This window comes from Myxococcus sp. MH1, from assembly GCF_059738865.1.
Genome location: NZ_AP026947.1, coordinates 10,312,516 through 10,370,186 on the forward strand (window position 1 = coordinate 10,312,516; position 57,671 = coordinate 10,370,186).

The window sequence follows — 57,671 nt, forward strand, 5'->3', positions numbered from 1 at the left end:
ATTTGCGCGCCCAGGTCCACCACCGTCAGCGCCTGCAGTCCCGCGGGGCTCAGCACCCCTTCGGCGTGCGCATCCTCGAAGAGCTGCGTGGCCGTCCGGGGGCCTCCACTCGTCGTCCTGCTCATGTCCTGCTCTCTCTTTCTCCCTCATCGCGAGGGCATGGCTCCGCCGCCCCGCCCCACCTGAGACAGGCGCGGTCATCGAACTCACGACACCACCGCGGCTCAGCCGATGCGCAGGTCCGGCCAGCTCGCCAGCGGGTCCGTGGACCGCACCAGGTGCATGCCCGCGTCCGCGAAGCGCTTGAGCGCCGCATCCGCCTGCGGCGTGAAGTCCGCCGCGAAACCACCCTTCCCGTCCGGCACCGTCACCGCCGACATGCAGTCCGTCAGCAGGTACACCTTGCGAGCCAGCGCCGCGTCCTGCGCCACGATTTCGCCGAGCAGGTCGTCGATGGAGCTCTTCACGCAGTGGCTCGCGGCCTGTCCGCCAATCACCACCGCGTCCGCCGTCAGCAGCGTCTTGAGGAACTGGGTGTTGCGCTGCGCCAGCGGCTGTCCGTCATGCCGGCTCATCACCTCCGGACGCAGCACCGAGTAGTTCTCCGTCAGCGGATTGCCGCCCTTCACCTCCGCCCAGGACTGCATGCCGCGCACGTACGAGTGGAACAGCCGCGCCTCCTGCACCACCCCCGCCAGCGCGTGCCCGTCCCCACCGAGCAGGCAGTGCGGCGGCCACAGGTACAGCGTGTACTTGCCCGCGCGCTCCAGCTCCTCGCAGTAGTACTTCACCTGCTTGAGCAGCCACGGGTAGTTGCCACCGCACAGCCACTTCGCCATCGCCGGGTTCGGCTTCGCCTGTCCTCGCTCAATCTGCTCGCGAGTCACCTCGCGGTACGGCGTCAGCGGCTGGTCATCCTGGTCCACCCAGAAGGACGGGAAGAAGATCTGGTACGCGAAGTGGGTGTCGAGCGTCGCCGTCACGTTCGTGAGCGTGCCCAGGTTCTTGTAGATGAACTCGGCGATGCGGCGGCTGTCCTCCACGGCGCCGCGCCCGCTGCGCCCCGCGACATAGAGCGAGCCCTCCGGGAAGCAGAAGTCCTTCTGCACGTCGATGAGCAGCAGGTGCAGGTTGAATCCATCCGACGCGGCCGCGGTGACACCATTCGCGCTGCGCCAGGTGCCCGCCTCCATCTGCAGCTTCCCCGCGTCCGGACCGTAGCTGTACTTCCCCGCGTGCTCCGCCCGATAGAACCCAGGTACCGGCAGCTCCTTCACTTGCTTCCTCATCGCACGACCCCCTGTCATGTAAAGACATCCACCCGGCTCAAGCCATCCGCAGCGCGGTGAGCTCCTGTCGCCCCACCACGACCAATCCCTGACGCGTCAGCAGGAGCCGGGCTCCCGAGTCCACGAAGGGCTCCGCGTCGGGAAAGTCCCGCACGGCCTCCAGGCGCCCCTGTCGCAGCTCCACGCGGGTCAGCCCTGCGTCCGTGGCGCAGAACAGCGCCTCACCCACCGCGCACCGTCCCGTCCCGAGCGCGCCGCCCAGCCACGAACCGTCATTCGCCTCGGCCACCGCCTGCGCCCGCACCGCGCCATCCGAGCCGAGCACCACGCAGTGATGCACCGTGCGCCCCTGCGTCTGCTCGGCGAGGAACAGCCACGCCAGCGCCCCATCGAAGAGACAGTCCGCGTCCACGAGCTGCCCCGACGGCCACGGCAGCGTCAGCCCGTCGCGCAGTCCCAGACGCTCGGCGTCGAAGACGAACGCGCCTCGGAGTCCACCCGCGCGATGGAACCCCAGCCCGAAGCGAGGTCCCACGAACAACCGCGTCTGCCCTTCCAGCACATCGCCGATGCGCTCCGGCCCGTGCACGCCGTCCCGCCACAGTCCGCCCCCCACCGCCCAGTAGCGATGTCTCGCGTTGGCCGCGAAGGCCGGGCGTCCCTCGGGAGCGTCCACCCCCAACCGCTCCCGCTCGCCCAGCGGCCCCAGCACCGCCACCACGCCGTCCCGCCCCACCAGCGTCACGTCCCCCTGGAGCGCCCAGTGCAACGAGGGGTCCAGCGGTCCTCGCATCACCACACGGCCGTCCCCTCGGCGATAGGCGCCATCCGCGTGGTAGAGCCAGCGCGGGACACCGTCCTCCACGCTCGCGTGCACCAGGACCCCGCGCGTGGCGAACAGGCGCGTGGCCGTCACCTGACCTCGCGCCGAGGTGACAGGCGTGGTCTGCGCCACCGCGTTCGGCTGACACGTGGGACAGGCGCGCCGGGCGTGCTCGACACCACACGACGGGCACTGCGTGAAGCGCAGCCCCTCCAAGAGCGGCAGCGGGAAGGCGCCGCGCAGGTCCTCCACGAAGACGCGGTGGAGGTGGTGGAGCACGTCATCGGGGAGCGTCCGCATCGGGAGCGCGGGCTTCGGGTACTGCACCTCCGGATGGAAGACGGTGATGCGCTGGAGCAGCCGCCCCGCGGTCGTCGTGCGCGCGGACGGGGACTTCGGTCGGTGCACGCCGCCATGCGGCCCCACGCACAAGAGTGACTGCATCGCCGCCACGGTGAAGCCGTACCAATCACTCTCACTCGACGCCGGGCGCGTGGGCACCAGGCTCTTCCCGTTCAACCGCACCGGGTCCACGAAGCGCTCGGTGAACAGCGCGCACAGGAACCCTCCGAACTGGAAGCTGTCCGCGTCGATGAGGTGCGCGTCCGCCGCGCCCGTGACGAGCACGTTGAGGTCGTTGAAGTCCCCCACCACCACGCCCGCCGCGTGGACTCCAGCGAGCGTGTGGTGCAGCGAGCGCAGCACCTCCACCGCGCGCGCCGAGGTGGCGCCCGCGCGACGGAACGAGGGCTCACCGAAGCGCCGCAGCGACTCCACGCCGTCCAGCTTGCGCATGGCGTACCCCAGCACCGTGCGCTCCTTCTTGTCCGTGGCCAGCGCCTGCGGCACCACCACGCGCCCGGGCAGCCCCGTGGGGAACACGCGCAGCTTGCGCTGGTGCTCGTCGATGCGGGCCCGCGCGGCCTCCTGCTCCACCGCGAGCCCCGTGTAGTCCGGGTGCTCGGGCGGCTTGAAGACCTTGAGCGCGCGGCCGTCCCCCAGGTCGAACACGTCCGCCTCGCCGCCCTTGCCAATCGCCCGGGCGGGGTCCAACCGCACCTTCTTCCCCTCGAGCCAGACGTCCATGGCCTCACGCCCTCCCCAGGCGACGGCGCAGCACCACCAGCGTCGTGTCATCCGGGAGCAACCCCGGCGTGCGCACGAGCCGGCGTGCATCGAAGTCCGCGCGGACCGACTCGCGGTTGAGCATCGCGAGCCTGCGCCGGAGCGCATCCGGGTTCTCGAAGTAGCGCGGCTCCGTCCACAGGCGCGACAGCGGCCCCACCCGCTCGTCCCCCGACGGCATCACCACGTCCGCGAGCTTCGCCAGGTCCGCCACGCCGTCCGTGCCGAGCAAGAGCGCGTGCACGTCCTCCGTGGGCACCAGCGCCTGACGGACGAGCGGCGTGTCCTCCTCGCCTCGCGACAGGGCATACGCCAGATACGGCGGCGCGTTGTTCGGGAAGGGCCCCAGCGGATGCACCTCGCCGTTGAGGGCCCACACCCCATCCCCCGCGGAGAAGACGAGCGTGTGAGAGGGCGTCATCACCGCGCCCACCACCGTGAAGAGGAAGTCCCCCAGTGTGTCGCGGCCGAGCTCCCCCCGAAGCTCGCTGAGCAGACACAACACATCCTCTCGCAGGCCGGGCAGGAACCCGGCTTCATCCACACGCTCGTCCTCCGCCAACCGCGTCAGCGCCGCCTGCGCCACCCGGCGCACCCCCAGCTGCGCCCCCAGCTCGCTGCAAGGCTGACTGCCACACCCGTCCGCCACCACCGCCACCAGCCCGTGCTCGCTCGTCCGCACACACCACGCATCCTGGTTGTTGCGGCCCGCCCGAGCATGCTCCCGGCCGAGCACCGAGCCCGCGGCGACTTCGAAGGGCAACGAGGACATGGCTCTCCCCTGGCCCGCGACGCGGGCAATGGCAGACACGGACGTGGACTCGCGGAGCCTCATGGCCCCTGTTCGTGTATCTACGACACCAACATAGTGTCCTAACTACACGATGTCAACGCGAGCGCGTCTCGTCCTCCGGGGAGGGGCCGTCCAGGGGCTCAGAGCTCGAAGTTGAAGCCGGCCTTCTCGAGCTGCCGGTATTTCTTGTGGTCGAACCGGTAGAGGCGAGCCGCGCGGTGGGAGACGTCCTGCTCCACCTCGTCCAGCTCCTCGAGCAGGTCCATGGCGAGTATCTTCTTGCGGAAGTTGCGCTTGTCGAGCTCGCGCTCCAGGACGATTTCGTACAGGCGCTGGAGCTGGGTGAGGGTGAACTTGGGCGGCAGCAGCTCGAAGCCGATGGGCTGGTAGCGCACCTTGCCCTTGAGGCGCTGGAGCGCGGTGTTGAGGATGTCCGCGTGGTCGAACGCCAGCTTGGGCGTATCCCAGACGGAGAACCACGCCGCCTCGCGCGCATCCGTGGCCGCGCGCAGGGTGTGCGCGCTGAGCTTCACCAGGGCGAAGTACGCCACCGTGACGACGCGGCCCCGAGGGTCTCTCTCCGGCGCGCCGAACGTGAAGAGCTGCTCCAGGTGCCCGGGGCGGATGCCGGACTCCTCCTCGAGCTCGCGCCGGGCCGCCTCGTCCAGGGACTCGTCCATGCGCACGAAACCACCGGGCAGGGCCCAGCGTCCCTGGAACGGCTCCACGCCGCGCTGGATGAGCAGCACCTTCAGGTCGTCGTCATCCAGGCCGAAGACGACACAGTCCACCGTCAACGCCGGTCTCGGGTACTCGTAGGTGTGGCTCACGGACACCGGGCATAGTGTCCGGAGCACACCCGAGTCAACGCGCCGTCGGAGGCAGGCTCAGGCCTTCATCATGCGCGACAGCTTGTGCCAGTCGACCAGCTGCACGCTCTCCCCGGCCAGGTCGAACTCCACCGAGCGCCGCAGGCCGATGACGTCGCCGCCCATCTGGAAGGGCACCTCGCGGTCGAAGTCCATGCGCAGCTTCTGCACGAACCAGTCGTTCATGTGCGGCAGCGGGTGCTCTCCGCGCCACAGCTTGAACATGTTGCGCGTGGCCTCCAGCACGCCCGCGCCGTAGACGCGCACGGAGAGCCGGTTCGGCACCTTCTGGGCGAAGGGGAAGGCCTTGAAGCCGAAGCCCCACTCGGGCGTCGTGGCGGCACCGGCCACGCCCGCGGGGCCCTCGTACAGGAGCGCGCCCTTCTCGCTGTTGGGCACGGGGACCACGTGGCCCTTCGCGTCCACGGTGAGCGCCGCGTCGCCCATGTTGTAGACGGACACGCGGGGGTTGCCGCCGCCGAACATGTGCCGGGGCACCGTCCGGGTGAACATCGCGGTGAGGTAGCCGCGCAGACCCGCCTGCTGGCTGCGCAGGGGGCCGGAGGCCGCGAGCTGATCCTTGAAGTCCTGAATCATCTCCGCGTCCCAGCCGGTGCCCGCGAACGGAGCCACCTTGCCGTCCACGCGGACCAGCGAGAAGGGCCGCAAGGGCGGCAGGTCGTTCTTCATCGCGGCGATCTGCTTGAGCGCCACGGAGGGCTTCGGGGCGCCGGTGACCCGGGCCCAGGCGTTGCCGGTACCCATGGGCAGCACGCCGATGGCGGGCAGCGCCACGCCCGCCGCGCGCAGCTCGTTGAGCAGCCCGGTGATGGTGCCATCGCCGCCGCCGGCCAGGAGGAGCGAGGGCGGGTTGGGCCGGAGCTGGTCGGAAATCCAGTGACGGGCCTCGTCGAGCGAGCGGGTGAGCGCCACGCGGGCACGGGGCAGGAAGCGCTGCACCAGGCCGCCGACTCCCTCGGAGCCACGGCGTGCGCGCAAGTTGACGAGGACGGCGATGTCGGTCATGGCGGCCGGACTTTCCCCGGGCCGTGTCATGGCCCGGTCACGGGACGCGAGGGACTCGCCCCGTGACGACAATGTGTGTCTCACACGCCCAGTGCGTGGGCGACACGTGCGCCGAGCCGCCCTCGGGCTTCCCTCCTCCCCAGCCAGGCGGCTGTTGCGACCACGCCCCCGGCGAAGAGGAGGCGGCGCAGGGCTTGCTTGCCCTTCGAGTGGTAGCCGCCGGACGCCGCGGTGCCCTCGGGCATGGGGCGGAAGAGGCTGCCGGCGGTGGCGCCCTGGCGCTCGTCCTCGAAGTGATGCGCCTCGGTGGCGCCGTTCATGGTGCGCTCGAAGGTGCGAGGCATCAGGCCGTGCATGGCGGCGAAGGCGCGGGCGGCGGGGCCGACGAGGACCTCGGCGCGAGGCTTTCGCAAGACGAGGAGAATGCTCCGGGCGACGCGCTCGGGGGTGTAGACGGGCTCGACGGGGCGCACGCGCCAGCCGGTGTAGTTGGCGGTGTGGTGCCACAGGGGCGTGTCGATGGCGGCGGGCATGACGGTGCACACGTGGATGCCGGTGTCGAGCAGCTCCTGGCGGACGGAGGCGGTGAAGCCGCGCACGGCGTGCTTGGAGGCGACGTAGGCGCTGACGTAGGGGGCGGTGACGGCGCCGAAGGACGAGGAGACGTTGACGAGGGTGCCGTAGCCCTGGCGGCGGAACTGGGTGACGGCGGCGCGGGTGCCGCTGACGGTGCCGAAGAAGTTGGTCTCCATGAGCTGGCGGAAGGCGTCATCGGGGGTCTCCTCCAGGCTGCCCATGAGGTAGACGCCGGCGTTGTTGATCCACGCGTCGAAGCGGCCGAAGGCTCGCACGGCCTCCTGGGCGAGGGCCTGGACGGAGGTGGCGTCGGAGACGTCGGTGGGGACGGCGACGGCGCGGACGCCCCGGGCTTCGCACTCCCGGGCGAGGTCCTCGAGCGGGTCTTCGCGGCGGGCGGCGAGGACCAGGTGGGCGCCCTTCTTGGCGAGGGCGAGGGCGGTGGCGTGGCCGATGCCACTGGACGCTCCGGTGATGACGACGACGCGGTTCTTCCAGGCACGCTTCATGGGTGCGAAGTCTCCCGTGGGTGAGTGGTCGCGGCCGTGGCGACGGACCCCTTGGACCAAGATGGGGATGGAGGCGGGCGGCGCCCCGTGCCCCGTGGGGCTCCCCAGGAGGGCGGGCGGCGGAGCGGTTTCCTCGTCCGGACCGGGGGTCCCGGCGCGGGACGGGTCCGTGAGGATTCCACCCGGGGCACAGGGGGAGGGAGTCGAGGGTAAGCAGTTGAAAGCAGGGGGTTTGAAGGGGGTGAGGCAGGGCTGCTATGTGCGGAGGACTGTCCTGTGGGCAACGGAATGGGGCCTGCACCGACGCCTCGTGATGCGCACTCCAAGACCTGTCCTGCTGCCCTGGGTGGCTGCTGTCCTCCTGTCCTCGCCGGCCTGTATCGAGGTGCCGGCAATCACTCCCGTGAACAGTGAGGTGCGCATCGTCGCGCCCGCGGGAGTGGCCCATACGAATGGCGTCCTGGAGGTCCGGCTGGAGGTCGCGGGGAATGTCCCGGACCGGCTGGAGCTGCTCCGGGACGGAGAGGTGCTCGCGGTGCTTGAGCCCCCGTACGTGTATGCGTGGGACACCACGGTGGAGGCGGAGGGGGAGCACACGCTGCGGACCCGGACGGTGTTCGGGGAGACGGTGTTCGAGGGGGAGTCGCGGGAAGTGGTGGTGGACCGGACGCCGCCGAGGCTGGTGACGCGGACGCCGGAGCCGGGCGCACAGATGGTCTGGGTGAAGGCGCCCATCCAGGCGGAGTTCTCGGAGCCGATGAGGGTGGACACGGTGACGAGCACCACGGTCCGGCTCACGGTGGGTGACTCGGAAGTGTCCCGGACCGTGGGTCTGTCGGGGGATGGGAAGACGCTGACGGTGTCCCCGGGCGAGGGTTATGCGCCGTCGAATCCGGTTCGACTGGTGCTCACGGAGTCCGTCGTGGACCTGGCGGGGAACAGTCTGGTGCCTGAGTCACGGGGATGGGACTGGGTGGTGCCGTTCTGGATTCCGTGGGGGACTGGGAACGGGGCGCGTACGTATCTCTCCAGCGACGAAACAATGGGAAGCTACACATTCGATACCGCTGGCAACTTGATTGCCGTATGGCTCGACAAGGCGTCTTCCTACAGACATCTTCGTGTCAGGCGTTTTGCGAATGGCGAGTGGACGGACTACGGCTCCAGCGTGGCTGCCAGTCCCCATGGTTTCTATGGGGACTCCATCCTTCTCACAGCAGAGGGAAACCCCATTGTGGCATGGACACAATTGCACGACGCCAGTTCTTTCATCATGCGCGTGCATGTCGCCCGGTGGACCGGGAGTACCTGGGAACAGTTGGGAACAAGCGTTGAAAGCGACGCGGCGATGAAACAAAAAATGCACCCCCACCTTGAGTGGTCTCCATCTGGTCAACCAGCGATAGCCTGGAGCGAGTCGACAGGCCAGGAAGAGACGACTGTTTGTGCCGCAGTGTGGAACTCGACCGAATGGAGCCGCATCGGAGATTGCTTCAGCGCCCTATCCATCACGAACGACTCGACAAATCCTGTACTACGGTACAAGAGCGACGCCACTCCAATCATCGCATGGATTGCCAATGGACAAGAACTCCACTCGGCTTTCGTCAACGAGTTCACCAACAATACATGGAACCCCCTTGCAGCCAGCGACCACTTCATCTCACAACAAGGGCCACGCGTCTCACTCACAATAGGGACTGGGGACACCCCCTTCATCGCATGGACCGACAGCATTGGAAAACACGGTCCCTTCGGTGCTCTATCGACATCTATCTGGGCTGAATCTGGCTGGGAGTCACTCGGCCCTCCAGCGCTCTCAATTGGCTACGAAGCGCTCAAGCCAACAATCCAGGCCGACAAGACAGGCTTTCTTTTTGCGGCCTGGTCAAATAGCACAGACACAAACGGGGTCGATTTGCACGCAGCACGCTGGACGGGGCTCCAATGGGAGTCGCTTGATGACCTCACGCTCAATATCGGTTCCCATAACTACAGCAGTCCCCATTCACTCCACATGACGCAAGGGGGCGAGATCATTCTGTCCTGGGAACAGGTAGAATCAGGCTCTCGGATGCGAGTGCGTCGCTTCAACCGATAGTCTTCGAACTCGTCATCACGCTCGGCACCAATCTTGGCAGCCACTCTCCGGATCTTTTCGATGTCAGCTCTCCGATTCCTCATATTTCTCATCGCGGCACTTCCGGCACTCGGACTCGCGGCACCGCGGCGCATGGTCGTCGCGAGCGGCGACTGCAAGGACGCGGAGCTGGGCAGCCAGGCCAACGCGTTCCTCGGCGCCCTCGTGTCCCGCCCCGAGCAGGACGTCCTGAGCGCGGAGGGCTTCAGCGAGCGGCTCTTCCCGCAGCCCAGCAAGAGCTACGAGGACCTCCAGCGCCAGCTCGACTCTGCTCAGGACCACTTCTACGAGAACCGCAACGCCAAGGCCGCGCAGCTCGTCGACGAGGCGCTCCAGCAGATCAACCGGCTCCCCGTCGGTGAGGCACGTCGGAAGCTCTTCGTGAGCGTCCAGCTCCTGCACGGAATCAACTATCGGGCCATGTCGCGACAGAAGGAGAGCGACACCGCGTTCCGCAACGTGCTCCGGCTTCAGCCCACCTACGCGCTCGACCCCGACTACTTCGCCCCCTCGGTGAGGCAGGGCTTCGAGAAGCTGCGGCGGGAGATGAACCAGACTCGCAAGGTGAAGCTCTCGATTCGGTCCACGCTTCCGACCTCGGATGTCTACCTGGATGGTCTCAAGGTGGGCCAGTCGCCGATGACGCTCGACGTGCCGGCGGGCACCTATGACCTGACCGTGGTGAAGGGCGACGCCATCAGCTTCCCTCGACAGATCCAAGCGCAAGGCGTGGACACGCCGCTGCTCGTCGACCTCGCCTACGAGGGCTCCATCATCGCCACGCCGTTCCCCTGTCTCACCACGACCGATGGCAGTGACGAGCGGACCCTGAGCCACGCGGTCCGACTGGGAGGCACGCTCGGAGTCGAGGAGGTCATCGTCGTGCGCCTGGAGCGCCCCAGCAGCGGCCCCAAGTGGTTCGCGGCCACCGTGCTCAATGTCGAAGGCGGCCAGAAGCTGCGTGAAGGCGGCTTCAAGACCCAGGGCCTCGACGCTCCCGCCGAAGCACTCTCTGCGCTCGTCGACTTCGTGACCACGGGGCGCTCCCCTTCCAACCTCGTGGTGATGAACTCCAATGGCCGCGCGCCCTGGGAACAGCCCAGCACCACCGATAAGAACGGACTTCCACCGGGAAGCGGCCTGGATGTCAGCGCGCCGGACCGCCTGGCGGAGGGCGTCACTGGCACTGCATCCCAGTCCACTCCAGGCCTGCGGGTGGCGTCCTATGTCCTGCTCGGTACTGGCGTGGCTGCGCTGGGTGGCGCGGGCGTGGTGCGACTGCTGGCCCAGAAGGACGTGAACGATTTGGAGAAGCGGCTCGAGAACGGACGCATCCGCTCCACGGACCAGGAGTCCCTGCGCCTGCGTGATTCCCTCGTGCAGAAGAACAACCTCCTCACGGGGCTGCTCGTCGGCGGCGGTGCCGCGGCCGCAACGGGCGCAGTGCTCTTCCTGCTCTCGCCCTCACCCGAGGCGCCTCCGCCCGTCTCCGTGGGTGTCGCCACGGATGGTGATGGTTTCTCCGCGAGCCTCTCCGGAACCTTCTGACTTTCGCGCCTTCATGACCTGGCGGCGGCCCACTCTCGCTTGGAGTGGGCCTGCCGTGCCTCTCTGCGTCAGGAAGGCCGCGCTTTCGCGCACGTGGCGCGCCAGCCTCGCATCCGCGGCGTAGAGTGCCGCGCATGACGCGAGCCCTACTTGCCCTCCTGCTGCTGGTCACGAGCGCTTCCGCCGCGGCCCCTCGCACCCTCCGAGTGGACTACTTCCACACCGGCAACGCCACCGAGGAGCGCTTCAGCCTCGACAAGGTCGTCATCGAGCCGCTGCCCTGGCCGGGACATCCCCAGCGCACCATCGATGACACCAACCTCGGCAAGTATCTGTACGAGGTGAGAGATCGCGAAACGAACCAGCTCCTCTTCTCCCGCGGCTTCGCCTCCATCTATGGCGAGTGGGAGCTGACCACTGACGCGAAGAGCGAGAACCGCACCTTCCACGAGTCCCTGCGCTTCCCCACGCCCGAGCGGCCCGTGCAGGTCCTTGTGAAGAAGCGCGATGCACAGAACGCCTTCCGCGAGGTGTGGTCGCTCGTCGTCGACCCCAAGGGCATGTTCGTGGACCCGTCCTCGCCTCCCGCGCCGGGCCCGCTCCTGAAGCTCCTGGAGAACGGGCCGCCGGAGCAGAAGGTGGACCTGCTCATCCTCGGTGATGGCTACACCCAGGCCGAGCGCGGCAAGTTCGAGAAGGACGCCAAGCGGATGGTGGACATCCTCTTCACCTTCTCGCCCTTCAAGGAGCGCAAGGCCGACTTCAACGTCTGGGGGCTCGTCCCCGCCGCCACACAGTCCGGCATCTCCCGGCCTTCCACCGGCGTCCACAAGCGCTCGCCCGTGGGCACCACGTATGACGCGTTCGGCAGCGAGCGCTACGTGCTCACCTTCGACAACAAGGCGTTCCGGGAGCTGTCCGCCTTCGCGCCCTACGAGTTCGTGGAAATCCTCTCCAACGGCAACACCTACGGAGGCGGAGGCATCTTCGGCCTCTACGGCACGGTGGCGTCCGACAGCCTGTGGGCGCCCTACGTCTTCGTCCACGAGTTCGGTCACCACTTCGCGGGGCTCGCGGACGAGTACTACACCTCCGAGTCCGTCTACGTCCCCAGCGAGGACCGCCTGGAGCCGTGGGAGAAGAACGTCACCGCGCTCAAGGACCCCGAGCAGCTCAAGTGGAAGCACCTGGTGACGACTGGGACACCCTTGCCCACCCCGTGGGGCAAGGAGGCCTACGAGAACCACTCCAACGACATCCAGAAGCGCCGCCGCCAGGTCCGCGCCCAGCGCAAGCCGGAGTCGGAGATGGACTCGCTGTTCATCGCCCAGCGCGACTGGGAGGAGAAGTTCCTCTCCTCCCAGAAGTACTCGGGCAAGGTGGGCGCCTTCGAGGGCGCGAACTATGAAGCGCGTGGGTATTACCGACCCCAGCTCGACTGCGTCATGTTCACGCGGGACCGAGTGCCCTTCTGCGCGGTGTGTCAGAGCGCGATTTCACAGGTCATCGACTTGTACGCGGGTCAACGCGGTCAGACACCCCGCAAGACTCCGTGAAAGCCTGACTTTTCAAGGGAATCCCGCGTGACATGGCGGTGTCACGCGGGCCCCGCAATGGACCCTCTCCGGGTTCGGGTGTAAGGGGGCGGGGCTACTACCTGCCGCATCCCAATGGAGGGGACCGCATGCTGAAGCGAAATTGGCTTCCAGCTCTCATGACCGCCGTGTTCGTCACGCTGGGCACGGGCTGTGGAGATGAGTGCGTCGACCAGTTTGACTGTCGCGCCGACAATGGCCAGCCGAGCCAGGGCAATGAGTGGGTCTGTGACGACGGCACCTGCAAGCAGGAGCCCGTCACCCGTCCGCCGGATCCGGATGCGGGCACGCCCGACTCGGGCACGCCGGATTCCGGTACGCCGGACTCGGGCACGCCGGACTCGGGTACGCCGGACTCGGGTACGCCGGACGCGGGCGTGACGTGCAGCCCGGCTTGCGCCACGGGTGAGATTTGCGATGTGAGCTCCGGCACGGGCGTGTGCAAGACCTGCCGTGACACGGCGACGGCCGCGGGCACCGACGAGGGCTGCTCCGCCACGACGCCCATCTGCGACCCGACGGGCGCGAGCGGCAAGGGCGTGTGCACGGCGTGCCGTGACACGGCCACGGGCAGCGGCCAGGACAACGGCTGCTCCGCCGAGACGCCGGTTTGCGACCCCGCCGGCAACAACGGCGTGGGCGTCTGCAAGGCGTGCACGGACTCCGCGACGGGCAACGGCCAGGACAACGGCTGCTCGGCCACGGCGCCCATCTGCGACGCGGCGGCCAACAATGGCGCGGGCGCGTGCAAGGTCTGCATGGACTCGGCGACGAGCCCCGACCTGGGCTGCTCCTCGCCTACCAACATCTGCGACACGGCGGCCAACAACGGCGCGGGCGAGTGCAAGGTATGCAACGCCACCGAGGGTTGCCAGGGTGAGCAGACGTGCAACGCCGCGGGCACCGCCTGCGAGGGCTGCGCGGACAACGCCTCGTGCGACCCGTCGACCCCGGTCTGCCGCACGGACACCACGCCGACGGCGTGCGTCGAGTGCACCGCGGACCAGACCGCTCACTGCGATGCGACCAAGCCGGCCTGCAACGCGAACTACCTGTGCGGCTGCACGACGAACGAGCAGTGCGCCAGCGTGCCGGACAGCGCCCTCGACTTCTGCGACACGACGGGCAACAACGGCCGTGGCCAGTGCACGGTCTGCCTGACGAACGCCGAGTGCACGAATCCCAACCTGCCTGTCTGCAACAACCGCGCGGAGTGCGTGCAGTGTCTGACGAACGCGAGCTGCTCGGCGGGACAGGTCTGCAACACGACGACCAACGCGTGCGAGACGGCTCCGGGCCCGACCGCGGCGGAGACCAGCGCCCAGATTACGGCGTTCCTGGGCGCGGCAGCGGGTGAGCTGAACCCGACTCTCGCCATCAATGGCGCGTACGTCACGTTCATCAAGCCCGCAGTCCAGGGGCAGGTCGCCACCGAGCAGGTCGGCTTCTTCCTGCAGGCAGAGCCCAATGGTCCCGCGATGTTCGTCTCCGATGCCGCCGCCCTGAGCCAGGTCACCGTGGGTGACCGCATCAGCCTGACCGTCACCACGAAGAAGCTCGATAACCAGATTGACGAGGCCAGCGTCGTCACGGGCTTCTCCCGCCTCAGCCAGGGGCACGCGGTCAGCTCGCTGATCGTCGACCGGTCCAGCGTGAGCGACTTCGACACCGAGGCCGGACTCAACAACTATAAGTATGAGCTCATCTCCCTGACGGGCACCATCGCCAATGCGGGTGGAGGCCTGGGTGCCGGATTCACGGGCTATCAGATCACCACCGCGGGGATGCCGACGGGAACCGCCAACTTCCGTCTGCGCCTGCCCACGACGCTCACCCAGAGCCTGGATGTCGTGCAGGGCTGCCAGTTCACGTTCGTGGGCCCTGTGTGGCGGTTTGGCACGGGGACGCAGCCTTCCGCGTTCTCCGCGTCCGACCTCACGCTCAGCTGCCCCAAGCCCAAGCTGCTGACGGCCGCGGCGTCCTCGCTGACGGCGGTCACCCTGACGTTCGACCGCAACATCGCCCCGAGCAGCATCACCGACGTCGGCACCCAGTTCACCTTCACGAACGGCCTCACGGCCACCGCCTTCCAGGTGAATGGCCGTCAGATCACCCTGACTACCACCGAGCAGACGGCGGGGACTGCGTACACCATCACCGTCGCGGACACCGTGAAGGACACGACGGGTGGCTCCGTGGTCGCTCCGAACAACATGGATGAGTTCAGGGGTTACCGGGCCGCCGCGGTGGTGCGCATCACCGAGGTCCAACCGAACATGGCGAACAACATGGACCTCATCGAGCTGCAGGTCCTCACTGCCGGCACCACGGATGGCCTGGTGCTCCAGCAGGATGTGAACTCGCCCGTGGTCCTCCTGACGTTCCCTGACGTCACCGTGGCGCAGGGCGACATCATCGTCGTCCACATCAACGAGGCCGCCGCGTATCAGAGCGAGACCACGGCCAAGGACCAGTTCCCCAAGAGCGGGACGCCGGCGAACTACGACACCGCCTGGGACTTCAAGGGTGGCGCGACGGGCATCACCTTCTCCAGCCGCATCCTGCTGGTCAAGGATGCCGGCGGCACCATCCAGGATGCGGTCTCGTTCGCAAGGACCTCGGGCACGCCCCCTGGCGCGTTCCCCGGGAACCTGCAGGCCATCCAGGCCGCGGGGCAGTGGATGCCTGCGGATTGCACGGGTGCGCCTTGCACGCTGACGTCGACCCCGTCGGCCCTCCAGGTCTCCGCGGACTGGACCGCCATCCCGGCGACCGCCAGTTCCGTGACGCCGCTGACCGACACCGTCCGCCGCATCAGCGCGACGGACGACAACACGGCGGCGAACTGGGCCGTGGGTCCGCAGTCGTGGGGCGTCGCGAACCCGTAGTCTGATTCCGTCTCCCTGAGACACCGGGCCGCGGTCCCTTCGGGGGCCGCGGCCTTTTTATTGGCCGCAGCCTGGGCGGCCTTGAATCCATGTCATTCCAGGTGACTACAGTGTCGACTGCACCACGGAGCACAACCTCCTGCTCCGACGGACCGGAGTCCCCATGCGGTCAAGCCGCGCCCTTTCGCTGCTGCTCATTGTCTCTCTCGCAGCCTGCTCCAGCTCGCCCCCACCGAAGCTGCCCGACACGCCCGACTCGGGCCCCGGCCCTTCCGATGGCGGCGGCAATCCGCTCTCCATCCAGTCCACCGCGCTCCCCGACGCCTACCTCGGTGAGTCGTACGCCACGCCCCTCGTCGCCTCCGGCGGCACCGCCCCCCTCGTCTGGAGCCTCGCCAGCGGTGAGCTGCCCTCGGGCTTGAGCCTCTCCAACCAGGGCCTCGTGTCCGGCACCCCCACCGCCGTCGGCTCCTTCTCCGCCACCCTCCAGGTCGAGGACAGCGCCGGCACCCGCGTCTCCAAGCAGTTCGAGCTCACCGTCCTCACCCCGCCGACACTCGCCAACACCAACCTGTCGCTCGGCGTCGTCGGCGCTCCCTACACGTTCAACTTCACGGCCTCGGGCGGCCGCCCTCCCCTCTCCCTCCATCTCGCCTCGGGCACCCTGCCCGCGGGGCTCCGCCTCGACGCCCTGTCCCTCGTCGGTACCCCCACCACCTCGGGCACGTCGGCCTTCACCCTGGAGGTCCGTGACGCCAACAACCGCTCGGCCTCCTCCGCCTTCCAGCTCACCGTCCGCGACGGCCTCACCATCACCGCCACCCACCTCCCCGATGCCTATACGGACAGGACCTACGCCCAGGCCCTCACCGCGCTCGGCGGCACGGCGCCGTACACGTGGGCGCTCGTCAGCGGGACGCTGCCTCCCGGACTGAGCCTCCGCGACTCGGGCCACCTCGAAGGGACGCCCACCACGTCGGGCGACTTCACCCTCGTCCTCCGCGTCACGGACTCCGCCGGCGCCACGGACTCGCGTGAGGTCTCTGTCTCGACCTATCTGCCTCCCGCGTTCGCCGCCGTTCCCGCGCTGAGCTTCTACGTCCGCGACAACGTCACCCGCCCCCTCGAGGCCTCCCAGGGCAAGCCCCCGTACCTGTTCACCACGACGGGGCCCCTCCCTCCCGGAATCACCCTCGCTCGCGAGGGGCTCCTCCACGGCCAGCCCACCCAGAGCGGCGACTTCACCTTCAATGTCGTCGCCAGTGACGCCAACAGCCGCACCGTCTCGCGCTCCGTCTCCGTCTCCGTCTCCACGCTGCCCACCATCACCACGCAGAGCCTCCCCGAGGCGACTCGCGGCATCGCCTACCAACACACCCTCGGCGCCACGGGTGGCCAGGGCACCCTTTCCTGGACGCTCGCCTCCGGTGCACTCCCCCCGGGCATCTCCCTGTCGACCCAAGGCGCGCTGAGCGGCACGCCCTCGACCACGGGCTCCCACGCGGTCACCCTGCGCGTCTCCGACGCGAATGGCCGCACCGACAGCCGCGCACTCGCGCTCATCGTCGAGGCTCCGCTCTCCCTGAGCGGCACCCTCGCGGATGGCTACGCGGGCACCTCGTACTCCAGCTCCGTCACCGCGGCGGGCGGGCGCGCGCCCTTCTCCTGGAGCATCGCCTCGGGCACGCTGCCCTCGGGCCTCAGCCTCTCACCGGACAACGGGCTCGTGTCCGGTACCCTCGGCCCCACCGCCGCCTCCTCCACCGTCACCCTTCGCGTCACCGACGTCGCCAGCCGCGCCGCCACGCTTCAGGTCACGGTCTCCGTCTACGCGCTCCCCAGCGTCACCACGGACCTGCTGCCGCCCGCCACGCTCGGACAGCCGTACTCGACCCAGCTCGCCGCCTCCGGTGGCAAGGCGCCCATCACCTGGAGCATCGCCTCGGGCACGCTGCCCTCGGGACTGAGCCTCTCCACGTCCGGCCTCATCAGCGGCACCACGAACGCGAGCGCCACCACCTTCACCGCGCGCGCCACCGACGCCAACGGCCGCTTCGCGGACAAGAGCCTCTCGTTCACCATCATCGAGCCACCTCCCGCGGTGACGACCACGACCCTCCCCGACGCCACCGTGGGCCAGCCCTACTCCGTCACCCTCACCGCGTCCGGTGGCAGGGCGCCCCTGAGGTGGAGCACCTCGAGCACGCTGCCCGCGGGGCTCTCGCTCTCCACGACGGGGACGCTCTCCGGCACCCCCACCACGGCGGGAACCCCGCGCATCACGTTCGTGGTGACCGACGACCGGAACTCCTTCGCCTCACGCGAGCTGCCGCTCAACATCCTCCCAGCGGGCGTCGAAATCACCGTGGGCCACTGGAACCTCGAGTGGTTCGGCTCGGACACCCTGGGCCCTCCGAACTCCACCTCTCCCGGTGGCGCACCCGATGACCTGCAGATCGCCCACACCCGCGACATCCTCCGCGACACCGGCGCCAACATCTGGGGGCTCGTCGAGGTCGTGGACAATCAGGACTTCGAGACCGTGCTCGCGCAGCTCCCCAACCACCAGGGCTTCGTCGCCAATGACTGGAGCCGCGTCCCCAACACCGGCGGCTACTACTCCACGAACGAGCAGAAGCCGGCCATCCTCTACGACGACAGCGTCACGTTCCAGAGCGCCGAGCTCATCCTCGTGGAGAGCGAATCCCTCTTCGCCGGACGCCCTCCCCTGCGTGTCGACTTCACCCTGCGAGGGACGACCACGCCCCTCACCGTCATCGTCCTGCACATGAAGGCGTTCGCCGATGAGTCCTCATACGGGCGGCGACGGGAAGCGAGCCTCGGGCTCAAGTCCTATCTCGACAACCAGGCGCTCCAGAACGTGTTCGTCATCGGAGACTGGAATGACGACGTGGACGTGTCCATCACCACCGTCGCCGGGGTCCCGCTGGCCACGCCCTTCGAGAACTTCACCAGCGACTCGAACTACACCTTCATCACCGGGGCCCTGTCGAGTCGCCCGGAGAGCACCACCACCAGCCACTCCGACACCATCGACCACACGCTCGTCAACGCGAGCGTCGCCGGGACCTTCGTCCCGGGCTCGCTGACGGTCATCCGACCCACGGGGATTCCCAACTACGGCAGCGTCGTCAGCGACCATTACCCGGTCGTCAGCCGTTATGCCTTTGGCGGAGCACCGCCAGCTGCGCCGAGGGTCATCATCAACGAGGTCCTCGCCAACGAGCCCTCCACCCCGAACGGCGACGGCACCTCCACGCCGGACCCCGATTACGAGTTCATCGAGCTGGTCAACCTGGGAACGGCCCCCGCCGACGTGTCCGGGTGGACCTTGTCGGACTCCGTCAGCGTCCGTCATGTCTTCGCCAACGGGACCATCGTCCCCGCGGGCAAGGCGTACGTCGTGTTCGGTGGGAATCGTGGCTACTCGCCCGGTACACCGAACACCGTGTCCGCCTCGTCCGGGGCGCTCGGGCTCAACAACAGCAGCGACTCCGTGTTCCTGCGGGCGCTGGACTCGGCCCTCGTGGATGACTTGAGCTACACGGCCACCGAGGACGACACCTCCATCAATCGCTCGCCCGACGCCCAGGCCGGCGCGCCCTTCGTCCGCCATCCCCAGCTCAACCCCACGCTCCGCGCGTCCCCCGGACGGCGCGCGAGTGGTTCTGCGTTCTGAGCGGACGTTGTGGCCCCTGGGTGAGCGTCTTCAGCGAGACGGCGTGGAGGAGCCGCCTCCACGCTGCTCGCCCGATGCTCGTCCTCGGCGGCCCTCGCGCTCGGTGGAGATGTCCCGAGGTGGGCTCACCTCCACGTCCACCTCGCGCGCGACCCAGCCGCCAGGGCCGTCGTCGTAGGTCACCTTGACGGTGTCGCCTTCACGCATCGACGCCAGGCCCACGGCGTTCCCGTTCAGCCTCAACCGTGTATCGGGGACGACCTCGATGTCCTGCTCCACGCCCGCGCCGTCGCGCACGAGCAGCTCGTTGTCCCCCACCCACGTCACCCGGCCGTGCAGGATGCCCGAGGGCTCGGCGCGCCCCGAGCCTCCCACGCCCTGCGCATCCGGGCCCTTCAGTGCCTCGGGGTCCGGCGCCTTCTCACGCGAGGCCATGAGGTCCCGCCAGAACGCCGAGCGCAGCTCACGGTTCTTCGCGGAGGGGAGGCCCTCGCCGCCGCCTCCTCCCGTGTCCTCGTGAGGCTCGCAGCTCACGCCCCAGACGCCCAGCAGGAGCCCCAGCGCCCACCTCCTGACCCGGCGTTTGCGGTTCATCGTCCCGGCCTCCCCATGCGTGTCGTTCCAGAGCCGGAACCACACACCCGACGCATCCGCTGCTTCCGCGTCAACATGTGAACGCTCCAGGCAGCCGAGAACCCCGCGTCCCCACGCCCCGGCCTCACAGGTCCAGGGGCAGGCAGGCGTCCCCCCGCGCGCATGCCTCCCCTGCGGGGACTTCGCGCCTCAGAACTTCCACTCCGTATCCTTGCCGAGCGCCGCGCGCGTCGCCGCCACATCCCGCAGCGCCTTGAAAGGCGAGGCGTCGGCCAGCTTCACGACCGACTCCAGGACCGCGGCCGCCATCCCCACGTTGTCGCTGGCGATGGCGCCGTCCAGACGCTCGAAGAGCTGGCGGAAGCTCTCCCGTCGCTCGTCGAAGCTGCGGTCCAGGTAGTCCATGAGCACGTCGCGCATGGCGTGGATGTGCTCGACATCCACCCGGGATTGCTCACGCAGCAGGGTCTGCTCCGTGCGCTCCTTCTGGATGTCGCGCACGCAGTCGGCCACCACCTGGATGCCCATCAGCACGTCCTTCAGGGACAGCTCTGTCTTCAGCGTCATGGCGTCTCCCTTTGGAGCAGGCCACGCGACTGCTCCAGCAAGGTCTCCAGTTGGGTGTTCAGGTCTCCGCCGGCGGCGAAGAGGGGCATCCGCATCAGCTCGCTCTGGGCCTTCACCAGCTGCATCGCGGTGGCGAACCGGGCCAGATGGACATCATCCTCCGCGTCGAACCGGCCTCCCAGCGCCCACAGCGCGTCGAGGGCTCGACCCGCGCGTTCATCGAGCGCGCCGAGCACCCCGCTCAGCTCCTCCACGTGCGTGCACGCCCGTGCCAGCAGCGCGATGGCCGCGTCGATGGACGCGACCTGGGCGTCGAGCTGCTGTTGCAGCACCTCGCGAGCACCGTCCAACCGCTGAACCGCGTCCCGATGTCGCGCCTCGGCCTCTTCGCCAAGGTCCTTGGCGTCCTTCATGCTGTCGATTCCGTCGTACGCCTTCTTGGCGCCGTAACCCATGAGACCTGCGAGGAGGAACGCGGCGGGAATGAGCGGCAGTGGCATCACACATCTCGGCAATGAAACCCAACCATGAGCGAGGCGTCGCAATCCGCGACACGCTTCAGACCCACGCTGGGTCATGACCGCCCCGAGGGAAATACCACTCCGGGGTGAGACTCCGGGGAGCCCTTTCCCTCACGCTCGCGACTGTATCCCGTTACCATTCACTTCACGGGTAGAGACAGACGTGAGCGGTCGCCTTCCTTTGGCGCCGGGCGGGGAGCAACTCAATGGCGGTATGGATTCGGGCGCTGCCGACCCTCGTGGTCGCTGCTCAGTCAGATGGAGCCAGTGGCGCCCTGTGCTGCGTGGTCGTCCTCGGGCTGGGCGCCTGGGGTGGCATCGTCTGGCTCAACAAGGTCAATGCGCGGATGAAGGCCGCGCAGCAGGCGCGGGCTGGCGTCGGACTCGCGGCTGTCACGTCCCCGACCTCGCACGATTCGTCCACCATCGCCCTGCGCTTCGAGAACGTGAGCGCGCCCCGGCTCTCACAAGGGCTCAGGGTCCGTATCGCGGATGAGCCACGGGCCATTGCGAAGAGCGCCGCCGAGCCGCTCGCACAGGCCGCCTCCACGCCGACCGCTTCACGTGTCGAGCCCGCGCAATCGGCGCGCGCCGTCATCGCTCCGCCGACCCCGAGCGAGAAGCCCGTCGAGCCCGCACCGCGCACGCCTTCCTCTCCCGCTCCGACCCCGAAGCCTGTCGAGCCCACGCCGCTCGAACTCAGCGTGCTGTCGACTCCCGCGCCAACCCCGAAGCCCGTTGAGTCCCCGCCCGTCGAGAACGGGCAGCGCGTCGCACCTGCACAACCCCTCGAACCCACGTCCGCGCCACTCGCCGAGGCCGTGCAGCGCATCGTACCCGCGCGGTCCGTTGAGCCTGCGTCCGCGCATGATTCCGAGCCGTCGACTCCCGCTTCGCAGAAGACGGCCTGGATTGCTCCGGGCCAGTCCATCGAGGTCGCCGGTTATACGCTCAAGGATGGAATGGTCTACGTGGGCTCGCGCCTGCGCGCGGTGAAGACCCCAAACACCGAGCCGGCCCTCATCAACCCCAGGCTCGAGGTCGCCGCTCGCCCCAATCGCGGTGGACAGGGCTTGCGATACTGGCCCTCGTACTCGGACCTCTCGCCCGCCTCCCGTGCGGGCTATCTCGCGTGGCTCGCGGGTGGACGGCGTCAGCCTGGAATCGATATCGGCTTCGTCTTCCTGTTCTTCTACGGGCTGGAACGGCGCGTGCTCCACGACCTGGGCACCGAGCCCGCCGCGCTCGCCGAGGCCCGTCTCATCGAAGACGAAGTCCAAGGTCTCCTCGACGTCCACGGCGAGAACAGCTCCTTCGCCAGCTATGCCTCGGCCTTCCTCGACGTCCTGCGCGTGCACCGCGCTGGCGAGGATGGACTGTTGAAGGAGTCCCCCGAGTTCTGGCTGCGCAATGCCGGCTCCGCCTCGTTCGACGTGCGCATGGCCGCGGGCACCGCCGCCACTCGCGCGCTTCCGCTCCCCGCGGACTGGGCCCTCGTCTGGGCCGTGGAGACCCATGTCACCCGGCTTCGAACTCCCGCCACGCGCTGTCCCGAGGAGTTCCAGGCCCTCTTTCGTGCACGCTATCTGCGAGACCACGGCGCGGGCATCATCCCTCGCGCCCTGAAGGCGAAGGTGGAGGCCCGCTACAACCCCGCGAGCGCATCCTTCGGCGGCTCGGTGCGGCTGTCTTCAGCCTCCATCAACGAGGCCTCCGAGACCTCCCTCAAGCCCGTGCGCGCGCTCATCGAGGAGTGCTGCGAGTCGCTCGAGTCCTACAGCCGCTGGGTGGGCAAGAACCCCGACGCGCGCAACAGCATGAGCGCCCTGGCCCTGCTTCCTCCCGAGCTCGCGGCGTCCATCGACGGAGGCTCGGACGTGCAGGCTCTCCGCGCCCTCTTGCGCCAATTCCTCGGGGACACCCCCTCCGCTCCCGTGCCCGCGACGGAACTCCTGCGGCACTGGCCCACCGCGACCCTCGGCAAGCTCAGCAAGGCGGAGGCCGTGGGGCTCGCCCAGGCCCTCGAGAAGCTGGGCCACGGCATGGAGCCCGACCCTCGCATGGGCGGCGCCGTGCTCTCCCCCGACGAGTCCGCGTGGCTCTTCCCCCTGCCCCCCGATTCACCGAGCGCCCCTTCCGCGAGCTACCTGTCCGCGCTCGCGATGCTGCACCTCGCCGCCGCGGTGGCGACCGCCGATGGCACCGTCTCCACGGATGAAATCCACCGCATGGAGGCCCTCGTCGAAGCCGCGCAGGGACTGCTCGACTCGGAGAAGGTCCGGCTCCGCGCCCACGTGTCCTGGCTGCTCGCGCGCCCCACCTCCAGCGCGGGCCACAAGAAGCGCGTGGAGGCGCTGACGCCCGAGGCCCGCACGTCGCTCGGCAACCTCCTGGTCGAGGTCGCCGTCGCCGACGGCGACGTGTCACCCCAGGAGCTCAAGACGCTGTCGAAGCTCTACGCCATGCTGGGGCTCGACGAGGACACCGTCTACTCGCGCGTCCACGCCGCCACCGCGTCACGACCCGCGACCGAGCCCGTCTCCATGCGACTGGCCGGCGCCCCCGAGCAGGGCTTCGCCATCCCCGCGCCACCTCCAGGGAAGGGCGAGCGGGTGGCGCTCGACATGCGCAGCGTCCAGGCGAAGCTCGCGGAGACCGCCGCGGTCTCCAGCCTCCTGGGGAGCATCTTCGCCGACGAAGAACCCGTCCCTCCCGCGCCCCAGCCAGCGCAGCCAGGGGTCGCGGGGCTCGATGCGCTTCACACGTCGCTGCTGCGCGCGCTCGTCGCGAAGCCCGAGTGGCCTCGCGCGGAGGTGGAGAAGCTGGCCAGCGGACTCGGCCTGCTCCCGGACGGCGCGCTGGACGTCATCAACGACGCGGCCTTCGAGGTGTGCGGCGAGCCCATCCTCGAGGGCGACGAAACCCTTCAGCTCAATGAACAAGCGGTCAAGGAGATGATGTCATGACGGACGCGACGCCCCAGGGACGCATCAGGCCGAAGGACCGGGACACCATCGTCCAGTCGCTGCGCGCGGGCGTCGTGCCTCGCGTGGGACAGCAGCACATCCAGGTGGGCCGCGCCGAGGAGGTCCGCGCCCTGGTCCGCGACGTGGAGCGCATCGCCGAGGGCGGCAGCGCCATCCGCTTCGTCATCGGCGAGTACGGCTCCGGCAAGACGTTCTTCCTCAACCTCATCCGCTCCATCGCGCTGGAGAAGCGGCTGGTCACCCTGCACGCGGACCTCAACCCCGACCGGCGCCTGCACGCGACGGACGGCAAGGCCCGCAGCCTCTACGCGGAGCTGATGCGCAACCTGTCCACCCGGGCCCGTCCCGAGGGCGGCGCGCTCGCCAGCGTCGTGGAGCGCTTCGTCTCCAGCGCCCTCACCGACGCCAAGGGCCGTGAGCTGAACCCCGAGGTGGTCATCCGCGAGAAGCTCGCCGCGCTGTCGGAGCTGGTGGGAGGCTACGACTTCGCGGAGGTCATCGCCGCCTACTGGCGCGGCCATGACACGGGCAACGAGGTGCTCAAGGCCGACGCCGTGAAGTGGCTGCGTGGCGAGTTCTCCACGCGCACCGATGCCCGCAAGGCGCTCGGCGTGCGCACCATCATCGACGACGCGGAGGTCTACGACCAGTTGAAGCTCCTCGCCCGCTTCGTCCGCCTGTCCGGCTACGACGGGTTGATGGTGTGTCTGGATGAGCTGGTCAACCTCTACAAGATGGCCAACACCAAGGCCCGCGCGTCCAACTACGAGCAGATCCTCCGCATCCTCAATGACTGTCTCCAGGGCAGCGCCGAGGGCCTGGGCTTCATCCTGGGAGGAACGCCCGAGTTCCTCATGGACACCCGGCGCGGTCTCTACAGCTACGAGGCCCTCCAGTCGCGCCTCGCCCAGAACACCTTCGCCGTGGGCCACCTGGTCGACTACAGCTCCCCGGTCCTCCGGCTGGCGAACCTCACCCCCGAGGACCTCTACGTCCTGCTCACCAAGCTGCGGCACGTCTACTCCGCGGGAGATGCGTCCGCGCAGCGCCTGCCCGATGAGGGGCTCCACGGCTTCATGACCCACTGCTCGGAGCGCATCGGAGAGGCGTACTTCCGCACGCCCCGCAGCACCGTGACGGCGTTCATCAACCTGCTGGCCGTGCTCGAACAGAACCCGGGCGCGGATTGGAAGGAGCTGCTCGGCGGCGTGGAGCTCGCCGCGGACGTCAATCCCGACCTCGCGCCCCTGGGCGAGACGGAGGCGGGAGCCCCCGCGGCCGGAGCGGATGATGAGCTCGCATCCTTCAAGCTCTGACCCGGGCGGCGCCGCGTCGAGCGCCTTCCACCGGCTGCACCCCCAGGTGCGGCGCTGGGTGTGGACCCAGGGGTGGAAGGAGCTGCGCGGCATCCAGGAGGCCGCCATCGTCCCCATCCTCGAGGGGACCCAGGACGTCATCCTCTCCGCGTCGACGGCGAGCGGGAAGACGGAGGCCGCCTTCCTGCCCATCTGCAGCCGACTGGCGGAGGACGCCGGCGGCAGCGTGCGCGCCATCTACGTGGGCCCGCTCAAGGCGCTCATCAACGACCAGTTCGAGCGGCTCGACGGGCTCTGCGACGGACTCCACATCCCCGTGCACCGGTGGCACGGCGATGTGTCCCAGGGCCACAAGGCCCGGCTGCTCCAGTCCCCCGCGGGCATCCTCCTCATCACCCCCGAGTCACTCGAGGCGCTCTTCATCCGGCAGGGCTCCGCGCTCGCCGGGCTGTTCTCCGGGCTGGAGCACATCGTCATCGACGAGCTGCACGCCTTCATCGGCACCGAGCGGGGCTGCCAGCTCCAGTCGCTCCTGCACCGGGTCGAGCTGAGCCTGCGTCGCACCGTGCCCCGCGTGGGCCTCAGCGCCACCCTGGGCGACATGTCGCTGGCCGCGGAGTTCCTCCGTCCCGGAGCGGGCGCGAAGGTGCGGCTGTGCAACTCCGAGTCGGGCGGCGGCGAGCTGCTCCTCCAGCTCCGGGGCTATCGCAAGCGCGCGCCCGATGCGCGCACTCCGGAAGAAGACGAGGAGCCCACGGACGGCCCGCCCGAGGACGAGCACGACGTGGGAGCGCACCTCTTCAAGACGCTGCGCGGGACGCACAACCTGGTGTTCGCCAACAGCCGCGCGAACGTCGAGCTGTACGCGGACCTCCTGCGTCGCAGGTGTGAAGACGCGCGGCTGCCCAACGAGTTCTTCCCCCACCACGGCAACCTGTCCAAGGAGCTGCGCGAGGAGGCGGAGGCCGCGCTCAAGGCGAAGCAGCGCCCCGTGAGCCTGGTGTGCACGACGACGCTGGAGATGGGCATCGACGTGGGCTCCGTGCAGAGCATCGCGCAGGTGGGCGTGCCTCCCTCGGTGTCCAGCCTCCGTCAGCGATTGGGACGCAGCGGGCGCAAGGGCGGCCCCTCCGTGCTCCGGCTGTATCTCCAGGAAGCGGAGCTGACGAGCACCAGTCCCCTGCCGGACCAGCTCCGGGTGCGGCTGGTCCAGTCGGTGGCGATGCTGGAGCTGCTGCTGACGAACTGGTTCGAGCCCCCCGCCTCGGGCGCCTTCCACTTCTCCACGCTGGTGCAGCAGTTGCTCTCGCTCATCGCCCAGCACGGCGGCGTCAAGGCGGGCGAGGCCTTCCTGGCGCTGTGCCACGAAGGTCCCTTCGCGCGGGTGTCACGCGAGGACTTCGTGCGCTTCCTGCGCGGGCTGGGGCAGCGCGAGCTGCTCTCACAGTCCTCGGATGGGACGCTGCTGTTGGGCAGCGTGGGTGAGCGGCTCGTCAACCACTACAGCTTCTATGCGGCCTTCACCTCGGTGGAGGAGTTCCGGCTGGTGGCCGGGGGTCGCACGCTGGGCACGATGCCCTTCGACCAGCCGCTCTTCGTCGGCGCGTACCTCATCTTCGGTGGACGGCGGTGGCGCGTGCTCGCCGTGCAGGGCGACGAGAAGGTCGTGGAGCTGGAGCCCGCGCCCGCCGGACGCGTGCCCGTGTTCGAGCCCACCGGTGTCGGCCGCGTGCATGACCGCGTCCGGGAGCAGATGCGCGCCATCTATGCCGGTGAGGGGCTGCCTCGCTACCTGGATGCGCGGGCGCTGGAGCTGCTCGCGGAGGCTCGGGCGACGTTCCAGCGATGGCGGCTCGGCGAGCACTCCATCGTGGCCTCGGGGATGGAGGTCCATGTCTTCCCGTGGGCTGGTGACGCGGTGGTGCACACGCTGGCGCTCGCGCTCCAGGCCCGTGGGTTGTCGGTGCAGACGCTGGGGCCCGTGTTGAGCGTGGCGGGACCGCAGGCCGACGTGGAGGGCGCCCTGCGCGCGCTCGTGGCGGAGGGGCCACCTCGGGCCGAGTCCCTCACGCGCCACGTGGAGAACATGGCGCTCGAGAAACATGACGGCTTCGTGCCGGAGGACCTGCTCGCTCGCGACTACGCCGCCCGGTACCTGGACGTCGAGGGTGCGTGGCGTGTCGCCCGGCAGGTGTTGCAGTGATGCGTCTTCTGACGAGGCCTTGTCTCCCATGAGCCTTCCATCCCAGGAACCCCAGGCTGTCGACCCGATGCCTCCCGCGGACGCGGAGGCCCTCCAGAAGGTCGCCGTCCAGGCCTTCGTCGAGTGGACCCGGCGACTGCCCGTGTCGCCTCCGAATCCGCAAGAGTTCATCCGCTCCGTGGAGCCGAAGGCGCGCGGAGCCGCACGTATCTACTCCACCATCACGGAGCGGAGGGTCGTGTGGAAGGAAGGCCCGACTCACGGCTCTCCCCCCGTTACAGGATTGAGGCGACAAGCCAGCAGCGTCGACCTCTGGGCGGAAACGTCCGAGAGCCTTCGTAACAGCAGCCTCTCCGTTCTCGCCTGTTCCCCATGCGGAGGCGTGGGCTCGACCCCCTGCCCCAAGTGCAAGGGGAGAGGGAACGTCCAATGCTGGAACTGTCGAGGCACGCGAAAGGCCTACGGCTACGCCAAGAATAACTCTCGACGACTCATGAACTGCCGGCAGTGCGATGCGAGTGGGAGGGTCTCCTGTAGTGGCTGCAACTCAGGGAGCGTGTCCTGTGCACCCTGTCTGGGACACGGTCGCGAACAGCGCTGGCTCGAATTGGTCGACTCAGTCCGCACCGACGTCCTCGTGATGTCCGAGGACGAGCACCTGCGCCGACTGGTGTGGACGAATGAGGACATGGAGCAGGACGCAAAGCTCGTGGGGGAGATCAGCGCGAATGGAGTGCTCCCCCAGGAGAAGGTCGCGCAGCACCTCCCAGGAGACTGGGTCAAGGAGCATTGGGGAAAGACCCGCGTCCCCGTGAAGGTGAACGAGCGCATCACCCGCCAGCGCTTCCAGGTGTTCGAGGTGCCCGCCGCGCGCGTGTCCTACGGCATCATGAACGCGCCCTCAACCACGGTTCAATTCGAGGGAAGGCGAATGCTCGCGCCACCGGTCGAGGAGGACCGGCAGCTCACCGCTCGGGGGCGAAAGGTCCTTGCGGTACGGTTGCCCCTCATCGCCGTGGCCTTGGGAATCCCACTTCTTTACATCCTCCGCGGCTCCTTCTTCTGGAACGGCTGGTTGGCGGCACTGCTGTTCTCCCTCGGTGGTTTCGCGGTCGTCACTGACCGCCTGGTCCAGGACTGGACCCTGGGCAGGAGACAGAAGATTCGCCAGTGGCGATTTGGCATGTCTGTGTATGCGCTCATCGCCATTGTCGTTGCGCTATTCGCCGAACCCTGGCTGTTCGAAGCACCGCGAGACATTTCGGAGGGCCGCCTCGATGACGCACAGACGGAGCTGCAGGCACTGGGTGAGCCCGAATCACATGAGCTCCAGCAGGCCTGGGCGGACCTCCACCTGGCCCATGCGCTCCGTGAGCAGAACGTGGACGAGGTCGCCAAGGATGCCCTCGCGATGGCGCCGAACGCACCCGAGCGGGCGAAGGTCGAACAACACCTCCTGTCCCTCACCCATCAGCAGGTCCTCGCGTCGCTCGAGCGCAAGAATGTGGCCTCCGCCTCGGAGGTACTCGCCTCCGCCCAGCCCGTGCTCGCCCAGGCGTTCCCGAAGGACCTCAACGAGCTGACCGCGCGCCTCTACGAGGCGGAGCACGCGGCCTGCACAACGGCCTCCTGCCGCTGGAAGACGCTCTCCCTCGCGCTTCGCGCCGAGCTCACACCGAGCCGGGAGCAGCGACTCGGACAGGCCCGCGCGATGCTCGTGGAGCAACTGACGCCCAGGCCGCGTCCCAAGGCCGTCACCCTGGACTGGGTCCTCCACCTCCACAAGACGACCGCGCTCGCCGCCGAGCTGGCGGATACGCCGCACGACCCACCGGTGTCGGTCCTCGCGAAACAGGCCGCCACGTGGGCCCGGGAGGAACGGGAGCGGATTCCGCTCATCGGCGCGGAGCGCGAGGTGGCCATCTCCCTGCTCCAACTGAAGGCCACCAGCCACCCGAACATCCTGTCGAAGACCACGGAGTCAGTCGCCCTCTCGTGCGAGCTGCGGGACGGCCGCTGCGTGGGCGCGTACCTGGCCGGCGCGGACAAGGAGTCCCGCGTGCTCAACAATCTGAAGCGCACGCCCGTGACGAAGGAGCTGCTCTCCCGTGTCCTCGGACACCCGGTCGAGCTGCCCGCGCCGCCCCAGCCTCGCGGAGGCAAGCCCCCCACGCAGACGACCTGGAAGGATGGCCGCGTGACGCTCGTGGCGAGATGGAACGGCATCTACCTGATGGAGCTGCGCATCGGTGAGGTGAAGCCATGAACCCGAAACCTCCCCGGCTGCTCTCCGTCAGCGCGGCGCTCATGGGACTGCTCGGAGGCGCGGCCCCATCAGGGCTGCTCGTGCCCGGCATCGAGCTCCAGGTCGCCCAACCCACGTGGCGGCGACGCAACGAAGAGGACTCGCGCGACGAGCTGCTTCTCGTCGTCCCTCCCACCAACGGACAGATACTGCTCGCGGGTCATCGCTCGCACCGCTCCCACTCCTCGCACCGCAGCCACTACTCCGGCAGCAGGAGCCGCAGCTACGGCGGCGGCTACTCCGCTCCCGACGAAGCGCCCGAGCCGCCCCCCAAGCCCGCGACGGTGTCCTTCGTCGCCTTCCCCGGCGGACGCATCTTCGTCGACGACAAGCCCGCGGGTCAGGACGTGACGGCCCTCATGCGGCTGGCGGCGGGCAAGCACACCGTCCGCATCGAGAACCGTTTCCTCGGCACCACCACCGTCGAGGTGGACCTGGTCGCCGGCCAGACGGGCGACGTCACCATCGAGTGGTGAGGAGCAGACACGTGACCATGGACACCGACCCCACCTTCCGCGACGGCGCCGTGCAGGCCGTCCTCGACCTGCGCGTCTATCGACTCGCGGCGATACAGAAGTCCGCGTACCGCTTCGCCGACCGGTGCACCGCGGTGCTCGGCTCGCCCGACGCGGACCGGCTTCCCATCCGCTTCCTCTTCGCCCCCACCGTCACCGAGCGCGACGCGCTGGAGACGGTGCGCCTGTTCTTCCAGGAGCTGTTGGACCAGGAGCTGCGAGAGCAGGTGGGCGACGAGACCCGGGCCCTGCGCGCATTGATTGTCGCGCAGGCCTTCTCACGCACCGGCCTGATTCGCCAGGACTGAGGTCGACGCACACCATGTTCCATGACCGCGCCAGGTACCAGTCCACGAAGGGCTACCAGCTCGCGCCCCTGCGCTTCAGCCGGCTGGACGACGCCCGCTACGTCGTGACGAACGACGTGGGCGAATACGTCGTGCTCCCCCGACACGAGCTGGTCGACTTCGTCCGTCACGCGCTGCCCCCGCACCGCGAGGCCTACAAGACGCTCAAGTCGAAGCACTTCCTGTTCGACGAGCACTCCCGCGTGGCGCTGGAGCTGCTCGCGCTGAAGTACCGCACCCGCGCCGAGCAGCTCGCGAACTTCACCGGGCTGCACATCTTCGTGGTCACCCTGCGGTGCGACCACTCCTGCGCGTACTGTCAGGTGTCCCGACAGGCGGAGGGTGCCCGCGAGTTCGACATGTCACAGGAGCACGCGGACCGGGCGCTCGACTTCATGTTCCGCAGTCCCTCGCCCACGCTCAAGGTCGAGTTCCAGGGCGGAGAGCCGCTGCTCCACTTCGAGCGCATCCGGTACATCGTCGAGCGCGCCAAGGCCCTCAACCAGGTGCACCGCCGCGACCTCTAGTTCGTCATCGCGAGCAACCTCTCCCGCCTCACCGACGAGGTGCTCGACTTCTGCCGCGAGCACGGCGTGCTGCTCTCGACCTCCCTGGACGGCCCCGAGGACCTGCACAACACCCAGCGCCCCGTGCGCGGCGGGGACAGCCACCGACGCACGCTCCAGGCGATTCACCGGGCGCGACAGGCGCTCGGACCGGACTCCGTCTCCGCGTTGATGACGACGACGCAGGCGAGCCTCACGCGCGTCGAGGACATCATCGACGAGTACGTGCGCCAGGGCTTCCACGGCATCTTCCTCAGGAACATCAGCCCCTACGGGTTCGCCGTCCGCCAGCGCGCCTCTCGCCAGTACGACGTCGGGGCGTGGGTGGAGTTCTACCGGCGCGGGCTCGCGCACATCCTCCGCATCAACGAGCAGGGCTATCCGCTCCAGGAGGAGTACACCGCCATCCTGTTGCAGAAGCTCTTCTCGCCCCGGGGCTCGACGTACGTCGACCTCCAGTCGCCCGCGGGCATCGGCATCGGCGCGCTCGTCTACAACTACGACGGCGCGGTGTACGCCTCCGACGAGGGGCGGATGCTCGCGGAGATGGGTGACTTCTCCTTCCGGCTCGGGCACCTCTCCCACGACTCCTACGAGTCCATCATGACGTCCGACACGCTCCTCGCCCACCTGAGCGACACCATGCCGGAGGGCGTGCCCATGTGCGGCGACTGCGCCTTCCTCCCCTACTGTGGCGCCGACCCCGTCTTCCACCAGGCGACGATGAAGGACGCCGTCGGACACAAGGCGTTCAGCGCCTTCTGCCAGAAGCAGATGCGCGTGCTGCGCCACCTCATCGGCCTGCTCGCGGATGACGCCCGCGCGCGTGACATCCTCATGGGGTGGCGCTGAGCCATGCCCGCCCTGGACCTCTCCTCGGCCGGCCTGAAGGCGCTCTCCACGCGCTCCATTGAGCCGTTCATCGCCCGCCTCCGCGAGCACCTGGACGACGCGCCCCTCGCCCATGAGCGGGAGGTGCTCCTCGTCCGGCGTCCCACGCATTCACTGCCCCCGGGCTTCCGGGGGTACCTCCTGTGGGACGAGGGCCTCGTGAGCAGCAGCCCGGCCCCAGGGGACACCTACGTCCTGCCTCCGAACCTGCGCTACCTCGCGGACGGGGACGTGGTGCGCATCCACCCCGAGCGCGACGCCCTGTCGACGCTGTACCGCCGCGCCTCTCCGTCGAACACGTTCCTGGTGACGGAGCGCTGCGACAACCACTGCCTGATGTGCTCCCAGCCACCCCGCAAGCAGGATGACTCCTGGCTGCTGGACGAGCTGATGCAGGCGCTCCCGCTCATCTCCCCGGAGACGCGCGAGCTCGGCATCACCGGCGGCGAGCCGAGCCTGCTCAAGGGCCGCCTCATCGCGCTGCTCGCGCAGATGAAGCACCACCTGCCAACAACCGCCGTCCACCTCCTGACCAACGGGCGCGGCTTCGCGAACCCCGAGCTGGCGCGCGCGGTGGCGGACGTCCAGCACCCCGACCTGATGCTGGGCATCCCGCTCTACTCGGACCTGCCCGAGGAGCATGACTACGTCGTCCAGGCCCTGGGCGCCTTCGATGAAACCGTCCGAGGCATCCTCCACCTCAAGCGCGCCCGGGTGCGCGTGGAGCTGCGCTGCGTGGTCCACGCGCAGACGTACGCGCGCCTGCCCCAGCTGGCGGAGTTCATCGCGCGCAACCTGGCCTTCGTCGACCACGTCGCGCTGATGGGCCTGGAGCTGATGGGGTTCGCCAAGGCGAACCTCGGCCTGCTCTGGATGGACCCGCTCGACTACCGGCCCCAGCTCACCGCCGCGGTCCGCACGCTGAGCCGCGCGGGGCTGGAGACGTCCCTCTACAACCACCCGCTCTGCACCCTGCCCGGCGAGCTGCACCCCTTCGCGCGCAAGAGCATCTCCGACTGGAAGAACCTCTACGCCGAGGACTGCGAGCGCTGCACCCGCCGGGAGGACTGCGGCGGGCTCTTCGCCTCCGGCCTCGCGAAGCGAAGCCGGGGCATCCAGCCCTTCCTGGACTGAGCAGGGCGGCTACGCGACGGACGCCGTCCGCCCGGTGAACGGACACACCGCGCCCTCGGCCGCCAGCGGGGCGCCCACCGGCGTCAGCTTCGTCCCCTCCGGCGAGTTGTCGATGTCCACGCCGAACTCGTCCCGGAACACGTCCAGCAGGTACGGCAGCACGCCGACGGTGCCCGCGCGCATGCGGTGGTGGAGCGACAGGTCCTTGTTGGTGAACCGCCGCTCCGGATGAGGCCGCCGCAGGAGCGCGTTGGTCTCCCGCTGCACGTTCTCCAGGGCCAGGAGCGCCGAGCGCTCCAGCGTCAGGTACTCCGCCACCGCGTCCGCGATGGCGTCCGCCTGCGTCCCGAACGCGTCGCCCACCTTCGCGCGCACCACCATGCGCAGCCGCTTGCGCGTCGCCTCGAACACCGCGTCGTGCACGGGCGTGAAGATGTCCTTGAGGTGGACCAGCGACTCCTCCTTGAAGGTGCTCATGCCCCGCTGCGCGCGGTCGAACATCTCGATGTAGCGCGCCTCCGCCCAGTCGCGCTGGGTGGCCGTGTGCAGGCGCGTGGGCCGCATCATCTCGAAGTCCTTCTTCAGCCGCGCCCGCAGGCCGCTCCAGAAGTCGCCCTCCGTCGGCGTGACGGACTCGGCCACCGCGCGGACCTGCTCGTACGCGCGGCACATGTAGCTCCACAGGTTGAACTGGAGCGAGTAGAGCTGCAGCCCCAGCTGCCCGTAGTCCACGCCCGGGACGATGTCCTTCTCCCATGCGAAGGACATGGGCTCCTCGTTCGCCACCGGCCGCCCGTCCATCAGCGTCTGGAAGTACTCGTCCACCAGGTTCGGCGGCCCCGCGCACACGCCTCGGTTGGACAGGTAGTGGTTGTCGCGGTCCGTCACGTACAACAGCTCCGCGGACGAGATGGGCGAGTCGTAGGTGAGCGGCTCCTCCGGCAGGAAGAGCATGTACGCGGCCACCATCCGCACGCCGTCCGTCACGCGGTAGATGTTGGAGAGCACCGGGTCCAGCTGCCCGTTGGGCACCGGGTCGTTGGCGCGCATCAGCATGTACGAGGGCACCGCGAGCACCGCGCACGCCGCCGCGTGCAGGTCCCCCATCCGCCAGCGCCCGTCCGGGAGCACCGTGTCGGGGCGCAGGAACGCCTGCCGCACCGCGCGCACCGCGTGCATCATCGGCTTCCAGTGCCGCATCATCGACTTGAGCGCCGTCACGTTCATGGGCGCGTTGTTCCGATAGCGGCTGCCGGCGAAGTGGCAGGCCTTGAACTCGGTGTCCATCTTCATGCGCATCTGCTCGGGGAAGGTGTTGCTCTCCCCGATGTGCCGCCCCTCGGTGTCGAGCGCGGGGTGCGCGATGCGGTACACCGGCAGCACCGCCTCCAGGAACCCCAGCTCCAGGGGCCGGCCCGTCAGCCTGCGCATCACCTCCGGGGCGTCCGGGTTCCACCACAGGGGCTCGGTGGGCGCGACGCGCCTGGCCTCCATCGCCAGGTACTTGCGGTGGGACTCGCTCTCGAAGGCGAGCGTCGGGGCCTCGCGCGTGACGACGCCCTCCTCCAGCAGCGCCTCCAGCAGCTCCTTCACCCGCTCCCAGGGATACGGCTCACCGGTCGTCCACTTCGTGGCGTTGCCCGCCATGAAGGAGTCCTCCAGGCACAGCTGCTCTCCGAAGGAGTGCAGGTCCTGCTCCTCGATGGAGATCTCCCGGGTGCCGTAATAGATGTGCAGCTCGCGCACGCCCTCGGGCGAGGTCAGGTACTCCTTGATGAAGCGACGCCTCAGCGGCACGTACAGCGTCTCGTGAGGGTCCACCGACACCGGCACCGAGTCCTGGCTCACGCGAATGCTCCTGACGGGTCCTGGAAGAAAAACAGCCGCCAGCGACCCGTGCACGGGCCACCAGCGACTGGCTCAGCTCAACGCCACCACCTCAGAACGTGTCGAGGGGCGCGGCGATGATGACGCCACCACCACAGCCACGACCACCGGACTGCGGCCCAGCACGAACGCGCGTCTTGATCTTCATGGACTGCTCCTCGTGTGAGTGAGACGTGATTTCCGCTTCACGCGAAGCACAAACCTCGCGGACCCGGAGTCGCAATCAGAACCAATCCGAATCTTGAGGTCAAGTTGCACCAGCCATCCAGGCACCGGTTGCGGACACGCGTGACGCGATGCCCCGCAATCACTGTCCTGCGTGCTGGAATTCCAGCCACAAAGACATCAATACTTGAATATCAAGAATTAACAGACACCCCGAAATCACCTCGGGACCTGGGTGTCCGAGACGGGCCGTGCCCTGGGGGCCGGAAAGACAACGACCGCCGACGGACCGTGCACGGTCCGCCGACGGCCGAGTCGCTACGACGGGAAGCCGCTCAGATGTCGAGGGGCGTGGCGATGATGATGCCGCCGCCACAGCCGCGACCTCCGCCGCCGCCGATACCGTCATCAGCCGACATGGGGCCCGCACGAACGCGCGTCTTGATCTTCATGGGTTGCTCCTGTGTGAGTGATACGGACAACCGGTTCACGCCACGAGAAGAACTGGCGGACCCGGAGTAATCATTGAAACGAGATAAAGTCTGTCAGTCAAGCCGCAACCTCATGACGCCATGCATCGTCAGCCGACGAACACACAGGCCCAATCCCAACCTGGTTGGATGGGATTCCATCCCCCTGGTCGTGGAATGCATCGGATTGAGCCCGTGGCGACCGGTGGCTTCAGCCTGGGCCAGGCGGCCGGGCGGGCCGGGCCTTTCGAGCGCGCGCACGGGTGCGCTCGGGCGCTGGGATGAAGAGTGAGGGGACCTTGGCCTCGGGGTGAAGCCCTCGACGGACCCGCCGGGTCCTGCCTAACTTGGGTGGACAAGCGCCCCCGCGCACCACCGACGTCCCCCGCCCTTGAACAAGCCCCCGGGTCTTCCTCCAGCCTCGAAGGAGCGCTCTTCGCGCACGGCGCCATCCGCCCGCGTGTGGCTGGTCGAGGACAGTCCGCTCCAGCGCGCGCGGGCCCGGGAGCTGCTGGCCAGGCACCACGCGGTGGAGACGTTCGAGGACGCCGAGCAGGCGCTCGAGCGGCTCTCCTCGGGGCCACCTCCCGACGTGCTCCTCTTGGACTGGCGGTTGCCGGGCGTGTCGGGGCTGGACGCGTGCCGCTACGTCCGCGAGCGCTACGATGAAGTCACCCTCCCCATCCTGATGCTCTCCGCGCGGGGAGCCCACGAGGACTTCACGGAGGGCCTGCAGGCGGGCGCCAACGACTACGTCGCCAAGCCCTTCGACGACGCGGAGATGCTCGCCCGGGTGGCCAGCCTCCTGCGCGTGCGGGCCCAGGGGGAGCGGCTGAGGGAGCGCGAGGCCCACCTGTCCACGACGCTCGCCTCCATCAGCGACGCGGTCATCACCACGGACCCGGTCGGACGCGTCCTCTTCCTCAACCCGGTGGCCGAGCGGCTCACCGGCTGGAGCACGTCCGAGGCGTGGCAGCTTCCGGTCGCGGAGGTCTTCCGCGTCGTCGACGCCGTCACCCGGGAGCCGTTGGAGAACCCCGTCGAGCGGGCGCTCGGCTCCGAGTCGGTCCAGCGCCTCACGGGGCCCGCGCTGCTGCTGCGCAAGGATGGGACGCACGTCCCCATCGAGGACAGCGCCGCGCCGATTCGCACGGGACCGAGCGCTCCCTCCGGGGCCGTGCTCATCTTCCGCGACGTCACCGAGAAGATGCAGGTGAGCCAGCGCAACGAGGCGCTCACGGAGCAGCTGCGCGCGAGCGAGGCGGAGCAGTCCCTGCTGCTCGACGCGATTCCCGTCCCGGTCTCGTACGTCAACGCGGACGAGCGCTACGGCCGCGTCAACAAGGCGTACGAGGAGTGGTTCGGGATTTCGCGCGACCAGATGCGCAACCGCAAGGTCCGGGAGGTCATCGGGGAGGCGGCCTACGCGGTGCTGGGCCCGTACGTGCGGCGGGGCCTGGCGGGCGAGAGCTTCTCCTTCGAGCAGCATGACGTGCCCTACCGGTTGGGCGGCAAGCGGGACGTGCGGGTGTCCTTCATCGCGCACCACTCGCCGGGCGGCTCCGTGGACGGCTATGTCGCGCTCCTGCAGGACATCACGATGCAGCGCAAGCTGGAGCAGGAGCGGGAGCAGCACGCGCGACAGCTCCAGCAGCAGGCGGAGTTCGAGCAGCTGCTCATCGGCATCGTGAGCCATGATTTGCGCAACCCCCTGGGCGCCATCCTCATGGGAACCGAGCGGCTCAAGCGCCTGGAGTCCCTGCCGCCGGAGGCCCACAGGCCGGTGGAGCGCATCCAGGCGTCGGCCACCCGCGCGGTGAAGCTGGTGAAGGAGTTGCTCGACTTCACCCAGGCCCGGCTGGGCGGCGGCATCCGGCTGGAGCGCGCGCCCGCGGACCTCCACCAGGTCTGTCAGGCGGCCGTGGAGGAGGTGGAGGCGGCTCACCCCACCGCGGACGTGCGGGTGGCGGCCAGCGGCGACGGGCACGGCGCGTGGGACGAGGAGCGGCTGGCGCAGGTCGTCCAGAACCTGCTGATGAACGCGCTGAAGCACGGGCGCCCCGGAGCGCCCGTCCAGGTGGAGACGCGAGGAGAGGGCGCGTGGGTGACGCTGCGGGTGCACAACGAGGGCCCGCCCATCCCCGCCTCACGAATCCCGGACCTCTTCCAGCCCCTCCAGCGCGGCACCGACGCGGTGGACCTGGCGAGCCGCAGCGTGGGGCTGGGGCTCTTCATCGTGAAGGCCATCGTCGACGCGCATCAGGGACACGTCGAGGTGGAGTCCACGGCGGAGCGGGGCACCACCTTCACCGTGAGCCTGCCGCGCTAGCGGGCGCGGAAGGCCCGATGACGTGGATGAGCGTCACCTTGGCCAAGGCACCAGGAGACGCCTTTCTGGAGGGGCACGGGTCGACTCGCGGGGCGACCCGCTCCGTTCAGGCATCGCCGTCAGGAAGAGGTGTCACTCCAGAACGGACGATGTTCAGCCCATCGAGACGACGACCTTGCCCTTGGCGTGGCCCTTCTCGAGATGGTCGAACGCGTCGGCGATGTTGGAGAAGGCGAAGACCTGGTCGATGACGACTTCGAGCTTCTTCGCGTCGATGAGGGCAGCGAGCGCTTCAAGGTCCTTTCCGCTCGGATGCATGAACAGGTAGCGGTAGGTGACGCCCGAGCGCCAGGCGCGAAATCGAACCCCAGCGCTCGCGATCCAGAAGAGCATCGCGAGTCCAGGGCCGCGGCCAATGTCCTGGGTCGCGGTCAGGGGCTCGGGGATGCCCGCGATGCTGACGACCTTGGCGCCACGGCGAACGGTCGAGAAGGTCTGCGTGAGGGTGTCGCCGCCGACGAGGTCCAGCGCGGCATCGTACTCGCGCAGCTCGGTGGTGATGTCCTGGGTGGTGTAATCGACGACGACATCCGCACCGAGGCGCTCGACGAGTCTCCTGCCCCGCGCGGACGCCGTCGTCGCGACGGTCGCGCCAAGGTGCTTGGCGAGCTGGATGGCAAAAGTCCCAACACCCCCTGCGCCACCTGGAATGAAGACGCGCATGCCCGGCGCGACGGCGAGCTCGTCGCGCAGCGCTTGAAGCGCGGTGAGCGCCGCGAGCGGCACCGCGGCGGCCTGAACGAAATCGAGTGACGCCGGCTTCTTCGCGACGAGCTCTTCGCCCACGCACGCTGTCTCAGCGAAGGCGCCGAGCCGATGCCTGGCCACGCGAGCGAAGACCTCGTCACCTGGGCGGAACCGCGTCACGCCTTCACCGACCGACGTGACAACGCCGGACAATTCGCAGCCGAACACGACCGGAAGCGCGTAGGAGTCGATGACCCGGAGTTTGCCTTCGCGTGTCTTGAAGTCGACGGGATTCAGGCCTGCCGCCTTCACGTCGATGCGCACCTCGCCAGGCCCCGGCTCGGGCGGTGGCATGTCGCGAAGCTCGGCGGCCTGGGGGCCGCCATACCGGGTGAGGACGAATGCACGCATGAGGTCTCTTGCCTTCACTGAGGACCAGGGCACGATCCGGGGCTCGGGCGACGGGGTGCTCTGCCTCAAGGCCTTGTCGCGAGCCGGACCGAAGTTTACGGTGCATACATAGGCGAGGGTGTTAACGGTGTCAACATCAGGAAAGGACAGCTACCATCACGGAGATCTCCGCGCGGCGCTGCTGAAGGCCGCGCTGGAGCTGCTCGAGACAGGTAGCGAGCTTTCCCTGCGAGAGGTCGCCCGGCGTGCCGGAGTGTCGTCCGCCGCGCCCTATCGTCACTTCGCCGACAAGCGTGCGCTGGAGTCCGCGCTGGCCGCGGAGGGCTTCCGCGAGTTGGGACGCGAGCTTTCCCAGGCGGGCGTCATCCCGCGGACGGTGTCCGATATCGCCGAGCTGGGCGTCAGGTACGTGGAGTTCGCGCTGAAGCGGCCCGCCCTCTTCTGTCTCATGTTCGGCAACGCGTGTGACGACTCGAACGATGAGCGGGTTCGAGCAGCGGCTGAGGTCCGAGGCCTCGTGTCCACGGCCTTGGCGAGCGTCTTCCCGGGAGCCGACGCGAGCGCGCTGTCGACGGCGGGCTGGTCCCTTGTCCACGGGCTTGCCTTCCTTCACCTCGACGGGAAGCTCGGCACGGGGACAAGGCAGGAGGTGGCCACTCGCGTGCGCTCCTCGATTGAGGCGATTTTTTCCGGTGGGAGCACCGCTGTCGGTCGAGGGGAACCCAAGAGCACGCGCACCCGGTGATTCAGGACACCGCGTCGCCTGCCGGCGCCTGGAGCCCGTCCAGCGAGCGCGCCCAGCCCTCTTGAGAGAGCAACTCCGCGACGCGCGTCCGCACCTCCTCGCGAATCTCACGCACACGGTCCAGGGGCTGGCCCTTGGGGTCCTCCAAGGGCCAGTCCATCCGCTTCAAGCCAGGCACGAAGGGGCACGCCTCCCCGCAGCCCATGGTGATGAGCCACTGGGCGCCTTGGGCGAGCTCGTCCGTGAGGTGCTGGGGCCTGGCTCCCGACAGGTCGACCCCGACTTCGGCCATCACGGCCTGGACCTCGGGATGGACATGGGTGCCCGGCTGCGTGCCAGCGGACACGGCCCGCGCCCGCGCTGGGTCAGCCAAGGCATTGAAGAACGCAGCCGCCATCTGGGAGCGGCCCGCGTTGTGCACACAGGCGAAGATGACCTTCTTCATCGGGGGGACTCCTCGAACGGGCTCTCACTGAAACGGCGAGGAAGGACCGCGCTCGTCGCCCTGGGGAACAGCCGACGTCGCAGCCACAACGAGAGGTAGACCAGGGCGATGAGGGCGGGCACCTCGATGAGCGGCCCCACCACTCCGGCCAGCGCTTCTCCAGAAGACACGCCGAAGACTCCCACGGCGACGGCGATGGCCAATTCGAAGTTGTTGCCCGCCGCCGTGAAGGAAAGTGACGCGGTCTCCTCGTAGTCGAAGCCCAGCTTGCGCGAGAGGAAGAAGGCACTGGCGAACATGACGACGAAGTAGACCAGCAGCGGAATGCTGATGCGCACCACATCCAACGGCAGGCGGGTGATCTTCTCGCCCTGCATCGCGAACATGAGCACGATGGTGTAGAGCAGGCCCAGCAGCGCGGTAGGCCCCAGCCGCGGCAAGAAGCGCTGCTCGTACCAGGCCTCTCCCTTCAGGCGGGTCAGCCCCACGCGTGTCAGCGCGCCCGCCACCAGCGGCACGCCCAGGAAGATGAGCACGCTCCGGGCGATGCTCCACATCGACACGTCGAACGCCGCGACCTCCGCTCCGAGCCACCCCGGAACGACGGTGAGCAAGAGCCAGCCGAGCACCGAATAGAAGAAGATCTGGAAGAGGGAGTTGAGGGCCACGAGCACGGCGGCGACCTCGGTGCTGCCACACGCCAGCATGTTCCAGATGAGGACCATGGCGATGCAGCGGGCAAGGCCGATGAGCACCAGGCCATTGCGGTAGTGCGGCAGGTCCGGAAGGAAGAGCCACGCCAGCGCGAACATGAGCAGCGGCCCCACCACCCAGTTGAGAAACAGGGACGTGGTGAGGAGCTTCCCTCGCGTGCGCAGGCGCCCCAGCTCGCCGTAACGCACCTTCGCGAGCACCGGATACATCATCCACAAAAGGCCCAACGCGATGGGCAGCGAGACCGTGTCCAGCTTCACCGTGTCCAACCGACTCCCGAGGTCCGGGAAGGCGCGCCCCAGGCCGATGCCCAGGCCCATGGCGGCGAAGATCCACACCGGCAGGAAACGGTCGATGAGGGAGAGCTTCTTGACGATGTTTTCGGAGGCACGCGGCGAGGACATGGACGGAAGCAACCCAGGAAAGAGGAAGGCGCTACTTGCAGGCCTCAGGGCCGCAGGACTTCAGGACGCGCGCCACTTCGCGTTGGAGCGTCGCGCGCGTCGCGAAGGCAGAGACAAGGGCCTGCACCTGGGAAGCGCACAGCGCATCCGTCTGCGGCGCCAGCCGGTAGTAGACCCAGCTGCCCTCCCGACGTGCCTCCACGAGCCCAGCCGCCTTGAGGACGGACAGGTGCCGGGAGGTGTTGGACTGAGGAATGGAGAGGGCGCTCTCCAGATGGCAGACGCACAACTCCGAGTGCGAAAGCAGGGACACGATGCGCAGGCGCGTCTCGTCGCCCAGGGCCTTGAGCACCCGGGTCAGCGGGCGCACGTCGAGGGAGGGGCCAGAAGACATATCGACATGAACATATCCGCATGTCATCATCCCGACAACCCCCGTCGCGAGGCTCGCTCCGGGGGCAAGGGGTCGATTCGGCGAGAACCCGGGGACCGGGGGCAGTCCCCCGCGAGGGGCACACTGGGGTCACCTGCCTGAATCACACCGACATGGCGCACCCCAGCAAGCCCTTGCCGCCGCTGAACGGCTGACTACTTCGCGGACTCGATGACGTAGATGAGCGTCACCGTCGCCACGGCACCAGAAAAACCCAAGCAGGACGCGCTGTTCCCCGCTGGTGCCTCGGTTTTCGCTCGGAGACGTCATCTCGTCCCGTCCCAGGCTGTTCCCCCGTGTGCACGCTCGCTCCACCCTGGAGGGGCACACTGGGGCACATGGGGGAATCCGGCTGGAGTTCCTGGGGCCACCAGCTCCGTTCAGGCTTCGTTGTCGGGAAGGAGGGTCCGGAGAAGCTCGTCGTCAGGACCGAGAGGACGCCAGCCAGCGGGGGGCGGATTGGCGAGGAGCGACGTCCTCAATTCGCGTGCGCGCCCCTTGTGCGTATCCGGGGCATAGGCAATCCAGGGGCCAAGTGCCTTTGCGACGGCGAATCGACTCGTGTCGTCGAGCACTGTCGGCCACCCATTGGGGAGGTTCTCCCATAGCTCGCGCACGAGTTGTCCACGAACCAAGCGGGTCACCTGCTTGCTTCGCACCGCCTCGACTACCAGCCCATCGTACACCTGGACTCCCGCAACATCGTCGGGTCCAAGCTCCTCGGCCAGTGCCTCCAACGATGCGGTGGGACGGGACTCGGCAAAGGCTGTGAGTGAGTCGTAGCCGCGTTCGCGAACGCGCTCATACAAGCGGGCCTTCCAGTTGCCCTGCCACGAGCGTCCATCGGTCATCGGCTGCTCCCTTTGGAGAACTTCATCGGGATGTCGTAGCTCCGCATGCGCCCCGCGACGATGTCCAGGACCTGATTCCGCGTCAACATCCGACCTGCCGTGGTCTCGGCTTCGTGCAGGGCCTCCATGACCAGCCGATTCCACTCTCCGGGCCACAGGCGCCCCAGCTTCCAGTTCCCCCCGCCGTGAATCGCCTCGTGGTGGGACCGCTCCAGCCGGACACAGAACTGGTCGATGTCCATGTCACCCTTGAAGCCGCGCTGCTCGAACCACTCGCGGTGCTCTTTCGGCATGACGTGATGTTTCGGGGCCTCGGACATGCCCGCTCCGGCTCTGCCCGTCACTCTCATACCCCGCACCTCGGGACTGTCCCCCAGCGCTTCTCGCACGCCCTCGGGCAAGTCCTGGTGCGCTTGCGCCATCATCACCTGTCCGCCGTGGATGCGAACGGCCGCGCTGACGGCGGGGAGGGAGATGACGCCTGCCTGCACCAGCCTTCGCATCATCTCCACCCACTCAGCGGAGACGACGAGCCGCGAGCCCGCCATGACGCCCCCCGACCCCATCGCGAGGCTCATGCCAAGTGTCACCGGTGCGGCCGGAGGCAGTCGAGGCAGAGACATCTTCAGCGTGGAAATCATGGACAGCATCTCCAACACCTGCGCCGCTGTCAGAACCTTCTCACCAATTCTCATGCTCTCACGGGTATGCGCGTGGATTGCGGCAAACTCCCGGGTCAGCTTCCCCATCAACTCGGGCATCGCGGTTGCCGCCGCTTCGACTCGCTCCGGGTCGAGCGATTCGAGGTCCATCAACGTGGGCGCCATCAAGCCCTGCACCCGGTGCAGGTCCACGAACAGCTTCTCGTCGCTGCATACGAAGCAATGTCGGAGGACAGCGTCAGAGAGCTGAAGGAAGTCCACCCAGGCGGCCAGCAGCAAGGACCCGAACATCGCGGCCTGGAGCTTGGGCCCCGTCATGCGAAGTACCCCCAGCGCCATGTCCGAGTCGCCCACTTCCGAGGCCACCTCCGTCAGCCCGGTTGCACTCCCGAGCGCGCCACGGAGCCACGTCACTTGAGCGGAGCCGTGCTCGACATAGCGCCTGAACACTCCCCCATCGAGACGCCGGTCACCGAGTGCAGCAGGCCGGTCCGCCAGCTTCGAGAATGCCCCCTCAACCCCGTCCAGTGAGACCTTCACTTCGTCGATGGCATCGAGGATAGCCTGTCGCTGCGAGGTGCCGGACCGCGCTCCACCCCCGACGGCTCCGGATGCAGCCCTCGTTGCAACGCTTCGTGGCCCCACATGGCGCACAAATCGCTGCTGCCTCCCGGAGCCCGCGATGGAGGACGGGAGAGGAACGAAGGCATCGGGGCTCTCGTCGCTCGGCACATCCGCCCTCTCGGGAGGTGTCACCGCGCGCGGCGTGTAGTGCAGCGTGCGGCCACGTCCGGGAGCATGAGGCACCGAAACGCATCCCGAGGTGAACAGCACCAGCGCGAGCCACAGGATGTTAGCGCGCATGGTCCACCCCCAGGCCCACCGACGCGAAGGCGCCAGGTCGCAATGTCCCTTCCGCCGTGGGAAACAACAGCGTGCCGCCCGTCCCCATCGCGTAGAGCGCGCCCCCCAGGAACCTCCACCGGACTTCCGCCGCTCCGAGGTAGCGCGCTCCGGGCTTCCCAGCTCCAACCGCGAGTCCCTTCAACGCTACTTCCAAGCTGCGCTCGAAGAGCTGCACCGCCACACGCCCATCAACATCAGCGCGGCCCCATGAGAAGACTTCCGCGCCCACCGAGAGGTTCAGGTGCCTGTTGGGGCCCCCGTAGCTGACGGCATCCCACTCCGCGATGGCCTCTGCGAATGCGGAGTAGCCGTCCGGAAAGCGAGCATCCGCGAGCGGCACGCCGTCAGGGCCCGCCGCCTGGAAGCGCGCCAGTTCGTAGTCCGCGCCGAAGAAGCCTTGTCGGAAGCCGCCATGCTGGCGCCTCGCCTCCAGTCGCATGCGCAGGTTGAACCTGTCGGTGAGGTAGTCCACCCCGCCTCCTACGACAGCTCCCCACGCGCCGCCCTCGCCAGGACGACCTCCCCACCCGGCAATCAAGTGGGCCTCGATGTCGGAGCGCGCCACCACCACCGCCATCGCATCCAGGTGCGCAAGCGTCATCGAAGGCGCGTCACCTCCAGCTCGCCCCCCATCGTGGACAGCGGACAGAGCTAGCGTGTACCGCCCCCCCTTTTCGGGCTGGCCGAAGAAGATGTGCGCTACGTCCAGGGAGAACTCCGCACCCACCAACCGCGCTCCCAGCACGTCCGATGCGAAGGCTTCGGTGTAGAGCGGCCCCAGCGTGCCGGTGAAGATGCCCCCGGCCGGGTGGTAGTCGGGATTGGTCCGGTTGGAGTAGCGACGGACCAGATGACCCGAGAGGAGCCTGTGTTCCTCCAGCGGGCCGAACCAGACTCCCATGGGCGCGTCGTCCGACCCCAACAAGAGGCCGCGAACGAGCTGCCCCCAGTCCGAGAGCGTGTCCCAGTCCTCGCGACGCACGAGGGACCCGCCATCCTCCCCGCCCCAAAGACGGAAGCGCACGGGCGCCCCCAGGTTGACGCCGAACTCGGGGCCACCGTCGAGGATGAACGTGGGCTCCACCTGCATGAAGCCCTCGTCTTCCCCCGCGCCAGCACGAGGAAGGAACGCCAGCGTCGTGGCTTCCACGCGCGTCAGGTAGTGCCACTTGCGCGCGGGTAGTGCATCCGGGGTGGTGGATGATTCTGCCTCCGGGGCAGGGGGCTCCGAGGCACCTCCCGTCGTCGGTAACAGCAACAGCAGCAGCGCGGCCAGACAGCTTCGCTTCCTGTGCATACACGCCTCCTGTGCGTGCCCCGGAATGAGGCACGAAGAACACACGTCTCCCGGTCGGCTGGAGCGACTCGCGCCGCGCCGGTGGTGAATCCGCGGTGGTGAGGGGAAAGCCCTCTCTGCCAAGGTGAGTGAGACAGTCCGTACCCAGCAGTTTAGTGTGCAGGGCGACCCAGGCAGGGACGATGAATCCGGTGGTGGAAGAGGCTCGGGTCCGGGAGACCGAGGTGGTGGAGAAAGCCAGGCGGCGAGGCTTCACGACGGAGTACAAGCTGCGAGTGCTGGCGGAAGCGGACCGCTGCACGAAGCCCGGTGAAGTGGGAGCGCTGCTGCGTCGGGAGGGGCTGTACTCGTCGCTGCTGAGCGCGTGGCGACGCCAGTGCGATGCGGGAGAGCTGTCCGCCAGCAGTCCAAAGAAGCGCGGCCCGCCGGCGAAGCTGCCCGACGCGAGCGCCCGGCGCGTCGCCGAACTGGAGAAGGAGCTGGCTCGGGCCCAGGCGCGGCTCAAGCGCGCGGAGGCCCTGCTGGACCTCCAAAAAAAGTTTCGGAAATCCTGGGAGTGGGACTGCCCAAGCCCGACGAGGAGCCTTGATGCGCGTGGCACTGGAGGCCGTTGGTGAGATGGGCGTGGCGCCGGTGTGCCAGGCGCTGGGTCTGCCCAGAGCCACCTTCTACCGGCGAGCCCGGCCGAATCAGGAGCCGGTGCGCCGAGGCAGCCCACCGCGAGCCCTGCTACCCGAGCAGCGGGCCGAGGTGCTCGCGGTGCTGCATGAGCCAAGATTCCAGGATGCCGCGCCCGCGGAAGTCTACGCGCAGCTGCTCGATGAGGGCCGCTACCTCTGCTCGGAGCGCACCATGTACCGGGTGCTCGCCGAGAACCACGAGGTGCGCGAGCGCCGCAATCAACTGCGCCACCCCAGCCACCCAGTGCCCCAGGTGCACGCGACGAAGCCCAATGCGCTCTGGAGCTGGGATATAACGAAGCTGCACGGCCCGGCGAAGTGGACGTACTTCTACCTCTACGTCGTCTTAGACGTCTTCAGCCGGTACGTCGTCGGCTGGATGGTGGCGCACCGCGAGTCGGCCGTCCTGGCTCAGAGGCTGCTGGCTCAGACCTGCGAACGTCAGGGCATTGAGCCTGGCCAGCTGACCATTCACGCCGACCGCGGCACCTCGATGACCTCCAAGCCGGTGGCATTGCTGATGGCGGACCTGGGCGTGACGAAGACGCATTCCAGACCCCACGTCTCCAACGACAACCCCTTCAGCGAGGCGCACTTCAAGACGCTGAAGTACCGGCCGGACTTCCCCCAGCACTTCGGTTGTCTCCAGGACGCCCGGGGCTTCTGCGGCGACTTCTTCGGCTGGTACAACGAGGAGCATCATCACTCCGGCCTTGGCCTGCTCACGCCCCACGACGTGCACCACGGCCTGGCTGCCCAGCGCCTCGCGGCCCGAGCCGCCGTGCTCGCCGCCGCCTACGCCACCCACCCCGAGCGCTTCCCGCGCGGCGCACCCAAGCCGCAGGCCCTCCCGACTGCCGTCTGGATCAACGACCCCGCACGGCTCGCTCACTCACAGGAGGCTGCGCAGTAATCTCTCGAACTCGCTGTCTCACTCGCGTTGACAGGTTCCGCAGGCTCAGATCGAGAACTTCAAGACGGCCATGCGCAAGAAGCGCTCGGGTGCACGCGCACGAAAGGAGGCCCCTTCACCTGCGGCCCTCCGCATGCGCAAGGGCTCGGGCCCGCCGCCCATGAGCCTCCGGTACATCAACAACGCGTTGAGCGTACTGCGCAAGGTGTTCGCGCTCGCGCAGGAGCAGGGCGTCATCGCCCACATCCCGCGCGTGAAGCTCTTCAAGCTGGGGAAGACCGCTTACGACTTCCTCACCTTCGAGGAGGCCGAGCGGCTGGTCTTCCTGGCCGAGCCCGAGTGGAGAACGATTCTCCTCGTGGCCCTCAAGACAGGGCTTCGACAGGGAGAGTTGATGGGGCTCCAGTGGAGCGACCTGGACTTGCACCATGGCAAGCTTCAAGTCCGAAGGACGGCCCAAGGGCGGACGCGAGCGGACGGTGGACATCCCACTGTCGGCCCTCGACGCGCTCAAGAGACACCGTCACCTGCGCGGGCCCTACGTGTTCTGCCAGGAGGACGGCCAGCCCCTCACCTCGAGACTGATGCGGCGCCCGCTGGAGCGCTGCTTGAGGCTGGCGAACATCCAGCGCGAACAGGGACGCATCGGCTGGCATGACCTGCGCCACACCTACGGCAGTCACCTCACCATGCGCGGAGTCCCCTTGAAGGTCCTCCAGGAGCTGATGGGCCATGCCACCATCGAGATGACGATGCGCTACGCCCACCTCCCCCCGGAGACCCGCGAGAACGCGGTCCAACAGCTCGACCGTCCCAGCCCCTCGAGACAAGCCGCTTCGGGTCACCTCACCGAAGGGGCACACTGGGGGCACCTGCCTGAATCACCGGCATGGCACACCCCAGCAGGCCCTGGATATCGCTGGACGACGGACTAGCGCGCGGACTCGATGACGTAGATGAGCGTCACCTTGGCCTGCACCGTCTGCTCCTCCGGCTGGATGGGCGTGGCGATGCGGGCGTCGGACGCCATCTCCGCCATGGCGAAGCGGGCCGGGTAGAGCTGCGGCGGCTCCGTGACGGTGCTCACGTCCACCACCGCGCCCAGCTTCACGTTGAGGGCGGCGGCCAGCACCTCGGCCGACTTGCGGGCCCGCGCCACCGCCTGCCGCAGCGCCTCACCCTGCACCGCGTCCTGGCGCGCCAGGCCGAAGCGCACCTGGTCCACCCGGTTGGCGCCCGCCGCCAGCGCCTGGTCCAGCACGCTGCCCACGCGCGACAGCTCCGTCAGGTGCACGCTCACCACGTTGCTGACGCGGTAGCCGCGCAGCTTGGGCTCCGTCTCGTTGGGCGCCGGCGGCCCGTAGTCCGGGTACACCGAGTAGTTGCGCGTCTGGATCTCCTTGCGGGGGATGCCCGCGGACGTCAGCGCGGCGATGACCTTCTCCATCTTCTTCGCGTTCTGCTCGCCCGCGGCCTTCGCCGTCTTCTCCAGCGTCTCCACGGCCAGGTCGATGAAGGCCTCGTCGGGCTGTGCCTTCACCTCGCCGGTGCCCTCGACGCGCAGGGTGCGCGTGGAAGGGTCCACCGCGGGGCGGGCCTGGGACACGGGCTGGGGCTGGGCGGAAGCGCCCATCGTGGCGAGCAGGACAGCGGTGAGCAGCCAGGAACGAACGGGACGGGCGTGAAGCATGGCGCCTCCTTGGGGCGGATGGGCGGTACGGCGGGGTCGTGTTGCCGCTGCCTTACTCCCTGGGACGGCCCCTCCACGAGGACATTCACGCCCACGAGAAAGGGCCCGGCCCACCATACGGAGAGCCGGGCCCGCTCACTCGGGGAGCACGCGCTCACGGACTGGCGGACTCGCCGGCCTCGTACTCGGGGGCGGAGGGAGCGCGCGACTTCGGGCCGCGCCCCGTCACCTCGCGCACCTTGGTCGTGGCCTTGCGACGCGCGGCCCGGAGCGCGTCCCGGCCGATGTCCATCACCGCCGACACAGCGCCCGCGACCAGGTTGCCCGGCGGCGTGTCCGGCGCCATCGGATGCGGCCGCGTGGGGGCCGCCTGCTTCGCCGCCTCCAGCACCTGGCCCAGCTCCCGCAGCTCGTTCGGACGGAACGCCTTCTTCACCTCGGGGAAGAGCGTGGTCTCCTCCTCGAGCACGTGCGCGCGCACGTTCTCCATCAGCACGGAGACCTTCGCGTCGAAGCGCTCGGCCTCCGAGGGCAGCCCGTCCAGCTCCGACAGCACCCACTTCACCACGTGGTGCTCCTCCAGCGAGCGGAGCACCTCGTCGCGCAAGGACGCCGAGCGCTGGCGCACCGCCGGGTAGAAGACCTGCTCCTCGATGGAGGAGTGCACGGACAGCTCGAGCACCATCTGCTCCACCAGCTTGCGCTTGAGCTTGTGGGCATTGGGGCCCGCCTTCTCGAACCGGCGGAACAGCTGCTCCACCGTCTTGTGGTCCGCCTTCAGCAACGCGATGGCATCCATGTCGTTTGCCTCCCTGGGGCTCCGGGGGCCGCGCATCCCCTCCGTGGCGTGCACGGTCCATGACGCGGCATGTCCTGGATGGTGGGGATGACCTCCGCGCGATGCCGGAGCGACGCGCGGATGGCCTGCTCTCCCGTGTGCTCGGCGACCGGGCGACACGCTTGCCATGTCGGGCGCTCCCAGGCCTCAAGCGCGGCACCCCCGCGCTCATCCACGTGGAGCGGGCACCCCGGGAGGGCAGCGTCGTTCCCACGTCGGGCAACGCGGGCGCCGGGGTGTCCACCCGTCGTCACGAAGAGCGTGGAGGAGGCGACGCGCCGACCGCCCCCGGGGGCAATCCCACGCTGGACCACCTCTGCTCAATGTCGTGTCCGTCGGAACGGAGGGTTGGGCCCGCGTCGTCCGCGGGAAGGGAGAGGGGAAGTTGGTGAACACCGTGATGAATGAAGCGCTGCGCGTGCGCGTCGCCCGCATCGCCCGCGAAGCCGAGGACATCCTGTCGTACGAGCTGGTCGCGGAAGACGGCGGCACGCTCGCGGCCTTCGAGGCCGGAGCCCACCTGGACGTGCGCATCCCCGGCAAGGAGTCCACGCTGCGCTCGTACTCGCTCTGCAACGACCCGGAGGAGACGCACCGCTACGTCATCGCCGTGCAGCGGGACGCGAGGGGCCGCGGCGGCTCGCGCGCCATGCACGAGCGCGTGCACGAGGGGGACGTGCTGGTGGTGAGCCCTCCGCGCAACGACTTCCCGCTGCTGTTCGCGCGCGGCTATGTGCTGGTGGCCGGCGGCATCGGCGTCACGCCGCTGCTGTCCATGGCGCGGCAGCTCCAGCGGACCGGGCTGCCCTACACGATGTACTACTGCGCGCGCGCCCCGGAGCGCGCGGCGTTCCGTGAGCTGCTGTCCATGCCGCCCTTCGCGGACCACGTGCGCTTCCACTTCGATGGGGGCGACCCGGACAAGGGCCTGGATGTGTCCGGGCTGTTGTCCACGCGCGCGCCGGGCACGCGGCTGTACTGCTGTGGCCCCGCGGGGCTGATGAAGGCGGTGCGCGACGCGTCCGCGAGGCACCGCTGGCCGTGGGAGAAGGTCCACTTCGAGTCGTTCGGCGCCGACGGCGTGGGCGCGCTCGCCACCCGGGAGGACACCGACTTCGAGGTGACCATCCGCAGCACGGGGCAGGTGCTCAGCGTGCCCAAGGGCCAGTCGGTGCTCAACGTGCTGCGCCGCAACGGGCTGCGCGTGACGAGCGACTGCGAGGCGGGCTCCTGCGGGACGTGTGTCACCCGCGTCTGCGAGGGAGAGCCCGAGCACCGCGACTCCTTCTTCCAGCAGGAGCCCGCGGGCAATCAGCGCATGCTCATCTGCGTGTCGCGGGCCCGCTCGAAGCGGCTGGTGCTGGACCTGTAGACGGCCGGCTCAGGCGGCCCGGCCCGCGGCCTCGCGTCGCGCCCGGGCCACCTCCGAGCGGACCAGCGCGCGCAGGGACTCCGGGTCGAACGGCTTCTCCACGCGCGGGTTCTCCACCCGCTCCAGGAAGGTGCGCGCGGTGGGCGTGAAGGCGCCGCCGGTGATGAACACCATCCGCTCCGCGACGGCCGGCGCCGCGCGCCCCAGCGCCTCGTGGAGGTCCATCCCCGTCATCTCCGGCATCATCAGGTCACACAGCACCACGTCGTAGTGGCGGGGCTCCGGTCCGCTGAGCCGCTCCAGCGCCTGCCGGGCGCTCACCACCACGTCCACGTCGTTCTCGCGCGAGAGCGTGCGCCGGATGGCGCCGCTCACCAGCGCGTCGTCGTCCACGACCAGCACACGGCCTCGGGCCTGGGGTACGACGGGCTCGGACTCGGCGGGACGCGCGCCCGGAGGGGCGTCCTGGGTGGGGCCTGGAGGCGGGCTCGACATGGACACCTCGGTGCCGCCTGGGGCGGGGCGTGAAGAGGAGGAGTCCATGGCGCTGGCGGAGGCCACCGTCGCGGGGAGGGCAGACGCGGGGCCCGCCGCGCTGGTGGCCAGCGTGGAGGACGGGCTCACGACAGGTGACGCGGGCTCGGCCGACGTGCGCACCGGAGACGGGCTCGCCTCCACGAGCGGGCCCGCACCCGAGGAGGGCTTCGCGGACGACGCGGGCTCCACCGACGCGCGGGTTGGGGACGAGCTCGCCTCCGCGAGCGGACTCGAGCCCGAGACGGACCTCGAGGGTGACGCGGGCTCCGACGCGGACCGCATGCCCGAGGAGGGCTCGACGGCCGGGAGGTGTCCCGTCACGAACGTGCGTCCCGTCGTCGCGCCCGCGACCTCCGAGGCACGGTGCGCGATGGCGCTGACGTCCGACGGCGCGAAGGAGCGCTCCGTCGATGGCCGGGGGCCTGGCGCCGAGGACGGAGCGAGGCCCGACACGGCGACACGGTCCTCCGTGGAGGATTCGCGAACCGGCGCCGGCGTGTGCCCCGTGCTGGCCCTGTCGCCCGGGGACGACTCGGAGAACCTCGGCGCGGGAGTGTGCCCCGTGCTGGCCCTGTCGTCCGGGGACGACTCGGAGAACCTCGGCGCGGGCGTGTGCCCCGTGCTGGCCCTGTCGCCCGGGGACGACTCGGAGAACCTCGGCGCGGACGCACGCTCGGAGACGGCCCTCGCGTCCACGAAGGTGTGATTGGACATGCTGGCCGGCGGGTCCCCCGCGGGCTTCGACACCTCGTGCGCCACCGTCGAGGCCGTGGGCTCCGTCGTGGACCGCCGCGGGTCGGGCACCGTCGGATAGCCCGTGGGCGATGACGCGCGCTCACCCGGCCCACGCGCGGACCAGCCGCCGCCCCGCCGCGCATCCACGGCCACGCCCGCGCCCGGGGCCCTCGCGCGCCGCAGGGACACGCGGAACACCGAGCCCTTGCCCAGCTCGCTCTCCACGGAGATGGTGCCGCCCATCGCCGTCACGTACGCGTGGCACAACGACAGCCCCAGCCCCGTGCCCACGCCCACCGGCTTCGTCGTGTAGAACGGGTCGAAGATGCGCCCGAGCGACTCCGGCGAAATCCCGCTCCCCGTGTCGCGCACCTCCGCCACCACCCAGCCGTCCGCGCCCCCGCGCGTCACCAGGCGCACCTCGTTCTGCTCCGCGCGGCCCTCCGGCAGCGCCTGCGCCGCGTTGATGAGCAGGTTGAGGAACACCTGCGCCAGGCGCGCCTCGTTCCCCTCCACCCACGTGACGTCCCCGTAGTCGCGCACCAGCTTCGCGCGCGGCCGCAGCTCGCCCATGGCGATCTTCACCGCCGAGTCGAGCACCGCCCCCAGCTCCACCGGCCCCTGCTTCTCGTCGTCCGGCCGGGAGAAGGTCTTCAAGTCACGCACGATGCGCCGCACCCGGTCCGCGCCGTGCAGTGCCTCGCGCAGGGCCTGCCCCACCTCGCGCAGCCGCGTCCCCGCCGCGCGCGTCTCGCCGAGCTCGCGGGCGAGCATGTCCGACTCCTCGCTCGCGTGCTCCAGGTTGGACACGATGTACGCCAGCGGGTTGTTGATTTCGTGCCCCACGCCCGCCGCGAGCTGGCCCACCGCCGCCATCCTCCCCGCCTGGACCAGCTGCGCCTGCGTCTGCCGCAGCGTGCGCACGTTGGCCTCCAGCTCCTCGTTCGCGCGCGCCAGCTCCCGCGTGCGCTCCTGCACGCGCGCCTCCAGCCACCGCTCGCGCGCCTTCAGCTGCCCCACGCGCAAGAGGTACACGCTGACGCCCAGCATCCCCATGCCCAGCACGAACAGCGCCCAGAACTCCGTGCGCTGCCACAGGCTCGGCTCCAGCACCACGTCCAGCGACACGGGCTCCGTCCACCCGCCGTCGCGCAGCTCCGCCTGAACCTGGAACAGGTAGCGCCCGGGGCGCAGGCCCGTGTACGTGGCCCGGCGAATCTCCGCGCGCACCCAGCCGTCGTCATGGCCCACCAGCCGGTAGCGGAAGGGCACGCGCACCGCGTCCCCCGGCGTGAAGGCCGTGAAGCGGATGTCCAGCCGCGAGTCGTCCGGCCGCAGCTCCACCGGGCCTGGCGCCGACACCAGCTTCCCGTTGACCCGCACCTCCTCGATGCGCACCTCGGGAGGCTGCCGCGTCGCGCGCACGCGCACCGGGTCCACCACGATGGCGCCCTGGATGGTGGTGAACCACAGCCGCCCGTCCCGGCCCCGCCACCCCGACGGCTGCGTGTTCCCGTTGCACTCCGCGGTGCGCATGCCGTCCGTCTGGTCGAACCCCATCACCGCCAGCCGCGTGCGCTTGCCCTCCGCCACATCCTCCAGCTCGCGCCGCGACACCCGGGACACGCCCTTGTTGCTGCTCATCCACAGGTGCTCGTCCCCATCCGAGACGATGCTGAACACCGCGTCGTCGTAGAGGCCGTGCTGCGACACCGTGTAGCGGAACCACGTGCCGTCCCTCCACCGGCCCAGGCCCGTCTCCGTCCCCACCCACACCGTGCCGTCGGGGTCCGCCAGGAGCGCCAGCACCACCTCGCCCGGCGCGCCGTCCTTCGCCGTGAAGCGCCGCAGGCCCTTGCCCTCCTCGTAGCGCCACAGCCCGCTGTCCGCGCCCAGCCACAGCGCCCCGGACGCGTCCTCGGCCATGACGATGATGGGCGAGGAGAGCCCCTGCTTCGGACCGAACACCGTCACGTCGCCGCCGCGCACCCGTGCCAGGCCCTTGCGCGTGCCGAACCACTGCGTGCCCCGCGAGTCCACCAGGATGGACGTCACCACGTCGTCCGGCAGCCCCTGCACCCGCGAGGACTTCGCGAAGCGGTGCCCGTCGTACCGGAACGCGCCCGCCTTCGAGCCCGCCCACAGCGTCCCGTCCGGCGCCTCGTGCAGCGCGGTGATGACCGGGTCCGTGCCGCCCTCGAAGTCGTCCATGCGCTGGATGCGCCCGTCGCGCAGGAAGAACAGGCCGCCGCCCACCGTGCCCAGCCACACCGTGCCGTGCTTGTCCTCCAGCACCGTGCTCACCGTCTCGTTGCTCAGGCCCTCCGGCGCGCCGAACGTCGCGAACGGGCCGTCGCGCAGGCGGAACAGGCCCGAATAGGTGCCCACCCACAGCGAGCCGTCCCGGTCCTCGAGCAGCGACAGCACCTCCGCGTCCACCAGCCCCGCGCCATGCAGCGGCGCGCTGAAGCCCGCGGCCTCGCGCCGCAGCAGTCCGCCCCGCCGCGTGCCCACCCAGAGGTTGCCCTGGCTGTCCGCGAGCAGCGCGGTGACGACGGCCGGCAGCCCGTCCGACGTGCTGAAGCGCCGGGCCAGCGTGCCGTTCCACGACACCAGCCCCGCCTCGGTGCCCATCCACAGCGTGCCGGTGACGTCCTGGAAGAGCGACGTCACCTCCGAGCGCACGTCCCCGCCGGGTATCGGGAAGGGCAGGCCCCGCACCTGGCCGCCCTCCAGCAGCGCCAGGCCCGTCTTGGTGCCCACCCACAGCCGGTTGTCCCCGCCGCCCCGCGCCAGCGCGGTGATGGACATGCCCGGCATGCCATCGGCTTCCGTGTACTGCCGCGCCACGCCCTCGCCCAGCGGCACCTGCCACAGCCCGCCCGAGGTGCCCGCCCACAGGGAGCCCTCGCCCACGATGAGGTGCTCCACGCGGAAGCCCTCCAGCGGGGCCGAGGCGCCCGGAGCCCGCTCGAAGCGGCCGTCCACGTATGAGACGAGGCCCTGGTCCGTGCCCACCCACAGCACGCCGGACGCGTCCTCCGCGAGCGCCTTGATGGTGTGGTTGCGCAGCTCCGGCGTGTTGCGCTTGTCGAAGACGACGAAGCGCGAGCCGTCGAAGCGCACCAGGCCTTCCCACGTGCCCAGCCACACGTAGCCGTCACGCGTCTGCGCCATCGACAGCAGGCTGTTCTGCGGCAGCCCGTCGTCGCTGCGCCACGAGTCCTGGCTGTACTGGGAGACCCAGCGCTGCGGGTCCAAGGCAAGGCCCGGCCACGCCAGGACGAGCCCAGCCAGCAAGACGAACCCCCCGAGCCCGCGCGACGCCGCGCGGAGCCGATGCCCTGGAATGCCCATGACGGGCCACAGTGTCCGGCAGAATCGCCCCCGAGGCCAAACCTCGGGCGTTCACCCGGAGTGGAACGTTGGCCGCCAACGGCCTCGGCGACAGCGGCGGGGGACCACCTGCCCCCCCACGACTCCCAAACTTCCCCCCGCCGCTGTCGCCTCGTACGCCACCACCTGTCGGCACCTGAGGAGCCACGCGCCCCGGAGGACCGGGGACGTGGCGTCCGCGCCGCGCATCGAGGCCCCGGTGGTGGCGGGGGCCTCGCCGCATCGCGCTGAACCCAAGATGGGAGCCAGGGGCCCGGGGCGCCACTGCGGGAAACAGACAGGAGTCACGTCCCCCGGTCGCCCCAGGGCGGCCCGTGGGCGCCCGCTCTCCCGCCCGGCGTCACGCACGCGGACGACTGTTTCCGGACGGGGACCCGCGCGAGGAAGGCAGGCGCGTCAGTCCCCCGCGGGGCCGGGCGAAGGTCTATGCTCGGCGCCCCGAGGAGCGTGGGCGGATGAGCGACGGGGCGTTGTTCTCGACGGACAAGGTGACCACCGAGGCGCGGTACCAGTGGCACCTGTGGGTGGCGGACGTGCTGGACCTGGCGACGGCGGCCCTGGTGGGCTGGGCCGCGCTGCGGGCGCTGGAGCACGAGCGGACCCCGGTGGCGATGCTCGTCGCCATCCTGCTGGCCTGGCTGGCGGTGTCGGCGGTGGGCGGAATCTGGGGCAGGACGCTGTGGCGGCAGCTGCTCGGGGTGCGGCTGGTGCACATGGGCCGCGCGCCCGGGGTGCCGCGCGCCCTGGCCCGGGCGCTCACCACGCCGGTGGACCTGCTCATCACCCCGGTGCTGCAACGCCGTCCCCTGGACACCTGGCTCGGCGTGCACGCGGAGCCGGTGACGGCGGGCGCCTCGGCGCGGCTCAAGGGGCTGGGCGCGCAGCTGCCCTGGCTGGGGCTCATCGCGGGCGCGGTGTGGCTGCTCGTCACCCCCACGCGGGCGGAGATGCTCAAGTACCTGGGGCGGACGCTGACGGGCTGGCACTGCTGCCACGGCACGCGGGACGTGACGTGGGAGTGCAAGACGTCGCTGAGCCGGGCCGTGCGCGAGGCGCGCGGAGGGCGCGAGGACGTGCGCGAGGTGGTGGCGGACTGTCCGGTGGCCGCGGAGCGCTCGGGCGGGCCGTAGCGCCCGGAAGGCGTCACTTCACCGTCGAGAAGAGCGTCCCCTCCTTGCAGTACACGCCCGCCTTGCCCGCGGGGGGCACCTGCTGCGTCTGGGGCTTGCTGAAGCGCTTCACCTCTCGCTTCGAGTAGGCGGGCACCTCTCCCAGGGTCGCGCGCTGGCGCGTCTCGATGACGAGGACGCAGTCGGTCCACTCGAACTCGTCGGCGTTGTTCACCGTGTAGGAGGTGGCGCCAATCAGGGGGTCGCGCTTCGAGATGTGTCCCGTCAACGCGCCGGACTTCGGGGGCGGGGCGGTGGCGGACGCGGGCTCCACGCCCCGCTCGGTGGGTTCTCCGAAGTAGGGGTCCTCCGCGGGGACGGCGGCGTAGAGCTTCGGGGCGGACTTGACGTCCTTGGCCAGCTTCAGGCGCGCCTGCCGCCTGTCGGTGGCGACGACCCGGGCGGTGCCGAGCACGGGACGCTGTCCGTCGGACGTCGCGTCGCCCACCACCTTCACGTCCATGCCCGTCTGGAAGGCCCTGGCGCGGGCCCCCTTCACCAGGAAGGTACCGTCATCGGCGGTCAGCGGCAGCACCTGCGCGAAGTAGCCGAAGGCGGGGGTGTTGGCGGCCACGACGGGCTCCACCGGCGGCGCCTTGTCCGGCTCCGGAACCGGCTTGGGCGCAGGGGTGGGGCGCTTGGGCGGCGCCGTGACGACCTTGTCCGGCTTGGGCGTCGGCTTCTTGGGGACGGGCGTCGGCTCGGGCTGGGCCGGCGCCTGGGCGGTGGCGGGCGGTGGCGTCTGCTCGATGACCGGGGCCGTGGTGGGCGGCGGCTCCCGGGGAGGGGGCTGCCCCGGCGGCGGGGGCCTTGCGTCCCTCCCGGCCAGCCCCCCCGGAGGAGGCGGCGGCGGGGCGTCCACGGGCGGCGGGCCCTGGGGCCGCATGAAGTGCGCCGTGGTCACCGCGGTGCCCACCATCAGCAGCACGACCAGGCCGGCGACCAACGCGAACAGGCCCTTGCGACCACGCCCTTCGTCGCTGCGCGCGGGCACGGGCGCGTGCTCCCGTGACGAAGACACCGGGCGCGCCGGGGCCTGCTCCCGCGG

41 protein-coding genes and 1 pseudogene (2 of these 42 only partly in view) are annotated in these 57,671 nt (G+C 69.3%); 20 read left to right on the top strand and 22 right to left on the bottom strand.

What is annotated here, in order from left to right:
- The 7 genes from AC6JA9_RS40885 to AC6JA9_RS40915 all read right to left on the bottom strand — a co-directional run.
- Positions 1-125 carry the 5' end (the start) of a hypothetical protein gene (locus tag AC6JA9_RS40885; RefSeq protein ID WP_046716976.1) on the bottom strand. It extends 679 nt beyond the left edge of the window, so 125 of the gene's 804 nt are visible here — the first part of the coding sequence; the start codon lies at positions 123-125; the stop codon falls past the left edge of the window.
- Between the two features lie 99 nt (positions 126-224).
- Positions 225-1,289, bottom strand: a complete 1,065-nt coding sequence (locus tag AC6JA9_RS40890; RefSeq protein ID WP_141332215.1) for a cysteine hydrolase family protein — start codon at positions 1,287-1,289, stop codon at positions 225-227.
- Between the two features lie 37 nt (positions 1,290-1,326).
- Positions 1,327-3,198, bottom strand: a complete 1,872-nt coding sequence (locus tag AC6JA9_RS40895) for a hypothetical protein (RefSeq protein WP_497958767.1) — start codon at positions 3,196-3,198, stop codon at positions 1,327-1,329.
- 4 nt (positions 3,199-3,202) lie between these two features.
- A complete protein-coding gene (locus AC6JA9_RS40900) occupies positions 3,203-4,009 on the bottom strand; it encodes a protein phosphatase 2C domain-containing protein (protein ID WP_497958768.1) in 807 nt (268 codons plus the stop codon).
- A 161-nt stretch (positions 4,010-4,170) separates the two neighbouring features.
- The gene (locus tag AC6JA9_RS40905) at positions 4,171-4,860 is read right to left on the bottom strand and encodes an NUDIX hydrolase (protein WP_141332218.1); all 690 of its coding nucleotides are present in this window, start codon (positions 4,858-4,860) and stop codon (positions 4,171-4,173) included.
- 57 nt (positions 4,861-4,917) lie between these two features.
- Positions 4,918-5,925: a diacylglycerol/lipid kinase family protein gene (locus tag AC6JA9_RS40910; protein WP_497958769.1), complete on the bottom strand. Its 1,008-nt coding sequence runs from the start codon at positions 5,923-5,925 to the stop codon at positions 4,918-4,920.
- An 80-nt stretch (positions 5,926-6,005) separates the two neighbouring features.
- Positions 6,006-7,010: an SDR family NAD(P)-dependent oxidoreductase gene (locus AC6JA9_RS40915; RefSeq protein ID WP_497958770.1), complete on the bottom strand. Its 1,005-nt coding sequence runs from the start codon at positions 7,008-7,010 to the stop codon at positions 6,006-6,008.
- Between the two features lie 403 nt (positions 7,011-7,413).
- Between AC6JA9_RS40915 and AC6JA9_RS40920 the strand changes: the two genes are divergently transcribed.
- The 5 genes from AC6JA9_RS40920 (at position 7,414) to AC6JA9_RS40940 (ending at position 18,881) form a co-directional block, all read left to right on the top strand.
- Positions 7,414-9,111, top strand: coding sequence for an Ig-like domain-containing protein (locus AC6JA9_RS40920; protein ID WP_408888723.1), 1,698 nt, complete (start codon positions 7,414-7,416; stop codon positions 9,109-9,111).
- A 132-nt stretch (positions 9,112-9,243) separates the two neighbouring features.
- Positions 9,244-10,698: a PEGA domain-containing protein gene (locus AC6JA9_RS40925; RefSeq protein ID WP_408888722.1), complete on the top strand. Its 1,455-nt coding sequence runs from the start codon at positions 9,244-9,246 to the stop codon at positions 10,696-10,698.
- Between the two features lie 134 nt (positions 10,699-10,832).
- Positions 10,833-12,254 carry an IgA Peptidase M64 gene (locus AC6JA9_RS40930; protein WP_408888721.1) on the top strand — a complete coding sequence of 474 codons (1,422 nt, stop codon included), beginning with the start codon at positions 10,833-10,835 and terminating at the stop codon, positions 12,252-12,254.
- Between the two features lie 128 nt (positions 12,255-12,382).
- The gene (locus AC6JA9_RS40935; RefSeq protein WP_497958771.1) at positions 12,383-15,181 is read left to right on the top strand and encodes an Ig-like domain-containing domain; all 2,799 of its coding nucleotides are present in this window, start codon (positions 12,383-12,385) and stop codon (positions 15,179-15,181) included.
- A gap of 163 nt (positions 15,182-15,344) precedes the next feature.
- Positions 15,345-18,881, top strand: a complete 3,537-nt coding sequence (locus AC6JA9_RS40940) for a putative Ig domain-containing protein (protein WP_497958772.1) — start codon at positions 15,345-15,347, stop codon at positions 18,879-18,881.
- A gap of 30 nt (positions 18,882-18,911) precedes the next feature.
- On the opposite strand, the gene AC6JA9_RS40945 is transcribed toward AC6JA9_RS40940, so the two are convergent.
- The 3 genes from AC6JA9_RS40945 to AC6JA9_RS40955 form a co-directional block, all read right to left on the bottom strand.
- The gene (locus AC6JA9_RS40945) at positions 18,912-19,475 is read right to left on the bottom strand and encodes a hypothetical protein (protein ID WP_223783785.1); all 564 of its coding nucleotides are present in this window, start codon (positions 19,473-19,475) and stop codon (positions 18,912-18,914) included.
- A gap of 189 nt (positions 19,476-19,664) precedes the next feature.
- The gene (locus AC6JA9_RS40950; RefSeq protein WP_497958773.1) at positions 19,665-20,042 is read right to left on the bottom strand and encodes a hypothetical protein; all 378 of its coding nucleotides are present in this window, start codon (positions 20,040-20,042) and stop codon (positions 19,665-19,667) included.
- Positions 20,039-20,542 carry a hypothetical protein gene (locus AC6JA9_RS40955; RefSeq protein ID WP_497958774.1) on the bottom strand — a complete coding sequence of 168 codons (504 nt, stop codon included), beginning with the start codon at positions 20,540-20,542 and terminating at the stop codon, positions 20,039-20,041. The genes AC6JA9_RS40950 and AC6JA9_RS40955 overlap by 4 nt, the downstream gene beginning before the upstream one ends.
- A 305-nt stretch (positions 20,543-20,847) precedes the next feature.
- Here AC6JA9_RS40955 and AC6JA9_RS40960 point away from each other — a divergent pair, with 305 nt between their 5' ends.
- The 9 genes from AC6JA9_RS40960 to hxsC all read left to right on the top strand — a co-directional run bounded on the left by AC6JA9_RS40960 (position 20,848) and on the right by hxsC (position 32,827).
- Positions 20,848-23,529 carry a tellurite resistance TerB family protein gene (locus AC6JA9_RS40960; protein ID WP_497958775.1) on the top strand — a complete coding sequence of 894 codons (2,682 nt, stop codon included), beginning with the start codon at positions 20,848-20,850 and terminating at the stop codon, positions 23,527-23,529.
- The gene (locus AC6JA9_RS40965) at positions 23,526-24,866 is read left to right on the top strand and encodes an ATP-binding protein (RefSeq protein WP_497958776.1); all 1,341 of its coding nucleotides are present in this window, start codon (positions 23,526-23,528) and stop codon (positions 24,864-24,866) included. Before AC6JA9_RS40960 ends, AC6JA9_RS40965 begins: the two co-directional genes overlap by 4 nt.
- Entirely contained in the window at positions 24,841-27,069 is a 2,229-nt protein-coding gene (locus AC6JA9_RS40970; RefSeq protein WP_497958777.1) for a DEAD/DEAH box helicase, read from the top strand. The genes AC6JA9_RS40965 and AC6JA9_RS40970 overlap by 26 nt, the downstream gene beginning before the upstream one ends.
- A 493-nt stretch (positions 27,070-27,562) precedes the next feature.
- The gene (locus AC6JA9_RS40975; RefSeq protein ID WP_497958778.1) at positions 27,563-29,335 is read left to right on the top strand and encodes a hypothetical protein; all 1,773 of its coding nucleotides are present in this window, start codon (positions 27,563-27,565) and stop codon (positions 29,333-29,335) included.
- A complete protein-coding gene (locus AC6JA9_RS40980; RefSeq protein ID WP_223750471.1) occupies positions 29,332-29,850 on the top strand; it encodes a hypothetical protein in 519 nt (172 codons plus the stop codon). The genes AC6JA9_RS40975 and AC6JA9_RS40980 overlap by 4 nt, the downstream gene beginning before the upstream one ends.
- Before the next feature lie 17 nt (positions 29,851-29,867).
- A complete protein-coding gene (hxsD, locus tag AC6JA9_RS40985) occupies positions 29,868-30,197 on the top strand; it encodes a His-Xaa-Ser system protein HxsD (RefSeq protein WP_223750472.1) in 330 nt (109 codons plus the stop codon).
- Between the two features lie 14 nt (positions 30,198-30,211).
- Entirely contained in the window at positions 30,212-30,763 is a 552-nt protein-coding gene (locus AC6JA9_RS40990; RefSeq protein ID WP_497958779.1) for a 4Fe-4S cluster-binding domain-containing protein, read from the top strand.
- A 6-nt stretch (positions 30,764-30,769) separates the two neighbouring features.
- Positions 30,770-31,654 (top strand): His-Xaa-Ser system radical SAM maturase HxsB, encoded by an 885-nt coding sequence (gene hxsB, locus AC6JA9_RS40995; RefSeq protein ID WP_497960833.1) that lies wholly within the window; start codon positions 30,770-30,772, stop codon positions 31,652-31,654.
- A 3-nt stretch (positions 31,655-31,657) separates the two neighbouring features.
- Positions 31,658-32,827, top strand: coding sequence for a His-Xaa-Ser system radical SAM maturase HxsC (gene hxsC / locus AC6JA9_RS41000; RefSeq protein ID WP_497958780.1), 1,170 nt, complete (start codon positions 31,658-31,660; stop codon positions 32,825-32,827).
- A 9-nt stretch (positions 32,828-32,836) separates the two neighbouring features.
- Here the strand turns inward: hxsC and AC6JA9_RS41005 are convergent, their stop codons facing one another.
- Complete coding sequence (locus AC6JA9_RS41005) at positions 32,837-34,675, bottom strand: hypothetical protein (protein WP_223750475.1); 1,839 nt, start codon at positions 34,673-34,675, stop codon at positions 32,837-32,839.
- Between the two features lie 1,134 nt (positions 34,676-35,809).
- On the opposite strand from AC6JA9_RS41005, the gene AC6JA9_RS41010 reads away from it, so the two are divergent.
- Entirely contained in the window at positions 35,810-37,678 is a 1,869-nt protein-coding gene (locus AC6JA9_RS41010; RefSeq protein WP_497958781.1) for a hybrid sensor histidine kinase/response regulator, read from the top strand.
- Between the two features lie 153 nt (positions 37,679-37,831).
- Here AC6JA9_RS41010 and AC6JA9_RS41015 read toward each other — a convergent pair whose 3' ends face one another.
- Positions 37,832-38,836, bottom strand: a complete 1,005-nt coding sequence (locus AC6JA9_RS41015; RefSeq protein ID WP_223783779.1) for an NADP-dependent oxidoreductase — start codon at positions 38,834-38,836, stop codon at positions 37,832-37,834.
- 127 nt (positions 38,837-38,963) lie between these two features.
- Between AC6JA9_RS41015 and AC6JA9_RS41020 the strand changes: the two genes are divergently transcribed.
- Positions 38,964-39,581 (top strand): TetR/AcrR family transcriptional regulator, encoded by a 618-nt coding sequence (locus AC6JA9_RS41020; RefSeq protein ID WP_223783778.1) that lies wholly within the window; start codon positions 38,964-38,966, stop codon positions 39,579-39,581.
- A 1-nt stretch (position 39,582) separates the two neighbouring features.
- On the opposite strand, the gene AC6JA9_RS41025 is transcribed toward AC6JA9_RS41020, so the two are convergent.
- From AC6JA9_RS41025 to AC6JA9_RS41050, 6 genes are all read right to left on the bottom strand, one after another.
- Positions 39,583-40,026 carry an arsenate reductase ArsC gene (locus AC6JA9_RS41025; RefSeq protein ID WP_223783777.1) on the bottom strand — a complete coding sequence of 148 codons (444 nt, stop codon included), beginning with the start codon at positions 40,024-40,026 and terminating at the stop codon, positions 39,583-39,585.
- Positions 40,023-41,144 (bottom strand): ACR3 family arsenite efflux transporter, encoded by a 1,122-nt coding sequence (gene arsB, locus AC6JA9_RS41030; RefSeq protein ID WP_497958782.1) that lies wholly within the window; start codon positions 41,142-41,144, stop codon positions 40,023-40,025. The genes AC6JA9_RS41025 and arsB overlap by 4 nt, the downstream gene beginning before the upstream one ends.
- A 31-nt stretch (positions 41,145-41,175) precedes the next feature.
- Positions 41,176-41,538: an ArsR/SmtB family transcription factor gene (locus AC6JA9_RS41035; protein WP_141327471.1), complete on the bottom strand. Its 363-nt coding sequence runs from the start codon at positions 41,536-41,538 to the stop codon at positions 41,176-41,178.
- A 419-nt stretch (positions 41,539-41,957) separates the two neighbouring features.
- Complete coding sequence (locus AC6JA9_RS41040) at positions 41,958-42,428, bottom strand: NUDIX hydrolase (RefSeq protein WP_223750481.1); 471 nt, start codon at positions 42,426-42,428, stop codon at positions 41,958-41,960.
- Positions 42,425-43,954 (bottom strand): DUF2380 domain-containing protein, encoded by a 1,530-nt coding sequence (locus tag AC6JA9_RS41045; protein WP_497958783.1) that lies wholly within the window; start codon positions 43,952-43,954, stop codon positions 42,425-42,427. The genes AC6JA9_RS41040 and AC6JA9_RS41045 overlap by 4 nt, the downstream gene beginning before the upstream one ends.
- Complete coding sequence (locus AC6JA9_RS41050) at positions 43,944-45,293, bottom strand: hypothetical protein (protein WP_497958784.1); 1,350 nt, start codon at positions 45,291-45,293, stop codon at positions 43,944-43,946. Before AC6JA9_RS41050 ends, AC6JA9_RS41045 begins: the two co-directional genes overlap by 11 nt.
- 182 nt (positions 45,294-45,475) lie before the next feature.
- On the opposite strand from AC6JA9_RS41050, the gene AC6JA9_RS41055 reads away from it, so the two are divergent.
- Both AC6JA9_RS41055 and AC6JA9_RS41060 read left to right on the top strand, forming a co-directional pair.
- Positions 45,476-46,886 (top strand): IS3 family transposase gene (locus AC6JA9_RS41055; RefSeq protein ID WP_497958785.1). Its coding sequence is split into 2 segments (ribosomal slippage): positions 45,476-45,834 and positions 45,833-46,886, totalling 1,413 coding nucleotides; the frame shifts between segments, so codons are not numbered across the junction.
- Positions 46,887-46,929: 43 nt separating this feature from the next.
- Positions 46,930-47,728: pseudogene (locus tag AC6JA9_RS41060) on the top strand (tyrosine-type recombinase/integrase); the annotation flags it as partial.
- Between the two features lie 89 nt (positions 47,729-47,817).
- Here the strand turns inward: AC6JA9_RS41060 and AC6JA9_RS41065 are convergent.
- The gene (locus tag AC6JA9_RS41065) at positions 47,818-48,576 is read right to left on the bottom strand and encodes an SIMPL domain-containing protein (RefSeq protein WP_223750485.1); all 759 of its coding nucleotides are present in this window, start codon (positions 48,574-48,576) and stop codon (positions 47,818-47,820) included.
- A 154-nt stretch (positions 48,577-48,730) separates the two neighbouring features.
- Entirely contained in the window at positions 48,731-49,375 is a 645-nt protein-coding gene (locus AC6JA9_RS41070; protein ID WP_223750486.1) for a hemerythrin domain-containing protein, read from the bottom strand.
- Between the two features lie 439 nt (positions 49,376-49,814).
- Here AC6JA9_RS41070 and AC6JA9_RS41075 point away from each other — a divergent pair, with 439 nt between their 5' ends.
- On the top strand, positions 49,815-50,786 hold the full coding sequence (locus AC6JA9_RS41075; protein WP_408888696.1) for a PDR/VanB family oxidoreductase: 972 nt from the start codon (positions 49,815-49,817) through the stop codon (positions 50,784-50,786).
- Positions 50,787-50,795: 9 nt separating this feature from the next.
- On the opposite strand, the gene AC6JA9_RS41080 is transcribed toward AC6JA9_RS41075, so the two are convergent.
- Complete coding sequence (locus AC6JA9_RS41080; RefSeq protein WP_497958786.1) at positions 50,796-55,358, bottom strand: two-component regulator propeller domain-containing protein; 4,563 nt, start codon at positions 55,356-55,358, stop codon at positions 50,796-50,798.
- A 551-nt stretch (positions 55,359-55,909) separates the two neighbouring features.
- On the opposite strand from AC6JA9_RS41080, the gene AC6JA9_RS41085 reads away from it, so the two are divergent.
- Entirely contained in the window at positions 55,910-56,584 is a 675-nt protein-coding gene (locus tag AC6JA9_RS41085) for an RDD family protein (RefSeq protein WP_223750489.1), read from the top strand.
- 13 nt (positions 56,585-56,597) lie between these two features.
- Here AC6JA9_RS41085 and AC6JA9_RS41090 read toward each other — a convergent pair whose 3' ends face one another.
- Positions 56,598-57,671, bottom strand: partial view of a serine/threonine protein kinase gene (locus AC6JA9_RS41090; RefSeq protein ID WP_305070700.1) — the end only. 1,407 nt of this gene lie beyond the right edge of the window; 1,074 of the gene's 2,481 nt are visible here — the last part of the coding sequence; its start codon lies beyond the right edge, outside the window; it ends in the stop codon at positions 56,598-56,600.

Bases quoted from the DNA above. Each gene is read 5' to 3' on its own strand.
- AC6JA9_RS40890 (WP_141332215.1), bottom strand. From the start codon at position 1,289: ATGAGGAAGCAAGTGAAGGAGCTGCCGGTACCTGGGTTCTATCGGGCG.
- AC6JA9_RS40895 (WP_497958767.1), bottom strand. From the start codon at position 3,198: ATGGACGTCTGGCTCGAGGGGAAGAAGGTGCGGTTGGACCCCGCCCGG.
- AC6JA9_RS40900 (WP_497958768.1), bottom strand. From the start codon at position 4,009: ATGTCCTCGTTGCCCTTCGAAGTCGCCGCGGGCTCGGTGCTCGGCCGG.
- AC6JA9_RS40910 (WP_497958769.1), bottom strand. From the start codon at position 5,925: ATGACCGACATCGCCGTCCTCGTCAACTTGCGCGCACGCCGTGGCTCC.
- AC6JA9_RS40915 (WP_497958770.1), bottom strand. From the start codon at position 7,010: ATGAAGCGTGCCTGGAAGAACCGCGTCGTCGTCATCACCGGAGCGTCC.
- AC6JA9_RS40925 (WP_408888722.1), top strand. From the start codon at position 9,244: ATGGTCGTCGCGAGCGGCGACTGCAAGGACGCGGAGCTGGGCAGCCAG.
- AC6JA9_RS40930 (WP_408888721.1), top strand. From the start codon at position 10,833: ATGACGCGAGCCCTACTTGCCCTCCTGCTGCTGGTCACGAGCGCTTCC.
- AC6JA9_RS40935 (WP_497958771.1), top strand. From the start codon at position 12,383: ATGCTGAAGCGAAATTGGCTTCCAGCTCTCATGACCGCCGTGTTCGTC.
- AC6JA9_RS40940 (WP_497958772.1), top strand. From the start codon at position 15,345: ATGCGGTCAAGCCGCGCCCTTTCGCTGCTGCTCATTGTCTCTCTCGCA.
- AC6JA9_RS40945 (WP_223783785.1), bottom strand. From the start codon at position 19,475: ATGAACCGCAAACGCCGGGTCAGGAGGTGGGCGCTGGGGCTCCTGCTG.
- AC6JA9_RS40950 (WP_497958773.1), bottom strand. From the start codon at position 20,042: ATGACGCTGAAGACAGAGCTGTCCCTGAAGGACGTGCTGATGGGCATC.
- AC6JA9_RS40955 (WP_497958774.1), bottom strand. From the start codon at position 20,542: ATGCCACTGCCGCTCATTCCCGCCGCGTTCCTCCTCGCAGGTCTCATG.
- AC6JA9_RS40965 (WP_497958776.1), top strand. From the start codon at position 23,526: ATGACGGACGCGACGCCCCAGGGACGCATCAGGCCGAAGGACCGGGAC.
- AC6JA9_RS40970 (WP_497958777.1), top strand. From the start codon at position 24,841: ATGAGCTCGCATCCTTCAAGCTCTGACCCGGGCGGCGCCGCGTCGAGC.
- AC6JA9_RS40975 (WP_497958778.1), top strand. From the start codon at position 27,563: ATGAACTGCCGGCAGTGCGATGCGAGTGGGAGGGTCTCCTGTAGTGGC.
- AC6JA9_RS40980 (WP_223750471.1), top strand. From the start codon at position 29,332: ATGAACCCGAAACCTCCCCGGCTGCTCTCCGTCAGCGCGGCGCTCATG.
- hxsD (WP_223750472.1), top strand. From the start codon at position 29,868: ATGGACACCGACCCCACCTTCCGCGACGGCGCCGTGCAGGCCGTCCTC.
- AC6JA9_RS40990 (WP_497958779.1), top strand. From the start codon at position 30,212: ATGTTCCATGACCGCGCCAGGTACCAGTCCACGAAGGGCTACCAGCTC.
- hxsC (WP_497958780.1), top strand. From the start codon at position 31,658: ATGCCCGCCCTGGACCTCTCCTCGGCCGGCCTGAAGGCGCTCTCCACG.
- AC6JA9_RS41015 (WP_223783779.1), bottom strand. From the start codon at position 38,836: ATGCGTGCATTCGTCCTCACCCGGTATGGCGGCCCCCAGGCCGCCGAG.
- AC6JA9_RS41025 (WP_223783777.1), bottom strand. From the start codon at position 40,026: ATGAAGAAGGTCATCTTCGCCTGTGTGCACAACGCGGGCCGCTCCCAG.
- arsB (WP_497958782.1), bottom strand. From the start codon at position 41,144: ATGTCCTCGCCGCGTGCCTCCGAAAACATCGTCAAGAAGCTCTCCCTC.
- AC6JA9_RS41035 (WP_141327471.1), bottom strand. From the start codon at position 41,538: ATGTCTTCTGGCCCCTCCCTCGACGTGCGCCCGCTGACCCGGGTGCTC.
- AC6JA9_RS41040 (WP_223750481.1), bottom strand. From the start codon at position 42,428: ATGACCGATGGACGCTCGTGGCAGGGCAACTGGAAGGCCCGCTTGTAT.
- AC6JA9_RS41045 (WP_497958783.1), bottom strand. From the start codon at position 43,954: ATGCGCGCTAACATCCTGTGGCTCGCGCTGGTGCTGTTCACCTCGGGA.
- AC6JA9_RS41050 (WP_497958784.1), bottom strand. From the start codon at position 45,293: ATGCACAGGAAGCGAAGCTGTCTGGCCGCGCTGCTGCTGTTGCTGTTA.
- AC6JA9_RS41065 (WP_223750485.1), bottom strand. From the start codon at position 48,576: ATGCTTCACGCCCGTCCCGTTCGTTCCTGGCTGCTCACCGCTGTCCTG.
- AC6JA9_RS41070 (WP_223750486.1), bottom strand. From the start codon at position 49,375: ATGGATGCCATCGCGTTGCTGAAGGCGGACCACAAGACGGTGGAGCAG.
- AC6JA9_RS41075 (WP_408888696.1), top strand. From the start codon at position 49,815: ATGAATGAAGCGCTGCGCGTGCGCGTCGCCCGCATCGCCCGCGAAGCC.
- AC6JA9_RS41085 (WP_223750489.1), top strand. From the start codon at position 55,910: ATGAGCGACGGGGCGTTGTTCTCGACGGACAAGGTGACCACCGAGGCG.